Annotated in this window: 49 protein-coding genes and 1 tRNA gene (1 of these 50 running past the window's edge); 22 read left to right on the top strand and 28 right to left on the bottom strand. The window is 68.6% G+C overall.

Features of this window, described 5'->3' with window-relative positions:
* Positions 1–132, top strand: a 132-nt coding sequence (locus tag ABVF28_RS09860) for an integrase core domain-containing protein (RefSeq protein WP_371030420.1), incomplete at its 5' end; no start/stop codon positions are given.
* Here the strand turns inward: ABVF28_RS09860 and ABVF28_RS09865 are convergent.
* Positions 129–1,445, bottom strand: a complete 1,317-nt coding sequence (locus ABVF28_RS09865; RefSeq protein WP_371030339.1) for a S1C family serine protease — start codon at positions 1,443–1,445, stop codon at positions 129–131. The genes ABVF28_RS09860 and ABVF28_RS09865 overlap by 4 nt on opposite strands.
* A 140-nt stretch (positions 1,446–1,585) precedes the next feature.
* Here ABVF28_RS09865 and ABVF28_RS09870 point away from each other — a divergent pair, with 140 nt between their 5' ends.
* The gene (locus ABVF28_RS09870) at positions 1,586–2,791 is read left to right on the top strand and encodes an aminotransferase class I/II-fold pyridoxal phosphate-dependent enzyme (RefSeq protein ID WP_371030340.1); all 1,206 of its coding nucleotides are present in this window, start codon (positions 1,586–1,588) and stop codon (positions 2,789–2,791) included.
* A 4-nt stretch (positions 2,792–2,795) separates the two neighbouring features.
* Here ABVF28_RS09870 and ABVF28_RS09875 read toward each other — a convergent pair whose 3' ends face one another.
* A complete protein-coding gene (locus ABVF28_RS09875; protein WP_371030341.1) occupies positions 2,796–3,665 on the bottom strand; it encodes a carbon-nitrogen hydrolase family protein in 870 nt (289 codons plus the stop codon).
* Positions 3,666–3,812: 147 nt separating this feature from the next.
* Between ABVF28_RS09875 and ABVF28_RS09880 the strand changes: the two genes are divergently transcribed.
* On the top strand, positions 3,813–4,196 hold the full coding sequence (locus ABVF28_RS09880; protein ID WP_104312267.1) for a hypothetical protein: 384 nt from the start codon (positions 3,813–3,815) through the stop codon (positions 4,194–4,196).
* 193 nt (positions 4,197–4,389) lie between these two features.
* Here ABVF28_RS09880 and ABVF28_RS09885 read toward each other — a convergent pair whose 3' ends face one another.
* Together ABVF28_RS09885 and hisC are read right to left on the bottom strand one after the other, a co-directional pair.
* Positions 4,390–5,679, bottom strand: coding sequence for an ATP-binding protein (locus tag ABVF28_RS09885; protein ID WP_104312268.1), 1,290 nt, complete (start codon positions 5,677–5,679; stop codon positions 4,390–4,392).
* Entirely contained in the window at positions 5,676–6,743 is a 1,068-nt protein-coding gene (hisC, locus tag ABVF28_RS09890; protein ID WP_211890226.1) for a histidinol-phosphate transaminase, read from the bottom strand. The genes ABVF28_RS09885 and hisC overlap by 4 nt, the downstream gene beginning before the upstream one ends.
* A 69-nt stretch (positions 6,744–6,812) precedes the next feature.
* Between hisC and ABVF28_RS09895 the strand changes: the two genes are divergently transcribed.
* Positions 6,813–7,553, top strand: a complete 741-nt coding sequence (locus ABVF28_RS09895; protein ID WP_104312270.1) for an SOS response-associated peptidase — start codon at positions 6,813–6,815, stop codon at positions 7,551–7,553.
* A gap of 61 nt (positions 7,554–7,614) precedes the next feature.
* On the opposite strand, the gene ABVF28_RS09900 is transcribed toward ABVF28_RS09895, so the two are convergent.
* Positions 7,615–8,301 (bottom strand): FadR/GntR family transcriptional regulator, encoded by a 687-nt coding sequence (locus ABVF28_RS09900; protein WP_371030342.1) that lies wholly within the window; start codon positions 8,299–8,301, stop codon positions 7,615–7,617.
* A 96-nt stretch (positions 8,302–8,397) separates the two neighbouring features.
* On the bottom strand, positions 8,398–9,546 hold the full coding sequence (locus ABVF28_RS09905) for a mandelate racemase/muconate lactonizing enzyme family protein (RefSeq protein WP_371030343.1): 1,149 nt from the start codon (positions 9,544–9,546) through the stop codon (positions 8,398–8,400).
* Positions 9,547–9,722: 176 nt separating this feature from the next.
* Here ABVF28_RS09905 and ABVF28_RS09910 point away from each other — a divergent pair, with 176 nt between their 5' ends.
* Positions 9,723–10,007 (top strand): hypothetical protein, encoded by a 285-nt coding sequence (locus ABVF28_RS09910; protein ID WP_104312273.1) that lies wholly within the window; start codon positions 9,723–9,725, stop codon positions 10,005–10,007.
* A 7-nt stretch (positions 10,008–10,014) separates the two neighbouring features.
* On the top strand, positions 10,015–13,401 hold the full coding sequence (dnaE, locus tag ABVF28_RS09915) for a DNA polymerase III subunit alpha (RefSeq protein WP_371030344.1): 3,387 nt from the start codon (positions 10,015–10,017) through the stop codon (positions 13,399–13,401).
* On the opposite strand, the gene ABVF28_RS09920 is transcribed toward dnaE, so the two are convergent.
* Positions 13,320–13,949 carry a GNAT family N-acetyltransferase gene (locus tag ABVF28_RS09920; RefSeq protein ID WP_371030345.1) on the bottom strand — a complete coding sequence of 210 codons (630 nt, stop codon included), beginning with the start codon at positions 13,947–13,949 and terminating at the stop codon, positions 13,320–13,322. The genes dnaE and ABVF28_RS09920 overlap by 82 nt on opposite strands.
* Positions 13,950–14,060: 111 nt before the next feature.
* Here ABVF28_RS09920 and ABVF28_RS09925 point away from each other — a divergent pair, with 111 nt between their 5' ends.
* Together ABVF28_RS09925 and ABVF28_RS09930 are read left to right on the top strand one after the other, a co-directional pair.
* The gene (locus ABVF28_RS09925) at positions 14,061–14,840 is read left to right on the top strand and encodes a response regulator transcription factor (protein ID WP_104253611.1); all 780 of its coding nucleotides are present in this window, start codon (positions 14,061–14,063) and stop codon (positions 14,838–14,840) included.
* Entirely contained in the window at positions 14,837–16,366 is a 1,530-nt protein-coding gene (locus tag ABVF28_RS09930) for a sensor histidine kinase (protein ID WP_371030346.1), read from the top strand. The genes ABVF28_RS09925 and ABVF28_RS09930 overlap by 4 nt, the downstream gene beginning before the upstream one ends.
* Here ABVF28_RS09930 and ABVF28_RS09935 read toward each other — a convergent pair.
* From ABVF28_RS09935 to ABVF28_RS09950, 4 genes are all read right to left on the bottom strand, one after another.
* Positions 16,363–17,253, bottom strand: coding sequence for a DUF817 domain-containing protein (locus ABVF28_RS09935; protein ID WP_371030347.1), 891 nt, complete (start codon positions 17,251–17,253; stop codon positions 16,363–16,365). The two genes, ABVF28_RS09930 and ABVF28_RS09935, sit on opposite strands and share 4 nt — an antisense overlap.
* 251 nt (positions 17,254–17,504) lie before the next feature.
* A tRNA-Met gene (locus ABVF28_RS09940) sits at positions 17,505–17,581 on the bottom strand.
* Positions 17,582–17,984: 403 nt separating this feature from the next.
* Positions 17,985–20,918 (bottom strand): UPF0182 family protein, encoded by a 2,934-nt coding sequence (locus ABVF28_RS09945; protein WP_371030348.1) that lies wholly within the window; start codon positions 20,916–20,918, stop codon positions 17,985–17,987.
* A gap of 158 nt (positions 20,919–21,076) precedes the next feature.
* Positions 21,077–22,294, bottom strand: coding sequence for a PDZ domain-containing protein (locus tag ABVF28_RS09950; RefSeq protein WP_371030349.1), 1,218 nt, complete (start codon positions 22,292–22,294; stop codon positions 21,077–21,079).
* A gap of 130 nt (positions 22,295–22,424) precedes the next feature.
* Between ABVF28_RS09950 and ABVF28_RS09955 the strand changes: the two genes are divergently transcribed.
* The gene (locus ABVF28_RS09955; RefSeq protein WP_179556488.1) at positions 22,425–23,792 is read left to right on the top strand and encodes a zinc-dependent metalloprotease; all 1,368 of its coding nucleotides are present in this window, start codon (positions 22,425–22,427) and stop codon (positions 23,790–23,792) included.
* Between the two features lie 95 nt (positions 23,793–23,887).
* Positions 23,888–24,352 carry a hypothetical protein gene (locus ABVF28_RS09960; RefSeq protein ID WP_371030350.1) on the top strand — a complete coding sequence of 155 codons (465 nt, stop codon included), beginning with the start codon at positions 23,888–23,890 and terminating at the stop codon, positions 24,350–24,352.
* A 307-nt stretch (positions 24,353–24,659) separates the two neighbouring features.
* Here ABVF28_RS09960 and ABVF28_RS09965 read toward each other — a convergent pair whose 3' ends face one another.
* Together ABVF28_RS09965 and nudC are read right to left on the bottom strand one after the other, a co-directional pair.
* The gene (locus ABVF28_RS09965) at positions 24,660–26,432 is read right to left on the bottom strand and encodes an ATP-dependent helicase (protein ID WP_371030351.1); all 1,773 of its coding nucleotides are present in this window, start codon (positions 26,430–26,432) and stop codon (positions 24,660–24,662) included.
* The gene (gene nudC, locus ABVF28_RS09970) at positions 26,416–27,354 is read right to left on the bottom strand and encodes an NAD(+) diphosphatase (protein ID WP_371030352.1); all 939 of its coding nucleotides are present in this window, start codon (positions 27,352–27,354) and stop codon (positions 26,416–26,418) included. The genes ABVF28_RS09965 and nudC overlap by 17 nt, the downstream gene beginning before the upstream one ends.
* Positions 27,355–27,448: 94 nt before the next feature.
* On the opposite strand from nudC, the gene ABVF28_RS09975 reads away from it, so the two are divergent.
* The gene (locus ABVF28_RS09975) at positions 27,449–28,639 is read left to right on the top strand and encodes a phosphotransferase (protein ID WP_371030353.1); all 1,191 of its coding nucleotides are present in this window, start codon (positions 27,449–27,451) and stop codon (positions 28,637–28,639) included.
* Here the strand turns inward: ABVF28_RS09975 and ABVF28_RS09980 are convergent.
* Entirely contained in the window at positions 28,614–31,910 is a 3,297-nt protein-coding gene (locus ABVF28_RS09980) for an ATP-dependent helicase (RefSeq protein ID WP_371030354.1), read from the bottom strand. The genes ABVF28_RS09975 and ABVF28_RS09980 overlap by 26 nt on opposite strands.
* Positions 31,907–35,278, bottom strand: a complete 3,372-nt coding sequence (locus ABVF28_RS09985) for a PD-(D/E)XK nuclease family protein (RefSeq protein WP_371030355.1) — start codon at positions 35,276–35,278, stop codon at positions 31,907–31,909. Before ABVF28_RS09985 ends, ABVF28_RS09980 begins: the two co-directional genes overlap by 4 nt.
* A gap of 166 nt (positions 35,279–35,444) precedes the next feature.
* Between ABVF28_RS09985 and ABVF28_RS09990 the strand changes: the two genes are divergently transcribed.
* The gene (locus ABVF28_RS09990) at positions 35,445–35,669 is read left to right on the top strand and encodes a DUF3107 domain-containing protein (protein ID WP_104253871.1); all 225 of its coding nucleotides are present in this window, start codon (positions 35,445–35,447) and stop codon (positions 35,667–35,669) included.
* Positions 35,670–35,679: 10 nt separating this feature from the next.
* Entirely contained in the window at positions 35,680–36,009 is a 330-nt protein-coding gene (locus ABVF28_RS09995) for a hypothetical protein (protein ID WP_146080809.1), read from the top strand.
* A gap of 122 nt (positions 36,010–36,131) precedes the next feature.
* Here the strand turns inward: ABVF28_RS09995 and ABVF28_RS10000 are convergent, their stop codons facing one another.
* Entirely contained in the window at positions 36,132–36,863 is a 732-nt protein-coding gene (locus tag ABVF28_RS10000; protein ID WP_371030356.1) for a ferritin-like fold-containing protein, read from the bottom strand.
* A gap of 199 nt (positions 36,864–37,062) precedes the next feature.
* Here ABVF28_RS10000 and ABVF28_RS10005 point away from each other — a divergent pair, with 199 nt between their 5' ends.
* Complete coding sequence (locus ABVF28_RS10005) at positions 37,063–38,553, top strand: DEAD/DEAH box helicase (protein WP_371030357.1); 1,491 nt, start codon at positions 37,063–37,065, stop codon at positions 38,551–38,553.
* Positions 38,554–38,680: 127 nt separating this feature from the next.
* Here ABVF28_RS10005 and ABVF28_RS10010 read toward each other — a convergent pair whose 3' ends face one another.
* Entirely contained in the window at positions 38,681–39,556 is an 876-nt protein-coding gene (locus tag ABVF28_RS10010; protein WP_104312288.1) for a PHP domain-containing protein, read from the bottom strand.
* A gap of 86 nt (positions 39,557–39,642) precedes the next feature.
* On the opposite strand from ABVF28_RS10010, the gene ABVF28_RS10015 reads away from it, so the two are divergent.
* Positions 39,643–40,698: an endonuclease/exonuclease/phosphatase family protein gene (locus ABVF28_RS10015; RefSeq protein WP_371030358.1), complete on the top strand. Its 1,056-nt coding sequence runs from the start codon at positions 39,643–39,645 to the stop codon at positions 40,696–40,698.
* Positions 40,699–40,766: 68 nt separating this feature from the next.
* A complete protein-coding gene (locus tag ABVF28_RS10020; RefSeq protein ID WP_371030359.1) occupies positions 40,767–42,338 on the top strand; it encodes an aminopeptidase P family protein in 1,572 nt (523 codons plus the stop codon).
* Positions 42,339–42,354: 16 nt separating this feature from the next.
* Here ABVF28_RS10020 and ABVF28_RS10025 read toward each other — a convergent pair whose 3' ends face one another.
* Positions 42,355–43,083: a general stress protein gene (locus ABVF28_RS10025; protein WP_371030360.1), complete on the bottom strand. Its 729-nt coding sequence runs from the start codon at positions 43,081–43,083 to the stop codon at positions 42,355–42,357.
* Between the two features lie 96 nt (positions 43,084–43,179).
* Between ABVF28_RS10025 and ABVF28_RS10030 the strand changes: the two genes are divergently transcribed.
* The 3 genes from ABVF28_RS10030 to ABVF28_RS10040 are packed head-to-tail and all read left to right on the top strand — an operon-like array spanning position 43,180 to position 46,296.
* Complete coding sequence (locus tag ABVF28_RS10030; RefSeq protein ID WP_104312612.1) at positions 43,180–44,520, top strand: magnesium transporter MgtE N-terminal domain-containing protein; 1,341 nt, start codon at positions 43,180–43,182, stop codon at positions 44,518–44,520.
* A complete protein-coding gene (locus tag ABVF28_RS10035; protein ID WP_104312291.1) occupies positions 44,507–45,166 on the top strand; it encodes a DUF1003 domain-containing protein in 660 nt (219 codons plus the stop codon). Before ABVF28_RS10030 ends, ABVF28_RS10035 begins: the two co-directional genes overlap by 14 nt.
* Before the next feature lie 5 nt (positions 45,167–45,171).
* Positions 45,172–46,296: an Mrp/NBP35 family ATP-binding protein gene (locus ABVF28_RS10040; RefSeq protein WP_371030361.1), complete on the top strand. Its 1,125-nt coding sequence runs from the start codon at positions 45,172–45,174 to the stop codon at positions 46,294–46,296.
* A 57-nt stretch (positions 46,297–46,353) separates the two neighbouring features.
* Here the strand turns inward: ABVF28_RS10040 and ABVF28_RS10045 are convergent, their stop codons facing one another.
* On the bottom strand, positions 46,354–46,767 hold the full coding sequence (locus ABVF28_RS10045) for a Sec-independent protein translocase TatB (RefSeq protein ID WP_249312005.1): 414 nt from the start codon (positions 46,765–46,767) through the stop codon (positions 46,354–46,356).
* Between the two features lie 133 nt (positions 46,768–46,900).
* Between ABVF28_RS10045 and ABVF28_RS10050 the strand changes: the two genes are divergently transcribed.
* Positions 46,901–47,530: an O-methyltransferase gene (locus tag ABVF28_RS10050; protein WP_104312293.1), complete on the top strand. Its 630-nt coding sequence runs from the start codon at positions 46,901–46,903 to the stop codon at positions 47,528–47,530.
* Positions 47,531–47,623: 93 nt separating this feature from the next.
* Here ABVF28_RS10050 and ABVF28_RS10055 read toward each other — a convergent pair whose 3' ends face one another.
* On the bottom strand, positions 47,624–47,794 hold the full coding sequence (locus ABVF28_RS10055) for a DUF3117 domain-containing protein (RefSeq protein ID WP_104253630.1): 171 nt from the start codon (positions 47,792–47,794) through the stop codon (positions 47,624–47,626).
* A 216-nt stretch (positions 47,795–48,010) separates the two neighbouring features.
* Here ABVF28_RS10055 and ABVF28_RS10060 point away from each other — a divergent pair, with 216 nt between their 5' ends.
* Positions 48,011–48,607: a superoxide dismutase gene (locus ABVF28_RS10060; RefSeq protein WP_104253631.1), complete on the top strand. Its 597-nt coding sequence runs from the start codon at positions 48,011–48,013 to the stop codon at positions 48,605–48,607.
* Positions 48,608–48,693: 86 nt separating this feature from the next.
* On the opposite strand, the gene ABVF28_RS10065 is transcribed toward ABVF28_RS10060, so the two are convergent.
* The 3 genes from ABVF28_RS10065 to dapE all read right to left on the bottom strand — a co-directional run bounded on the left by ABVF28_RS10065 (position 48,694) and on the right by dapE (position 51,858).
* Positions 48,694–49,134, bottom strand: coding sequence for a hypothetical protein (locus ABVF28_RS10065; protein WP_146080810.1), 441 nt, complete (start codon positions 49,132–49,134; stop codon positions 48,694–48,696).
* A 352-nt stretch (positions 49,135–49,486) separates the two neighbouring features.
* On the bottom strand, positions 49,487–50,746 hold the full coding sequence (locus tag ABVF28_RS10070) for a hypothetical protein (RefSeq protein ID WP_211890210.1): 1,260 nt from the start codon (positions 50,744–50,746) through the stop codon (positions 49,487–49,489).
* Complete coding sequence (gene dapE / locus ABVF28_RS10075) at positions 50,728–51,858, bottom strand: succinyl-diaminopimelate desuccinylase (RefSeq protein WP_104312296.1); 1,131 nt, start codon at positions 51,856–51,858, stop codon at positions 50,728–50,730. The genes ABVF28_RS10070 and dapE overlap by 19 nt, the downstream gene beginning before the upstream one ends.
* 76 nt (positions 51,859–51,934) lie before the next feature.
* On the opposite strand from dapE, the gene dapD reads away from it, so the two are divergent.
* Positions 51,935–52,918, top strand: coding sequence for a 2,3,4,5-tetrahydropyridine-2,6-dicarboxylate N-succinyltransferase (gene dapD / locus ABVF28_RS10080; protein ID WP_371030362.1), 984 nt, complete (start codon positions 51,935–51,937; stop codon positions 52,916–52,918).
* A gap of 172 nt (positions 52,919–53,090) precedes the next feature.
* On the opposite strand, the gene ABVF28_RS10085 is transcribed toward dapD, so the two are convergent.
* The 5 genes from ABVF28_RS10085 to typA all read right to left on the bottom strand — a co-directional run.
* The gene (locus ABVF28_RS10085; RefSeq protein ID WP_371030363.1) at positions 53,091–54,425 is read right to left on the bottom strand and encodes a citrate synthase; all 1,335 of its coding nucleotides are present in this window, start codon (positions 54,423–54,425) and stop codon (positions 53,091–53,093) included.
* Between the two features lie 130 nt (positions 54,426–54,555).
* Complete coding sequence (dapC, locus tag ABVF28_RS10090) at positions 54,556–55,686, bottom strand: succinyldiaminopimelate transaminase (RefSeq protein WP_371030364.1); 1,131 nt, start codon at positions 55,684–55,686, stop codon at positions 54,556–54,558.
* Positions 55,683–56,009, bottom strand: a complete 327-nt coding sequence (fdxA, locus tag ABVF28_RS10095) for a ferredoxin (RefSeq protein WP_104253637.1) — start codon at positions 56,007–56,009, stop codon at positions 55,683–55,685. Before fdxA ends, dapC begins: the two co-directional genes overlap by 4 nt.
* Entirely contained in the window at positions 56,006–56,476 is a 471-nt protein-coding gene (locus ABVF28_RS10100; protein WP_211890208.1) for a hypothetical protein, read from the bottom strand. The genes fdxA and ABVF28_RS10100 overlap by 4 nt, the downstream gene beginning before the upstream one ends.
* 45 nt (positions 56,477–56,521) lie before the next feature.
* Positions 56,522–57,317, bottom strand: the 3' portion of a protein-coding gene (gene typA / locus ABVF28_RS10105) for a translational GTPase TypA (protein WP_179556474.1). 1,121 nt of this gene lie beyond the right edge of the window; 796 of the gene's 1,917 nt are visible here — the last part of the coding sequence; the start codon falls outside the window, past its right edge; it ends in the stop codon at positions 56,522–56,524.

The following is a 57,317-nucleotide window of genomic DNA, read 5'->3' on the forward strand; positions in this document are numbered from 1 at the left end:
ACCAGCGACGATGCCAGGGCCGCGACCTACGACACCTGGCTCCATCACTACAATCACCACAGACCCCACACCGGAATCGGCGGCCAACGCCCCTCAGACCGCGTTCACAACCTCACGGGGCAAGACACCTAGGCCGCAGCGTCGAGCGAGACCTCGACCTCGATGACCTCGCCCTGGCGGACCACCGTCAGGGTCGCATCCTCACCCGCCTCGTATACGCGCACGTGCGCGATCAGGTCGTTGGCGTTCGACACCGGGATCGTGCCGATGTACGTGACGATGTCTCCCCGACGCAGACCGGCGAGGGAGGCGGCACCGTTCTCGACGACGCTGTCCACGTAGGCGCCCACGATGCTCTGACCGCTCGTCGCGACCGTTGCCGCGTTGCGGACTGTCGCGCCCAGCGCACCATGCGATGGCGTCTGGCCATCTGCGAGCTGCGCCGCGATCTGGACCGCATAGTTCGCCGGCAGAGCGAACCCCAGGCCGATGCTGCCGCTGGAGGCCGCCTGCCCCTGGCCTCCGGGCTTCGTGCCGGCGATCGCGACGTTGATGCCGATCACCTCGCCCTTCGCGTTGAGCATCGCGCCACCCGAGTTTCCCGGATTGATGGCGGCATCAGTCTGGATGACAGGCAACTGGACGATGCTCTTGCCCGGATCGGTCGTCGAGCTGAGCGGAGAGTCGGTCGCGGCGTTCTCGTCGACCGTCGGCGGGACCGCCGCCGACGCGATCTCGATGCTGCGGTTGACCGCCGATACGACACCCGTCGTCGCCGTGCCATTGAGGCCAAGCGGCGCGCCGAGCACGATCGTCGACTGCCCGACGGTCAGCTGGTCCGAGTCCGCGAACCTCGCCGGCTGAAGGCCGCTCGCACCGTCCAACCGCAGCACGGCCACGTCGGCGAGCACGTCGAGCCCGACGCGGCTCGTGTTGAAGACCCGACCGTCGCTCGTGGTCGCCGTGATCTGCGCGTCCGAGACCGTGCCGTCGAGCGTCACGACGTGCGCGTTGGTGATGACGAGCCCATCACCCGAGTACACGACCGCGGAACCCGTCTCGGTTCGAGTCGGGGTGGACACGGTGAGCGTGACGACGCTCGGCGCAGCGAACGCGATCGCGGAACTCGCCTCGCCAGGCAACGGGGCCGCCGGTTCGCTCGGGGACCCCAGGGGCTGCGTGAGCCGCTGCGCGTCCTGATTCGGCTGGCCGATGACGTTCGCCGTGATGAGCGCACCGCTCAGACCACCGACAACCGCGGCGACGACCGCGACACCCGCGATGAGGAGCAGCCCCGTTCGACGCGTGACCACCGGTGCGTCGTCATGGATGGAATGCAGGTGAGCCCCCGCACGGTGACGCCCATGTTCATCCTGCTGCGCAGCCTTCGTCGGCGCCTGCGCGCTGTTCGCGTCGGCGCCGGCAGCGGATGGGGTGTCGAGCATGTGAATCCTGACGTTCGCTCAATGCGTCGGGGCGCATTCGTGGCGTCAGTCTAGGGAGCGGACGGAGTGAACGCTCTGGTTTCCGCGGCACGTCGCAGTTCGAGATTCGATCGTGACTCAGGCGATGACAGACTGGATGCATGCGCAGAGACGGACCGTGGCTTCGAGCAGCCCAAGGTGCTGGCCTCCTCTCCCCGAGCGGCGAGCTGCAGGGCACCGTGTTCGGCGAGATGAGCGAGCTGGCGCGGACCACCGGGTCCGTGAATCTCGGCCAGGGGTTCCCCGACTACTCCGGCCCGCAGGAGCTGCTGGACGAGGCGATCGACGCGATCTCCCGGGGCGAGAACCAGTATCCGCCGCCCAGGGGCACCGCCGACCTGCGCGCCGCCATCGCCGAGCATCAGCTCCGCTTCCGGGGGGTCTCGCTCGACCCTGACCGCGAGGTGCTGGTCACCGTGGGCGCCACGGAAGCGCTGGCGGCCACAGTGCTCGGCCTCGTCGAGCCTGGCGAGGACATCGTCGTCCTCGAACCCCACTACGACGCGTACGGTGCCCTCGCGCACCTCGCCGACGCCCGCCTGGTGACCGTGCCCGTTCGGTGGCCGGAGTTCCAGCCGGACCACGACGAGCTCAGGCGAGCCGTCACCGACCGCACCAGACTGATCATCGTCAACACCCCGCACAACCCCACGGGCGCGGTCCTCCGCAGCGAGACGCTGCAGCTCATCGTCGAGCTCGCGGCACGCCACGACGCGATCATCGTCACCGACGAGGTGTACGAGCACCTCGTCTTCGATGGCCAGCACGTCGCAATCGCGAGCTTGCCCGGTGCCGCCTCGCGAACGCTCAGCATCGGTTCGGCGGGCAAGACCTTCAGCGTGACCGGATGGAAAGTCGGCTGGGTCACGGGGCCCGCTGTCCTGATCGACGCGGTCCTCGCCGTCAAGCAGTACCTGAGCTACGTCGGCAGTGGCCCCTTCCAACCCGCCGTCGCCGCAGGCCTGCGCCTGCCGGCGGCGCGCTTCGACCAGGAACGCGACCGCCTTCGCCACAAGCGCGATCTGCTGGTCTCCGCGCTTCGCAGTCGTGGTCTCGAGACGGCGACCCCGGCCGCCGGATACTTCGCGATCGCCGACGCCGCCAGCATCGGCTACGCCGACGCCACCGAGCTCTGCCGCCGCCTGCCCCGGGAGATCGGAGTGGTCGGCATCCCGGTCGCTGCCCTCTGCACCCCGGAACGGCAGGGAGACTACCGCTCGCTGGTGCGCTTCGCGTTCTGCAAGAGCGACCAGATCCTCGAAGAGGGCATGCGCCGCCTCGACCGGCTCGGCGAACTCAGCCGGTAGAAGCTCAGTCGATCGGCAGCACTCGGTATCGCCGCAGCTCGAGCGCCGGGTTCTGCTCGCGAACCGCATCGATCATGTCGAGCGAGACCCAACCGATGGAGACGCCCGGGTCGACACCCGCACCGGCGAGGGTCGCTCCGCGCGGATCGACGACGGCACTGTGCCCCACGCCGATCGGCGCGGGGTGGTCGGCCGCCGCGAAGTACACGGTGTTCTCGATCGCCCGCGCAGCGAGCAGCGTCTTCCAGTGGTGCTCCTTCAGCGGGCCACGCACCCATTCGGCGGGGATGACGATGAGCTGCACGCCCGCATCCACGAGCGTCCTCGACACCTCGGGGAACCGCAGGTCGTAACAGGTCTGCAGGCCCACCCGCACGCCGCCGACGACAAACGTCTGCGGCACCGAGATCTCACCAGGGACAACCCAGTCGCTCTCCTTCGCGCCGAACGCGTCGTACAGGTGCACCTTGCGGTACTGGGCGACGACCTCGCCGCTCGAATCGACCGCGACGAGCGTGTTGGCGAACCGGCCCGGATCCTCGGACTCGGCCACGAGGCCGGCCACGATGGCAACGCCATGCTCCACGGCGAGCGATCGCATGAGCGAGACGAACGGCCCGTCCAGGCTCTGCGCCTGGCGCACGAGCTCTTCCCCGAGGTCCGGGAGGAAGAAGCTCGCGTACTCGGGCACGACGACGAGCTGCGCGCCCCGACCGGCCGCCGTGGCGACGTGCTCACGCAGCAGCCGCTCGTTCTCGACAAGGTCCGCACCTGGCGCGTACTGCGCGACCGCGACACCGAGGATCGGACGCTTCTGCCCACCGTCAGGGGATCCGAGGGGTGCTTGGAGGGGGGTGCGAGCGTCGGAAGGCATGACGCGAGCCTACGGTGAGGTGCGCTCGGTCGGGAAGTCTTCACCAACGCGTCACCCGCGACGCACCGACCCCAGCTTGTCTGCGCGCACCGTCACGAGTACCTTCATTCTGCGAGCGGTGTGCTCGCAGTCACGAGGAGTCGCCCCATGCCTACCTACGCCGTGCTCTTGAAATACGAGGTCGTCTCGGCGCTCGTCATCGAAGCCGAATCCGAAGACGAAGCCGCGAAGATCGCCAACGAGTACGAATCCGAGGCTCACGACGCCGTCGAGGACACCGACGACGTCCGCGTCTCCTCGCGCCTGTGGGGCGACGGCACCCTCGAGGTGCAGACCGCCGCAGACGACGAAGCCGCTGAAGACCTGCTCGACGAGTGGATCGACGAGATCGAGAGCGAACTCGAAGACGCCGACGACGAAGACGACGACCTCGACGACGTCGAGGCCGAGCTCGACCCGGAGGGTGACGACGAGGTCGACGACTTCGACATCACCTCGGACGACGAGGACTCCGCAGCGAAGAAGGCCTAGCCTCAGCTGCACGATCGAGGGGCCGGATGCATCGCATCCGGCCCCTCGTCTGTCCCCGCCAGAGGCCGCTGGCTTCCCGGCCGACGCACCTCTGACCAGCATCAGTGCGATATTCGGCCGATCGACCCGGAAGCGCGGCGTTCGCCGCAATATCGCACTGAAGTTGGACAGCGAGCCTCGCAGCGATCCTGCGCTACACGCGAGCGATCGCCTGGATGTCCTCCTCGAACTCGCGCTCGACGTCGGAGGAGACCGTGGTGCGCGTGGACGCGACGGAGGCGAGGAAGTCGTCCGTGGTCGGCCCGAGGGGCACGACGTCCCCCGAGTTCCGGGCCGCGACGGCGCGCTCGAGGGCGACCTGCGAGGCGCGGCGAGCGGCGAACTCGATGTCAGCCGGCGAGTACCCGCTGGTCTGCTCGACCAGCGCCGGCACGTCGACCGAGTCGCTGACCGATTCGGGCACGTATCGCTCCCAGATCGCCCGGCGGGCTGCGGCGTCCGGTAATCCGATGGGGATGACGTAGTCGAAGCGCCCGTGGCGCAGGAAGGCCTGGTCGAGGGCTCGGATGAAGTTCGTCGCGCAGATGAGAAGACGCCCCGGCTTCTCACGGAACGCCGGGATGATCTTGAGGAGCTCGTTCGTGACGCCCTGCGTGGGCGACGGCGGCTCTCCCCCTCGGTGCGAGGCGATCTCCTCGACCTCGTCGATGAACACGACGGCGTGCTCGAGCGACTCGACCTGCTCGAACGTCTCGCGCAGCTCGCCGGCGAGGCCCCTGGGCGACGCCGAGAGTCGGGACGGGAAGACCTCGACGAACGGCCACCCGAGGCGGGAGGCGATGCCCTTGGCGAACGTCGTCTTGCCCGTGCCGGGAGGGCCGAAGAGCACGATCGCGCGTGGTGGCACGACGCCGTACTCCTCCGCGAGATCTGGGTCGCTGAGCGGCAGCACGAGGCGCCGCTCCAGCACGTCCTTCTCGTGCTGCATGCCGCCGATCGCGTCCCAGCGGTCGGGTGGCAGGATGCGACCGCCGAGCTCGCGCAGCGCGACCATCTCCTGCTGCTTGACCCGGATCTCCCGCTCGAAGTAGCGCAGGTGCCGCTTGTCGGCGAAACCGGCCTTCGTGAGCGCGCCGACCTGGGTCTGCTCGTCCGGCACGAGGATCGTGAGCTTCTGGAGGCCGTGCTGGGCCATCCGCTGCTCGAGGGAGGCGAGCAGCGCGCCGCCGATGCCGCGCCTGCGCCACTCGTCGTCAGTCGCGAAGAACACGATCCAGCCCTGGTCGTGGGCTGCCCGCGCCACGGCCACGCCGACGATCTTCTCCCCCGCGACCGCGACGACGGCGGTGTCCTTCCGGGTCGACGCGATGACCTCGCTCAGCCCGTACACCGGTTCGCTGCCCGAGCTGCGGTGCTGCTCCCAGAGCCGCAGCAGCGCATCCATGTCGGTCGGCTGGAAGTCGCGGATGCGCCAGGTGCTCATCCCCGTGCCCCCGCATGCACTCCCGCGAGCGCGGTGAGCGCGCGACTGTTGGCGTCTGTTGAGCCGATGGTGATGCGGATGCCTTCGCCGGGGAATGCCCTGGCGAGGACGCCGGCTTCGGTGAGGGCGGCGTCGATGCGTGCGGTGTCGTCGCCGAGCCTGAGCCAGACGAAGTTCGCCTGGGAGTCTCCGATGTTCCACCCCTGGGCTCGGAGCTCGGAGGTGACGCGGGCGCGTTCGGCGACGATGTCGTCGATGCGGTTGGCGAGCTCGGCTTCGGCGTCGAGCGACGCGGCGGCGGCGGTCTGGGCGAGGGCGGAGACGGCGAAGGGGACGGCGACCTTGCGGAGGTTGGCTGCGACGTCCGCTTGGGCGACGGCGTAGCCGATGCGGAGTCCAGCGAGGCCGTAGGCCTTGGAGAAGGTGTGGAGCACGGCGACGTTTGGGTACTCGCGGTAGAGGTCGATGCCGATGGCGGTCTCGGCGTCCCTGTTGAAGTGCTCGTAGGCCTCGTCGATCACGACGAGCACGTCGCTCGGGACGCGGTCGAGGAAGGCCCGCACCTCGGCGTGGGTGAGGCTCGCCCCCGTCGGGTTGTTGGGGTTGCAGACGAAGATGATGGCGGTGCGCTCGGTGATGGCCGCTGCCATGGCGTCGAGGTCGTGGCGTTCGTCGTGCGTGAGCGGCACCTGCACGGGCGTCGCGCCTGCCCCGATCGCGATGATCGGGTAGGCCTCGAAGCTGCGCCAGGCGAACATCACCTCGTCGCCCTCTCCTGCGCTGGCCTGCACGAGCTGCGTCGCCACTTCGACGGAGCCGGCTCCGAAGACGATGTTCTCCGGCTCGACGCCCTGCAGCTCCGCGATGCGTGCGGTCAGCTCGGGGGCGGCCATCGAGGGGTAGAGGTGGATGCGCTCGAGCTCGGCGGCGACCGCGTCGCGAACCGAGGCGAGGGGCGGGAAGGGGTTCTCGTTGGAGGAGAGCTTCACGACGTCGCTGGTGCTGGGCATGGCGCCCTGCTTGTACGCGGGGATGCGCTCGAGGGCGCTGCGCTGCTTGACCATGCTCTGAGCGTACAGAGAATCCGAAGCTTGGAGAGCGCGTCGTGGGTCCCCGCGTCGTAGCGTTGAGTCATGTGCGGTCGTTACGTCACCCCAGCAGTTGAGCACGTCGAGGCGCTCTTCGACATCGAGGCGCTCGGCGCTGATTTGCCGGAGCCGTCGTACAACACTCCTCCGACGGATCCGGTGCCGGTTGTCGTCGAGCCGGAGCCGAAGGGCGGCGGGGATGCGGTGCGGCGCGTCGAGCGCGCCAGGTGGGGGCTGCTGCCTCCGTTCGCGAAGGATCCGAGCTTCTCGTCGAAGGCGTTCAACGCGCGTATCGAGACGGTGCTGGAGAAGCCGACGTTCCGCGGCCCGGTGAAGCAGCGGCGGGCGATCGTGCCAGCGGTCGGCTACTACGAGTGGCGCAAGACGGCGGATGGCACGAAGGCGGGTTCGAAGACGCCGTTCTTCATCCACCCGGGGCGGAGCGATGACCTGATCGCGTTTGCTGGCCTGTACTCGTGGTGGGCTGACCCGACGAAGCCCGGCGACGACCCGTCCCGCTGGGTGCTCTCCACGACGATTCTGACGCGAGGGTCCACGGGCGAGCTGGCGAGCATCCACGACCGCATGCCTCTCATGCTGCCGCGGGCGCTATGGGATCAGTGGCTGGACCAGTCGGTGGTCGGCACGCAGGGGTTGCTCGACGAGGCGAGCCTGGCGGGCGTGGAGCTGGCCTCGACACTCGTGATGCACGAGGTCGGCCCGGAGGTGGGTCGGGTCGCGAGCTCAGGGCCGCAGCTCATGGCCCCGGTGTCGTCCCAGGGCTAGTCGGACCCGCGGCTCCACAGGCCTGCGGGCCGGTGCGCTTGCGACGGAAGCGCCGTGCGGGTCACGCCCTCGACTCGCGCGCCGCTCGTCGGGCCGTCGATGCCGAGAGGTGCGTGCGCACCGCGGCCGCGGCGGCGACGGGGTCCTTGAGGCGGATCGCGTCGGCGATGGCCCGATGCTCGGCCAGCACGGCGGCCGAGTCCGCGGCGTTGCGCTCTCTGTCGGAGATGCGCGCGGGCGGCAGGATGATGGCGCGTGCGCCCATGCGGTCGAGGGCCGTGAGAAAGTAGCGGTTGCCGGATGCTGCGGCGATCGCGCGGTGGAAGGCGAAGTCCGCATCCACCGTCTCGCTGGGCAGGGTGGCCTTCGCGAGGGAGTCGAGGGCTGCGTCGATCTCGGCGATCTCCTGGGGCGACGGGGAGCGCGCCGCGAGCGCGGCGGCCTCGACCTCGACGGCGATCCGGAACGCGTGCAGCTCCGCGCGCTCAGCCTCGGTGTGCGCCCCGAGCCAGTCGTCACCCGCCGTGGGCGCGGGAGGGGTGAGCGCGTAGCTTCCGGAGCCGACGCGCGTGCGAACGAGGCCGCGCGACTGCAGGCGGTGCAGCGCCTCACGCACGACCGTCCTGCTCGCCCCGAACTCCTCGACGAGGCCGCCCTCGCTCGACAGGCGGTCACCGGGGGCGATGACTCCTTCGACGATGCGGTCGGCGAGGACCCTGGCGATCTCCTCGGCGCGCGTCATGCTCATGGAGACATCGTGCCATCCCTGAGGCGGGCCAAGAGCTAGCCCGCCGTGCCGGGCTCAGCCACTCGCTGGCTTCACGCTGGACGCCCCACCCCGCGCTCAGATCGAGAGCGTCACGCTGTCGGTCGTCCAGGTCCGCGCCTGCTCGCTGAACGTGAACCCGAGCCCCGGACGGTCGGGCACGATCATCCGTCCGTCTCGCGTCTCGAGTCGCTCCTCGAAGAGCGGGTCGAGCCAGTCGAAGTGCTCGACCCACGGCTCGCGCGGGTAGCAGGCGGCCAGGTGCAGGTGGATCTCCATCGCGAAGTGCGGGGCGAGGTCGAGGCCCGCCTCGTCGGCGAGGGTCATGAGCCGGAGGAAGTTCGTGATCCCGCCGATGCGCGGCGCGTCCGGCTGGATGATGTCGCACGCGCGGGTGGTGATGAGCTGACGGTGCTCGGCCACCGAGGCGAGCATCTCGCCCGTCGCGATCGGGGTGTCGAGCGCACGCGCGAGATCCGCATGCCCCTCCGCGTCGTAGGCGTCGAGCGGCTCCTCGATCCACGTGAGGTCGAGGTCTTCGAGGCGGCGGCCCATGCGCAGGGCCGTCGCCCGGTCCCACTGCTGATTCGCATCCACCATGAGCGGAACGCTCGCCCCGATGTGCTCGCGCACCGCGCGGACGCGGCGCAGGTCCTCGGCCGTATCCGGGAGGCCGACCTTGATCTTGATGCCGCCGATGCCTTCTGCGAGTGACTGCGTCGCGCGCTCGCGCACCTCGTCGAGCGATGCGTGGAGGAACCCGCCTGACGTGTTGTAGGTGCGCACCGAGTCGCGGTGCGCACCGAGCAGCTTCGAGAGCGGCAGGCCGGCGCGCTTGGCCTTCAGGTCGTAGAGCGCGATGTCCAACGCCGCGAGCGCCTGGGTGGCGACGCCCGAGCGCCCGACGGAGGCGCCGGCCCAGAGCAGCTTGGTGTACAGCTTCTGGATGTCGTTCGGGTCTTCGCCGAGGGCGACTTCGGCGACCTCCCGCGCATGAGCGTACTGGGCGGCGCCGCCTGCACGCTTCGAGTAGCTGAACCCGTGGCCGGAGAGGCCCTGCTCGGTGCGGATCTCGGCGATGAGGAAGACGACCTCGGTCATGGGCTTCTGCCTACCCGTGAAGACCTTCGCGTCGGAGATGGGGGTGGCGAGCGGGAGGCGGAGCGTCGAGAGCCGTATTGAGCGGATGGAGTCTGCCGAGCGGAGCGAGTCTGGGGTGTGAGTCATATGCCTTCGTCCTTGAGGGTGACGTTCTGCAGAAAAGCTATAAGACAGATTTAAAACCTGTCTAGCTGCAGCACACCCTCACCCTCTGACTGAGACTTGCGGTTGCCACTGTCGGTGGTGCGATTTACGCTTGATCCACATTCGAATACAGATTCGAATCAGCGAAGGAGGGAACCATGCCAACCGTCATCGACGACACCATCGACGTCGCCGTCAGCCCAGACGGGCAGCCGGTCTCCTTCGTGTGGCAGCGCTTCCTCTACACCGTCACGGGCCAGCCCCAGGCCTACTTCCGCAGGCTCCCGCCGTGGTGGCACGGAGGCTCATCCCCGGAGCGCATCGACCAGGAGCTGTGGCGCGTCACCGCGGTCCGCGACAGCGCGCACGGGCAGCACGACGGACACCTCTACGACCTCTGCCGCGCCTCCGGCGGCTGGCTCCTGGCGCTGAGCTGGGAGTGAGGACACGATGAGCTTCCCCCACCTGCACGTCTCGTCCGGCTTCAGCGCGCACTATGCGGTCTCCCCTCCCGAGGGGCTCGCGCAGGCCGCCGTCGAGCGGGGCCTCGACACGATCGCCCTCACCGACCGCGACGGCATCTCCGGCGCGGTCAAGCACCTCCTCGCCTGCAGAGACGCGAAGCTGCGGGCCGTGCTCGGCAGCGAGCTCGCCGTGCACGACGAACGGGGCGAGCCCCTCGGGCGGGTTGTCGTGCTCGCGACGGGTGGAGACGGCGGCTCCGGCTATGCGGCACTGTGCCGGGCCGTGTCCGCAGCGCACGAGACCACCGCGAGCGCCCCAACGGGCGTGCATGAGCCGAGCATCCCCCTCGCCCGCCTGGCCCAGCTCGCCGAGGACGAAGAGGGGGCCACCCGCCTGACGGTGATGCTCGGCCCGAGCAGCGATGTCGGCACGGCGGCTTCCGTGGCGCAGCTGGGGCTGGCGCGGGAGCGACTTCGAGCGTGGGTGCACGCACTCCCCCACTCCTCGCTGGTCGTGGAGGTCGTGTGCCACCTCGCCGAGCCAGGCACTCCCGGTTCAGTCACGGCTGCGACGCGGATGCTCGGTCTCGCCACGGAGTCCAAGCTGCGGGCGGTGCTCACGAACGCGGTCCGCTACGCCTCCCCCGAGGAAGCGGCGACGGTCGACATCGCAGACGCCGTCCGTGCTCGGCGGGCGCTCGACGAGATCGAGCTCGCCCCCACCGCGCAGGCGTGGCTCAAGCCTGCGAGCCTCATGCGGCAGGTCGCGCGCATGGTCGCGGATGCGGGCGGGCACGACGCCTCCGCCGCCGACGACCTCATCGCGCAGACGAGAGCGCTCGCCGAAGCCTGCATCATCGACCTCGAACGGGATGCGGGGATCGGCACCCCGCGCATGCCGGAGGTCACGCGCTTCGGCATCGACGGCGACCCGTTCGAGGTGCTCCGGGCCAAGGCCGAAGCCGCGATCCCCGCCCGCTACCCCGGTGCATCCAGTGCCCACGAGCGCGAGCTGCACGACCGCCTCGCCCATGAGCTGAAGACCGTGCGGAAGCTGGGCTTCGCCCCCTACTTCCTCACCGTCTCGCACGTCGTCGAACTCATCAAGGAGATGGGGGTCCGCGTACAGGCCAGGGGGTCAGGGGTCGGCTCGCTCCTCAACTACCTCCTGTACACGAGCCACGTCGAACCCGTCTCCCTCGGACTCATCTGGGAGCGCTTCCTCTCCGACGAGCGACGCACGCTGCCGGACATCGACCTCGACGTGGAGAGCGCCGAACGCCACCGCGTGTACCACCGCATCTTCGACGAGTTCGGTGGCGAGCGGGTGACACTCATGTCGATGGTGAACACCTACGGATCGAGAGGCGCCGTACGCGACGCCGGACTCGCGCTCGGGCTCGCCGACGGGGAAGTCGACCGCATCGCCAAGGAGCTGTGGCGCTTCTCCGCGAAGCGCTTCCGACAGGCCCTCGCCGAGAAGCCGGAGCTTCGGGAGTTCGCCGAAGAGGTGCGCCGCTCGCGCCAGCTCGACGTGCTCGTCGAGGCGACAGAGCGACTCGACTCCCTGCCGAGGCACATCTCCGTGCACCCCTGCGGCGTCATCCTCTCCGACATCTCCCTGCTCGACCGCACACCAGTGCAGATGTCCGGCATCGGCCTGCCCATGAGCCAGTTCGACAAGCACGACATGGACCCGATGGGCCTCATCAAGCTCGACATCCTCGGCGTGCGCATGCAGAGCGCCATGGCCCACGCCGTGAAGGAGCTGAAGCGCACCCGAGGCGAGGAGCTCGACCTCGACGCGCTGCCCCTCGACGACGAAGCGACCTACGAGACCATCCGCTCGACGAAGACCCTCGGCATCTTCCAGGTCGAGAGCCCAGGCCAGATGGAACTCGTCGGGAAGCTGCAGCCCGAGGTGTTCAACGACCTCGTCATCGACATCTCCCTGTTCCGCCCCGGCCCCATGCAGAACAACATGCCCCTCAACTTCCTCAGGGCACGCCACGGGGAGGTCATGCCCGACTACATCCACCCGAGACTCAAGCCCATCCTGCTCGAGACTAAGGGCGTCGTCATCTTCCACGAGCAGGTGATGCGCATTTTCGACGAACTCACCGGGTGCGGCCTTGAACTGGCCGACGTCTACCGACGCTGGCTCGCGAAGCCAGACCTCGTCCCGCGCATCGAGCAGCTGGTGAGCGGCAAAGCCGCCGAGCGCGGGTTCCCGCCCGAGATCATCGAACGGTCCTGGAAGGTGCTCGCCGGCTTCGGCAGCTTCGGCTTCGCGAAGGCCCACGGCGCCGCGTTCGCCCTGCCCACCTTCCAGAGCGCGTGGCTCAAGACCCACCGCGCCGCGCATTTCTGGGCGGGCCTCCTCACCCACGACCCCGGCATGTGGGGCAAGGACCTGATCATCGCCGAGGCAAGGCACCTCGGCATCCCGCTGCTGCCGATCGACGTGCAGCGGTCCGGCCTCGAGTACACGGTCGAGCCGCTCCCTGACGGGCGTGACGGGGTGCGCATGTCGCTCGCGGATGTGCGCGGCATGTCATCGGCGGAACGCGACAGGGTCGCCGAGCACCAGCCGTTCGACTCGCTCGCCGACTTCCGGGCACGAGTGCGGCCCCGTCGCAGCACGTTGGACTCCCTGGCCAGGGTCGGAGCGCTCGACGCCTTCATCGACTACGAGCCGCGCAGGCGGCACGAGCTGCTCGCGTTCATCCGCTCGCTCACCAGCAGCCCGACACGCGTGCCGGAGCATCAGCAGGCGTTCGCGTTCGCGCTGCCCGTCCCCCAGCTACGGGGAGTGAGCGCCATGGACCTGCACGGCAAGACGCAGACCGATCTCGAATTGCAGGAGCTCGGCCTCGGCGTGAGCCGTCACCAGATGGAGCGCTTCTTCCCGCTGTTCCGACAGCTCGGCGTCGTGCCGGCGAGCACGCTCATCGACCTGCCCGGCGGCACTGAGGTGCTCATCGCCGGGGTTCGCCGTGCGACGAACACGCCACCGATGCGCGGGGGCCGCCGCACGGTGTTCGTCTCCCTCGACGACAGCACCGGCCTCTCGCAGACCGTGTTCTTCCACGACGCACAGGAGCGGGCTGGCAATCGCGTGTTCCGCACGCACTACATGCTCGTTCGAGGCACGACACGCAGATCAGGGGCCAGGGGAATCTCCGTCACCGGCGACATGGCGTGGGACCTCCTGGAGGTCGCGCAGCTCATGGCGACGTCGCAATCCGCGAGCACAAGCGGCGCCCAGCGGATGCGCGGCAGCGACTCCGCTCAGACCAGATCGAGCGCCGTGGTCCTCGAATCGTCGGAGCGGGAGACCTCCGTGAGGCCGAGACGCCTCGCGAGCGCGTAGGACGCCTCGTTCTCGAGGTCCATGACCGCGATCACCCGCTTCACCCCGACATAGTCGCGAAGGTACTCGACGAGCGCATCCGCAGCTTCGGTGGCGAAGCCCTGCCCGGCGAATCCCGGATGCATGATCCACCCGAGCTCAGCCGACCGATGCTCAGGCTCGACCTCCCGCAGGTGCACGGACACGTCGCCGACGAGCTGACCGTCATGCTCGACCGCGAGGGCCATGAAGTCCCCCGACTGCCACAGCCGCGTCTGCGTGGTGCGACGGCTCAGATGCTCCGTCGCCTCCGCGAGATCGCGCCGCTTCCAATGCAGGTAGCGCACCACGTCGCCGTTCGACACGATCTCGTGCCACGCCCCCGCGTCGCGGACGGTGTGGGGACGGAGCACAAGGCGCTCCGTGAACAGCTGGGGTGCGTCGAAGGGACGCTCAGTGCGGGGGCCGCGCAGGAACCGGGGACGGTGGAAGAGCCCACCCTGCAGGTCCTTCTTGACCCCCGGCGTACGGCTCCCGAGGTCGGGCTGCTGAATTCGCTGGAGTGTCATGCGTCGCAGATTACGAACTCCCTCCATGCCCTCGGTAAGAGAAGATTTGAGCTTCCTATGAGGACGGGCCCACATACCACCCGCGGGGCCCGCTCGTGACACGATGATCCAATGCCCGATTCTGCTTCCGCTGACCCGATCATCGAGCCCGGGCGCCGTCGGGCGGTCCTCGCCCAGCTCCCCCGTCTCCACCGCCCGGACGGCACCCCCATCCGCGTGCTGCTTGTCGACGACGAAGAGACGCTCACGAACCTCGTCAGCCTGGCCCTCTCCTACGAGGGTTGGCAGGTCGACGTGGCCAGCAACGGTCGCGACGCGCTCGCGAAGTTCACGGCGGAACGGCCCGACGTCGTCGTCCTCGACATCATGCTTCCCGACATCGACGGCCTCAGCATTCTCAGGAACCTCCGAGGTCAGGGACACGCCACGCCCGTGCTCTTCCTCACCGCGAAAGACTCGATCGACGACCGCATCATCGGGCTCACCGCGGGCGGCGACGACTACATGACCAAGCCCTTCAGCCTGGAGGAGCTCGTCGCCAGGCTCCGCGGACTCATCCAACGAGCGGGCGAAGCCGTCGCGGATGACGCTTCGCAGCTCCGGGTCGGCGACCTCTTCCTCGACGAGAGCAGCTACGAGGTGCGTCGCGGCAGCGACCCGATCGCCCTCACGACAACCGAGTTCGAGCTGCTGCGCTACTTCATGCGCAATCCCAAGCGCGTCCTGAGTCGCGCCCAGATCCTCGACCGCGTCTGGAACTACGACTTCGCCGGCAAGGCCAGCATCGTCGACCTCTACGTCTCCTACCTGCGCAAGAAGATCGACGCCGGGCGCACCCCGATGATCCACACCGTCCGCGGCGTCGGCTACGTGATCAGGCCAGCCGAATGAGACCGTGGACGCTCCGGGCGCGCATCATCGTCGGCGTCACCCTCGTGGTCGCGTTCGTCATGAGCGTCATCGGCATCATGAACGTCGTCACCCTCAACTCGGCGATCACGAGCGTCGTGAACACACAGCTCGCCGCCTCCATGTCGGTGCTCGAGAACTCCGTCGACAAGTACCGCGACGACATCCCCGGCACCCACCCGCACCCGCCGAAGAACGGTGAGACAAGCCCCCCGAAGGTCAAGCCGCTCATCAACTTCGTCGGACACGCGCCAGGCACCATCATTGCCCTCGCGCACAACGGCGAGATCATCGACTCGGCGTCCTTCAGCGAGACCTCCGCGGTCGAGTGCGACCAGACGATCAAGAACGAGCTCGCCGCCCTCGCGCAGTCCGACGACTTCGCAGTCCAGCACTCCCTGCTCGAGACCATCAAGCTCGACGACGTCGCCGGCGACTTCCGCGTCATGATCCACGAATGGGAGGGCGATCCCAGCTACGCCCTCATCTCCGCGGTGTCGCTCGACACCGCCCGAGAGGCGACCCTCAACCAGACCGTGCTCACGCTCGTGCTCTCCTCGCTGGGCATCGGCCTCATCGTGCTCCTCGTCGCCCTGGTCATGCGCGTCGCGATGCGTCCCCTCTCCCGGGTCGTCAACGCCGCCGAGAACGTGGCGCAGATGCCCCTCGCATCGGGCGAGGTGGGACTCCGCCAGGCCGTGAAGCTCAACGACATCGACCCCCGAACCGAGGTCGGCAAGGTCAGCGAGGCGCTCGACAAGCTCCTCGCGCACGTCGACGAGGCCTTCGCGGTTCGCTCCGCAGCCGACCAGCGGATGCGCCGCTTCGTCACCGACGCCAGCCACGAGCTGCGCACCCCCCTGGCAGCGATCCAGGGCTACGCGGAACTCACCAGGCAGGACTCCGCATCCCTGCCGGACATCACCGAGCGCTCCCTGGCCCGCATCGAGTCCGAGGCGACCCGCATGAGCTCGCTGGTCAACGACCTCCTGCTGCTCGCCCGCCTCGACGAAGGCCAGGACCTCCAGTTCGACACCGTGGACCTGTCCGAGCTCGTCATCAATGCCGTCAGCGACGCGCAGGCCAGCGACGCCGACCGCCACTGGAGCGCCACCGTCCCCCCGAGCGAGGTCTCCGTGCTCGGCGACTGGGAGCGCCTGCACCAGATCGTCGTGAACCTCCTCTCGAACGCCAGCCAGCACACCCCGCAAGGCACCCACGTCAACGTGTCCGTCCGCTACGAACTCGCCACCGCGTCTGCGACCGGGCGCGAAGCCGTCCTGGTGGTTCGCGACGACGGCCCCGGCATCCCCGCCGCCCTGCGTCAGGACCTCTTCTCGCGGTTCGCACGCGGCGACTCGGCCAGGACACGGGCCTCAGGCAGCACCGGGCTCGGGCTCGCGATCGTGAAGTCCATCGTCGAGGCCCACGGCGGACAGATCGCCGTCGAGTCAGATGACGGCGCGGCCTTCATCGTGCGCATCCCCGCCGCCAAGGCCTGGGACTAGCGAGCCGCGCTCGCCTCCCGCCCCGATCCCGCCACGTCGGCGAGCGGAGGTTTCGGCGGGTACGCGAGCGTCACCATGACCACCGAGATGATCATGAGCAGGAACCACGAGAGTAGCTTCGTGATCGACACGAGCTCCCAGCCGTGCTCCTGGTTCGGGTACACCCACGCCCCCGCGAGCGTGCCGATGTTCTCCGCGAACCAGATGAAGAGCGCGACGAGCAGGAACGCGACGAGCAGCGGCATGCGAAGCGTCCTGCGGAACACGCGGAAGTGCATCCACGTGCGACCCCACAGCACCGCCACGAAGAGCAGCAGCACGTAGCGGAAGTCGTAGGCGTAGTGGTGCGTGAAGAAGTTCACGTAGATCAAGACGGCGGCGATGACGGTCAGCCAGATGCGCGGGTACCTCGAGAAGCGCAGGTCGAAGAGGCGATAGACGCGGCACAGGTACGAGCCCACGGCGGCGTACATGAACCCCGTGTAGAGCGGCACGGGGCCGATGTGCAGCGCTCCCCCTGACGCGTAGCTCCACGAGCCGACGCTCGTCTTGAAGAGCTCCATACCGGTGCCGACGATGTGGAAGGCGAGGATCACGAGCAGCTCGCGCCCCGTCTCGAGCCGTGCGGCGATCATGACGACCTGGATGACGACGGCGCCGATGACGAGCGCATCGTTCCGAGCGAGCGGGGCGTCGTCCGGATACCAGAGCCTCGCCGCGAGGATCATGACGAGCATGAGCGCGCCGAAGATGCACGCCCACGCCTGCTTTAGGCCGAACACCAGGAACTCCACCAGGCCGGCCCTGAGGCCGTGTGACGGGGAGTTCTCGAGAAGCCGCCCGGCGACGTCGTCGATGCGCCGCTCGAGGCTCGTGAATCTGGCCACCTGGCACCGCCGCTTTCCTACCGCGCCAACGATCGGCGCACGTCGAATGGCCGAGACTAGCGGCTTCAGACCGCGAACCCGCTGAGGCGGGCCACGACACCCGCGCACTTCCAGGTCGGCAGTGGGCCCCGGAGACGGATGAGGGGCGGCCAAGGCAAGCGGGAACGCGAAAGGCCCGCTTCCTCGAGAGGAAACGGGCCTTGTGCCGCAGTTCATACTTGCTCTTTCGAGCAACCCAACTTGTGCGGCTTTGGTTGCGGGGGCAGGATTTGAACCTACGACCTCCGGGTTATGAGCCCGGCGAGCTACCGAACTGCTCCACCCCGCGGCACAAGAGAAAACATTACACGCGGTCCTGACGTCGTGCAACTCCGGGTGCTCGTTCCCCGGAAAACGCGGCGTGTCGGGGGTCCAGGGGCGACAACACCTCGGGCTAGAACGGGCCGAGCAACCGCTCTCAGGACGCGAATTCGCCGAAAACTACTTCGCTTGACCCGGCGCGCACCGCATCCCGGGCGCGTCGCGCCCCGTTGCAACCGCGTGCGCCCCAGAGATCTGGGTCTTGTGCAGCCGCCGACCGCACAGAAGGTGCACACGGCCCACCTCTGCTGGCGAATCGTGGGCCGGGGCAGGGCGTCGGGGCGCGCTGCGGGGAGGACACGCAGGCACAGACGCCGACGGGCGCCGTCCTCAGTGAGGACGACGCCCGTCGGCGTGTGGAGCTCGGCCGCCTACGTGGTGGGCGTCGGCTCCGGGGACTCGCCCGAGGTGCCCGAGATCTGACCATCAGCCTCACGGGCGCGGTTCAAGGCGTCCGTGAGTCGCTTGTCAGCCTCAGCTGCGGCAACGAGATCGTTGTTCGCGTACGCCGTCGTGCGGTCCTCAAGTGCCTGCTCAGCGTCGGCCAGGGCCGTCGAGAGCTGCTCCTGTGGAGTCCCCGTTCCCCCGCCAGCCGGCGGAGTCGTGGCAGTCGGAGCCGGCGTCCCAGCGGTGTCGTCCGGGATGGAGTCGACGGGCACATCGTCGTCGGAGACCTCGACGCCACCGTCACCCGCGTCCGCACCGGCGTCGCCACCGAAGAGCTCGTCGAGCGCCTCGTCGAGCGTCGGCTGGAACGCGATCTTGTCGCCGAACGCGACGAGCACGCGCCTGAGCAGCGGGTAGCTGGTCTCACCGGTGGACTCGACGTAGACCGGCTGCACGTACAGGAAGCCCTCGCCGACGGGCACGGTCAGCAGGTTGCCTCGCAGCACCTGCGTCTGGCCGCCTCGCTCGAGCAGGTTCAGCTGGTTGGCGACCGTCTCGTTCGAGTTGAAGATGTTCTGCACCTGACCCGGACCGTTGACGTTGTCGTTCTCGACCCGGAGGAGCGTGATGCGCCCGTAGGTGTCAGCGACCGTGCCGTCTGTGGAACCCGCGTTGGAGTTCGCCGCCAGGTACCCCCTCAGCACGTTCCTCGACTGCGCGTTCGCGTTCGTCAGCGGAATGTACGTGGAGTAGATCGAGAAGGCCGATTCCTGCCCGGGGAGCTGCATCGTCAGGTAGTACGGGGGCTGCGACGCTTCGCCACCAGTCGGGTTCTGCGGCAGCTGCCACGCGTTCGTCTGGTTGTAGAACGTGCTCGCGTCGGTCACGTGGTACCGCGCGAACATCTCGCGCTGCACCTTGAACATGTCCGTGGGGTAGCGGATGTGGCTGAGCAGGTCACCCGACATCTCCGACACGTTCTTCAGCGTCGACGGGAAGACCTTCTGCCACGTCTGCAGGATCGGGTCCGTCTCGTCGAAGGCGTAGAGCGTGACGCTGCCGTCGTACGCGTCGACGGTCGCCTTCACCGAGTTGCGCATGTAGTTGATGACCTCTGGAGGCAGCGAGGAGGCCGGCGTGTCCGCGTCCTCGAGCAGGTTCTGCAGGCCGGCGAGCTCCGAGTACGGGTACTTGTTGCTCGTGGTGTAGCCGTCGACGATCCACGTGAGGCGTCCGTCCACGACCGAGGGGTACGGGTCGGAGTCGATCGTCAGGTACGGGGCAGCCGCCTGCACTCGCTCGGCCGGGTCGCGGTCGTAGAGGATCTGCGACTCGTCGTTGACGTACTCCGAGAGAAGGATCTGCTCCGACTGGAACTTGATCGCGTAGACGAGACGGTTGAAGAGGTTGCCGAGATCGGGGCCGCCGTCTCCCGTGAACGTGTTGTACGTCTGGGTTGCGCCATCCGCGCCCGACACGTGGTCGAACTCAGCTGGCTCGGACCCCTCGGGGGCACCGACGATGGAGTACTCGGGCGAGGTCTCGCCGAAGTAGACGCGGGGCTCGAACTCGCCGAGCGCGCCCTCGCTTGGCATGCCACCCTCGATGAAGAGGGGCTGGCCGTCTGGGCCGCGCTGGTTGCCGAAGGCCGTGACGAGCCCGTAGCCGTGCGTGTAGACGATGGTGTTGTTGACCCATGACTGGGCGTCGGAGCCGAGGCCGGCGATGTTGATGTCTCGGACGGAGCCGACCGCATCCTGGACCTGGCCGTCGATCTCGTAGCGGTCGACGTCGAGCCTCTCCGGGAACTGGTAGTAGGCGCGCTCCTGCTCGAACTGCGCGAACGTCGGCGAGACGAGCGACGGGTCGAGGATGCGGATGTTCGCCGTGGTGTCGGCGTCGTCACGCAGCTGCCCCTGGCTGACCGTCGTCTCGGCCGCGTAGTTGACCTCTTCGATCTTGTCGAGGCCGTAGGCGGCGCGGGTCGCGTCGATGTTGTTCTGGATGTACGGGGTCTCGAGTGCCTGCTCGCTCGGTCCGACCTGGAACTGCTGCACGATCCACGGGTAGACCATGCCGACGACGAGTCCGACGATGACGAGCAGCGCGGTTCCGACGAGCGGAAGACGCCAGCGGCCGATGGCTGCCGCGATGAAGAAGAGCACAGCGACGACGATCGCGGCTCCGGCGAGGATGCCCTGGCCGGGGATCGTCGCGTTCGCCTCGGTGTAGAGCACACCGGTCCAGCGGCCGGAGAGCGTGTTCAGCGCCGCGTAGCGGTCGAGCCAGAAGCTCACTGCCTGGACGAGCATGTACAGGCCGGCGAGGATCGCGATGTGCGTTCGCGCGCTCTTCGAGATGACGACCTCGCGACCGGTCACGCGGATGCCGCCGTACAGGTACAGCGTCGCGGCCGTGAGGATGAGGGAGAGCAGCACGACGGCGCTCACGAAGGCGACCACACCGCGGTACAGGGGAAGCTGGAAGACGTAGAACGAGACGTCGAGGTTGAACACCGGGTCGGTCTCGCCGAACGGGGTCGAGTTCATCCACATGAGCACGGTCTGCCAGGACGCGATGAGCGCCACACCGGCGAAAAGGCCGAAGATGGCGGGCACGAACACCATTGCCCCGCGACGGATGGGCTCGATGACCTGCTGATAGCGGTCGAGCTGCTCGTTGAGCTTCGCGTAGACGGGACGCGCGCGGTAGGCGATCTGCAGGTTCACATACAGGGGCACCGCCATGGCGACGAGTCCGATCGCGAACATGATCGCGCCAGCTCCCCACTCGGTGAGGAGGATCTGGAGGAAGCCGAGCTGGTCGTACCAGAGCACGTCCGCGTATCGGCCGGCGAACCAGAAGAAGACGACGAGAAGCGCCACGACGATCAGCAGTGTGATCGTGAGCGGTCCCATCCGACGTCGGCTGGCGGGTTTCGGACTCTGGGGCTGTTGAGCTGCAGTGCTTGTCACGTCGTACCTGTCATTGCCTGGAAGGGCCGTTTGTTTTCCGAGAAAGGGGAACTAGGAGAGTTTATCTGGCAAGTGCCTGGCAAAACTGAGACACCGCCGCCTCAGGAGCCGAGCACCGACTCGCAAGTGCGCAGCGAGGTCGTCTCGTCGCCTTCGCCGACGGTCTGGATGACCTGCTCAGCCTCGGTGAGCGACGAGACCGCGTACACGGGGATCCCACCCGGGATACCGCCGTCGATGACGTCCTGACAATTGTCGGCCGGGGCGAGGAAGAGGTCCGCCCCGACCTCGACGGCCGCGTACAGCTTCTGCGTGATGCCGCCGATGCTGCCGACGGTGCCGTCCGGGGACATCGTGCCGGTGCCGGCGACGTGAAGCCCCTGGGTGAGGTCGCCGTCGACGAGCTTGTCCGACACGGCCAGCGCGAAGATGAGCCCCGCGCTCGGCCCCCCGACGTTGCCGAGCTCGATGCTCACATCGATGGGGAAGTCGTGCTGCGTGGAGACGGTGACGCCCAGCAGGGCTCGCTCCTCCCCCTCGACGACACCCGCGCGTGGCGTGATCGAGAAGGTCTTGGACTCGCCGCCCCGGTCGACAGCGACGTCCACCGGCTGCAGGTCGTCCAGATTGCCGCCTGAGGCCTCGGCGACCGCCGCCGGGAGGCCCTCGGTCGAGTCGACCGGGATGCCGCTCACCGAGGTGACGAGGTCACCCGGCTCGAGCATCCCTGCCGCTGCCCCGTCCTCGCCCACCGAGACGATCGCGAGTGCCGTTCCGACGTCGTACCCCTCATTGAGGAGCGCGGCAGCGATCGCATCCGCTTCCGAGCCCTGCATCAGCGCAGCGTTCTGCGCGTCGCGCTGCTCGCCGGTCTCGGCATCTGCGTAGTACGCCTCCACGGGAAGCACGTCGTTGGAGGGCGTGACGAGGGCGAGGAACACCTCGAACCAGTTGGGCAGGTTCTCCGGCCTTCCGCCCACGTTGACGGTCATGACATCCAGCTGCCCGTCAGAAGGCTCGAACGTGTCCGCTCCGCCGATCGTGATGACCTCGACCTGCGTGGGGTCCTCCTGCGACGCCTGCACGGTGCCGAGCGCATCGAAGACGGGACCGGGCGAGCGCACGACGTACGGGGCCGGGCTGAACCCGAGCGCGACGAGCAGCAGCATGCCGATCGACAGGAAGACGAGACCGATGCGCGCCCGGCGGGTCCCCTCTTCGCTTCGACGGCGGTTCGCCTCGTGCGCTCTGGCGAACGCCTCGGACTGCTCGCGCACACGCGCTTCACCCTCTGGTGAGGGCTCTGAGAAGAAGGTCACTGCGCTCGTTTCGATGTCCTGCGGCCATTGTTCGCCCGTGGCGCAAGGCACTCGGCGCATACGCAGTCACGGCGACCCTTCCTTCGAGGGGCCACGAGCTAGCGTAGATCCAAGCGCTGGGAGGTGCGGAATGAGTGATGCACAGGGACCGATTCCCGACGACGGATCCGAGGACGAGCTGCGCAAGCTGCTTCGTGAGCTGCTGAGCGGCCAGGGCGGCTTCGACCCTGCGAAGCTGGCTGGGGTCGCGGGGCTCCCGAACGACCCTGCCGCGGTGCAGGCACTGCTGTCGCAGCTGCAGGCGGCAGTGGCGAACCCGGGAAACGGGCTCGACTGGCAGGTCGCACGAGACCAGGCGCGCCGGGTCGCGCAACCGAAAAACCGCGAGATCAGCTCGGAAGAGGCCGCCCGCTTCGACCAGGCGTTCCGCGTCGCGCAGCTGTGGCTGAGCGAGGCGACCGAACTCGGCGAGCTCAACGAATCCCCCGCGACGCTGACCAGACTCGAGTGGATCACGGGCTCGATCCAGTTCTGGACGTCGCTGTCCGAGCCGGTCGCCACGAGCATCGCGGATGCGCTCATGAACGTGCTCACCGAGCAGACACCACCAGAGATGGCGCAGCTGCTCGGCCAGTCCTCCTCGATGATGCGCGGCATCGGCGGTGCCATGTTCGCGGTGCAGCTCGGCCAGGTCGTGGGGAACCTCGCGGAGGAGGTCGTCGCCGGAGGCGACATCGGCGTGCCGGTCCTCGACCACAGCAGGCCCTCGCTGCTGCCGCAGAACATCGACGACTTCGCCGAGGGCCTCGACGTCGACCGCGAGCAGGTCGAGTTGTACCTCGCGGTGCGCGAGACCGCCCACGCGCGTCTCTTCCAGCACGCCAAATGGCTCCGCCTGCATCTCATCTCGTCGATCACCGAGTTCGCCAGAGGGGTGAGCATCGACGTGTCCCGCATGGAGGAGCTCGCGCAGACCCTCGACCCGAGCGACCCGGATGGCATCAGGGCCGCGCTCTCCGAAGGCGCGTTCATCCCGCCTCGCACCGAGCAGCAGGAGGCGGCGCTGGCGCGACTCGAGACGATGCTCGCGCTCATCGAGGGCTGGGTCGACGTCGTGACGGAGGACGCGACCGCGCGGCTCCCGAAGTCCGTTGCGCTGGCCGAGACGGTCCGCCGTCGGCGAGCCGTTGGTGGACCGGCGGAGCGCGCGTTCGCGTCGCTCGTCGGGTTGGAGCTGCGTCCCCGTCGCCTCCGCGAAGCGGCAGCCATGTGGAGGGCCGTGTCCGAAGCCCACGGCGCTCAGGTTCGCGACGAGCTCTGGGCGCACTTCGACGCCCTTCCCACCAGTGAGGACATCGACCACCCGGAGGCGCTCGTGACGAGGCTCGGCTTCGGCGAGCTTCCGGCGGACGAGTACGACGAGGCGCTCGCGAAGTTCCTCGACGACCCGACGGCGTTCGGAGATGCGCCCGAGGGCGGCGACAAGCCCACCGGCTAGCGGGATGCGGCCGGCGGGCTCGACCCTCCGGCCGCGCCCCCGCCTGCCTGTGGAGAACTCCTGCGCGGGACCGCGAGTTCCAGCATGATCTCCGCATGGACCTGCGACTGCCTCCCGGTGTGCCGATCGTGTGGCGCTCCCCCACGGTTCTCCAGCTCGGCGGGGTTGCCGCTCACGCGATCATCGACGTGCCGAGCACGGGAGCCGAGCGCTTCCTCGAATCGCTGCGTCAGCAGGGCACGCTCGAGCAGTTCCAGGAGCGTGGCTCCCGACTCGGGCTGACCAGCGCCGAAGTGCGCGACCTGCTGGACGCCGTCAGCCCGCTGCTCGAGGTGGCGCCGGTTTCGCCGCGCAGACGGGCGACGAGACCCGCGAGGGGCGTACCGCGGCGACCACCGGTCGTCCTGGTGCGCGGCACCGTCGCGGGCGACGACCTCTCCGAGCACATCGCGGCGCTCGGATGCACCGTGAGGCGTGCCGGAGCCGACTATCGGCCTCCGAGACCCGCCGAGATCGGGGTGGTCGTCGACTGCGCCGACTACGTCCTGCCGCCGCGGTGATACGCGCCGCTGATGGCCGACGATGTCCCTCACCTCGTCGTCATCGCGGAGGACCTCGGGGCGACCGTAGGGCCGTTCGTCGTTCCCGGCCGCACGCCCTGCGTGCGCTGCGACGATCTGCACCGACTCGACGCCGACCGGGCCTGGGCGGCCATCGCCACGCAGCTCGCTGTCACCGACCGGGTCCCGCTGCCGCGATCCACTCGAGAGATCGTGCGCAGCCTCGTGACGAGATCGGTGGCCTCCTGGCTCGCCGAGGGACCCGCGTCAGCAGATTGCGGTCCCGAGTCCTGGAAGCTCGACGCCGTCAGCGGCGAGGTCCACCGAACGCACCGTTCGTTCCACGGCGAATGCGGGTGCCGAGCTCTGCCAGGAAGCGAGACGCGGGGCGCTCCCCGTCGCGTCTCCCCCCGAACTGCGCATGCGTCAGGCGGAGCCGCTTCCGTGCGCGCGTGACGGCCACGTACAGCAGGCGCCGTTCCTCGTCGAGCTCCGCCTGCGACTCGGCGTACCAGATGGGCAGCAGGCCCTCGCTCGCCCCGATGATGGTGACGCTGTCCCACTCGAGCCCCTTCGCCGCGTGGATGCTCGAGAGCGTCACGGCTCGCAGCTCCGGTTCGTACTGCATCTTGGCCCGCTGCTGCAGCTCGGCCGAGAACTCAGCGAGCTTCGTGCCGTGCGGCTGCGCATCGGCCAGCCGCAGAAGCGCGTCCCACGAGTTCCAACGGTCGCGGAGCGCGCCGGAGTCGGCGGGCGGCTCGTGTGTCCACCCGAGGTCGCGGAGTACGTCGCTGACCGCCTGGAACAGGGGCCCCTCGGTCTCCTGCATGACGGCGGCACGCAGTGCGCTGAGCGCCTGGCGCACCTCCGGCTGCTCGAAGAACCGGCGCTGCCCGATGGCCGAGTAGGCGATCCCCGCGTCCTGCAGGGCCCGTTCCACGGCGGCGGCCTGCACGTTCGTTCGGTAGAGCACGGCGATGCTCTCGATCGGGATGCCGCCGCGGAGATCCTCGCCGATGCGGTGCACGACCCCGCGCGCCTCATCATCGTCATCGTGGAACTGCAGCACCTCTGGCAGCGGCTCACGCCTCGGTGTCTCGGCGGCCGGCTCGAGCGTGAGCGCGTAGGGCACGTGACGGGCGACCTCGTTGGCGACGCCGATGATCGCGGATGTCGAGCGGTAGTTGTCCTCGAGACGCACGACCCGCGCGTCCGGATAGCGCTCGGGGAACCCCGTCAGGAAGGAGCTGGACGCCCCGGCGAACGAGTAGATCGTCTGCGCCGCATCGCCGACGACGCACAGCTCGCGTCGCTCCCCGAGCCACAGCTGCAGCAGTCGCTGCTGCAGCGGCGAGACGTCCTGGTATTCGTCCACGACGAAGAACCGGTACTGCTCGCGGACACGCTGGGTCACCCACGGTTCGAGCTCGAGCATGCCGACGGTGGCCAGGAGGACGTCCTCGAAGTCCATCTGACGACGCTCGTCCTTGATGTCCTCGTACGCCTGCAGCAGAGCGAGAGCCGCGTCGTCGCCGACGCCCTTCGGCAGCGATCGCGTCGTTCGCAGCTGGATCGCGTACTCCTCGAGCGAGAGCTCGCGCACCTTGCGCCATTCGATCTCCGTCGCCATGTCCCGCACCCCCGCCGGGTCGAGGCGCAGGCGGATGCGCTCGGCGGCCTCGGCGATGAGTCTCCCCTTGCCCTTCACGATCGCCGGCGCGGGCCCGCCGACGGTGTGCGGCCAGAAGAAGCCGAGCTGACTCAGCGCGGCGGCGTGGAACGTTCGAGCGGCAACACCGGAGGCTCCGAGATCGCGGAGGCGTCCGCGCAACTCGCCCGCCGCCTTCGAGGTGAAGGTCAGGGCGAGCACTCGGGACGGGTCGTACACGCCGGCGCGGATGCCGTAGGCGATGCGGTGCGTGATGGTGCGGGTCTTGCCCGTCCCGGCGCCGGCGAGGATGCAGACCGGTCCGACCAGGGCCAGCGCGGCCTCACGCTGCGCGTCGTTGAGGGAGGCGAGGAGGCTGACGTCTGCCGTCGAGGCCTGCGCCGGTGTCTCCGATTCAGTCGAGGTGACCACTGAGCCACGCATCGATGATCGCGCGGGCGATCGAGGTGGGGCCGGGGAGCCGATCCTCGATGGCGCGCACCTCGTCTCGAGTGAACCAGCCGAGCTCGACGATCTCGTCGTTGTCAGGTTCGACGCTCGCGGGGTCCTGGTCCGGGTGGAGCTTGGCGGTGAAGCCGACCATGATGCTCGCGGGGAATGGCCACGGCTGCGAACCCAGGTACCTCGGTTCGACGACGTGGGCCCTGGCCTCCTCGTAGATTTCGCGTGCGACGGCGGCTTCGAACGACTCTCCCGGCTCGACGAAGCCCGCCAGGAGCGAGAAGCGTCGCGGGTTCCACCGCACATTCGCGCCGAGGAGGATGCGATCATCCCGGTCGAGGACGGCCGCGATGATAGCCGCGTCCGTGCGAGGGAAGCTGACGTGCGACTCGCCCTCCGCCTGGCGCACCCAGCCGGCGAGGCCCGAGCTGGTCGCGGAGCCGGTGCGCGGCGAGAACCCGTGGGTGTCGTGCCAGTTCGTGATGGCGAGCGCCTCCGTGAACAGCCCGCAGTGCACAGCGCCCAGGTGCGCGGCGGTCTCCATGAGCCCCGCCCAGAGGCGCGCATCCGGCTCGAGGGCGGCCGCGAGATGCTCGCCGACGCTGACGGACACGACGGAGGTGCCCTGAGGCAGCCCGTCGTCGTCGGCGAGCGTGCGACCGAGGTAGATGGCCTCGCCGATGACGGGTGCCAGGATCGACGCGCGTTCGCTCGTCGCGACCAGCAGCTCGAGCTTCGGCCCGTCGCCGTCGGAGCGCATGAGCGCCTTGCCTCCGCTCAGGACGAGCACGCGGGTGGCGTCATCGGCGAAGAGCGCCTGAACGAGACCGGGCTGGCTCCGACGCTCGTGGTCGCGATCGGTCTGCTGCTGGGCGAGGGGAAGACGAGACATGAAGTGATTCATAGGCGGACTCATCCTAGGTCGCCTCGACGCCGTGCGGGCGTGGCACTCGCTCAGCCTGGACCCTGCCTCCTAACCTGGACCCATGGCTGAGCTCTCGCTGGAACTCGCGGCACTTGCCGTGGCCGCTGTCCCCGACCTCGATGTGGCTGCGGCCCTCGAGCACACGTATGGGGCGCACGGCGACTTCGACGCCGCCCTGCTGACGCTCAAGGACGGCGAGACGATCATCGCTCGGCGCCCGACGTCGTCCGCCGCGGCGCAGGAGCAGCTGGCCGACGTGCGCGCGCTGGCCGTGTTGACACCCGGGATGCGCAGCCGACTCCCGTTCCAGGTGTCCGAGGCGCTCGGCAGCCTGGCCGGTCAGCGCGAGCGGGTCGCCGTGTACACGTATCTGCGCGGGATCCCCGCCGACCAGGAGACGCTCGAGCCCGGCACGCTCTTCCTCGTGAGCCTCGGTCGTGCCATCGCCGCCATCCACTCTCTTCCGAAGGGGCCCGTCGAGGCCGCGGGCATGCCGACGCTCACCGCGACTGAAGCGAGGCAGGCCGCCGCGCAGACGATCGCCCGAGCGAAGGAGACCGGCCGTCTTCCGGTGACGCTGGACCGGCGGTGGTCGGCGGCCGTCGACGACGATTCGCTCTGGCAGTTCCAGCCGACGGTCATCCATGGGGCGCTCGGGCTCTCGTCGATCATCACCGACGGCAATCAGGTGCGCGGTGTTCTCGGTTGGAGCGACCTGCGCGTCGGCGATCCTGCTCGAGACCTCCACTGGATCTCGTCCCTCGATGGCGCTATCGCTCGCGGGATTCTCGATGAGTACACGGACGAGGCCCCCGGGACCGTGGATCGGCAGCTTCGACAGCGCGCACTGCTCTACGCAGAGCTCGAGCTCGCCCGCTGGCTGCTCCACGGCGTGGATGCCGGCGACGCGGACATCATCTCGGATGCGGAGGGGATGCTCGACTCTCTGGTCGACCGCATCCACCGTGCGCCCGCTCAGCCGCTGGTCCACGAGACGCTTCCTGTGCTCGATATCGCCGAGGTGCAGGAGCTCTTGAAGGAGGCCGCTGGTCGCCGCCCGGCGCACCAGCCTGCCACGCAGGACACGGGGAGCGCCGTGCTGACCGGACTGCTGCACGGCGCCGACTCTGGGGCCCCTGCCGGCGTGCATCCTGACGACAGCCCGGAGGTCGACGTCGATCACGCAGCCGAGGACGACCTCGACGACGACACTCCCCCGAACGACTTCATGCAGACGGACTCGCGGCGCTGAGCGCAGCTTCCGCCTCTGCGAGCAGACGTTCGAGCTCTCGGCGCCCTGTGATCTCCGGGACTCGGATCTCCTCGCCTTCGCGGACGTAGACGAGCACGGCGTCGATGAGCTCGGGCGCGATACCGGTGTGCTCCGAGTAGGCGAGCGTGTAGAGCGCGAGCTGCAGCTGACGCTCCCATCGGGCGCTCTCACCGCTCGGCACGCGACCGGTCTTCCAGTCGACGACCTCGATTCGGCCGTCGTGCTCGAAGACGGCGTCGATCTTGCAGACCACGGTGCGGTCGCCGAGGCGGAACTCGATGGTCTGCTCCACGAGAATCGGGGTCCTGTGCGGCCACGGCGTCTCGAGGAACGCGTCCTGCAGGCGTTCGAGTTCGGCGAAGTCGGCGCCTGACGCGTCCGCGAGGCTGCCAAGTGCCGCGTCTTCCGTGCCGAAGATCTCGGCCATGCCGAGGAGGTCTCCGCCGACGTTGGGCGCGGCGTAGTGAGCCTCCACCCAGGCGTGGAACATCGTCCCGATCCGGGTCTGTCTGAACGGCTTCTGCGGCATCGGGCGTCGCAACTGCGCCGCGATCTCGGCGGGATCGGTGACGAGGTCCTTGAACTTCGAGGCCGCGAAACGTGACGGGAGCTGGATGCGCGTCACCGTGCTGCGGTCGGCGCGTTCCCGGAGGAGGAGGTCGATGCGTCGATCGAGCGCTGCGTCCGGGATCGTCGCGCCGCGCTGAGCACTGGCGACGGCCGCTGCGAGCTCGTCCACCCGCCGGCGGCGGGCCTCGGTGAACGGCTGATGCGGCCACGCCACGCTGTCTGCGGCGAGTGATTCCGGCGCATCCTCGAGCGTGTTCTCCGGCGGGGTCTCGATGATGCCCGCGTCGGCGAGCTCGCTGACGAAGGTCGAGACCTTCCGTGGCGCCTTGTGGATGGCGCTCCAGTAGGAACCCGTGATGAGCAGCTCGTGGCGCGCACGCGTGTAGGCGACGTAGGCGAGTCGCCGTTCCTCGTCGTCGTTGCGCTCCCTGATGCGCTCCTTGAGCTCGACCATGAGGTCGGCGAGCTCCTTCTGCGACTCCGCCTCCCGCCAGGGCAGCGCCGGCCGGTCGTGGGCGTCGAGCAGGAGCTCGTACGGGATGGCACCGCGCCGGATCCAGCCGAGGCCCTCGCGTGATGAGCTGGGCATCTCCCCCTCGACGCTCCGCGGCACGGCGACGAAGTCCCACTCGAGTCCTTTGGAACCGTGGATGCTGAGCAGCTGCACGACCCCTGGCTCGGCCTGCTCCTGGACGGGGGCGAGCGTGTCGTCCCCCGCGGCGATCTCGACCCAGTCGAGGAACGCGCCCAGGTCGGCATCCGGCTCGGCGGACGCGAATGACGCGGCCGCTTCGACGAACGCGTCGAGGTTGCCCACTCTGGCGATGTTGCTGGGGTTCGCGGTCACTTCGAGGTCGAGACCCATGATCGAGATGGTGGTGTCGACGAAGCTGGTGATCGGGAGTCCCGAGTTTCGTCGGAGCTCGGAGATCAGGTCGTTCACCTTCGGGATGCGGCGGAGCGCCTCGTCGCTGAGTTCGGTCAGCCAGGCGTCCGGCTCGTCACGCCTGGCCGCGCCCCGGATGCGGGTGGCGAGGAAGTCGAGCGCCTCCTGCAACGGCACCTCGTCGTCGCCGCTTGCGAGTTCTCGTCGGCTCGCACGGACGTCGTCCGCGAGGGCAGCCATGGTGACGTCCCGGTTGGCGAGGCGCCGCGAGATGTCGTGGATGACCTTCACGTCGGCGAGTCCGAACCGGTACTTCGCGCCGACGAGCAGCCGGATGAGCTCGTTGCCCGCGGTGGAATCGTGGGCGACGCGCATGGCGCAGCGGAGGTCGACGACTTCCGGCGAGGAGAGGAGCCCGCCCAAGCCGATGACCCTGTTGGGCACACCGGCACGGGTCAGTGCCGCTGAGAAGAGCGGCAGGAGCTTGCGGGCGCGGAGCAGCACGGCTCCCGAGGGAGGCTTCGTCTCGCCACCGCCGCTGCCGACGATGCGGTCCCGCATCCACGTGGCGACGGCATCCGCCTCATCATCGAGAGTCTCGGGGAACGCCAGCGAGACCGTGCCCGCGGCCGCACCCGGCCGCGGGCCGAGCTGGGTGACGCCGGGGTCATTGGCCTCAGGGAGCCTGGAGGCGACCTGGTTCGCCGCGTCGAGGATGCGCGCGTCGTTTCGCCAGGAGATCGACAGCTGGAAGGTGGGCTCTTCCCCTGGCGGTGCGATGCGCGTTCTGAAGTCGCGGTGGAATCGACGCATGTTGCCGGGGCTCGCGCCTCGCCACCCGTAGATGGACTGCTTCGGGTCGCCGACAGCGAGGACCGGGTGATCGCCGAAGATCGTTCCGAGGAGGCGAGTCTGGCCGACGCTCGTGTCCTGGTATTCGTCGAGGATGACGAACCGGTGCCTGCTTCGCAGCTCCGCGACGACGGCGGGTGTGCCCGCGCAGATCTCCGCCGCGAACGTCACCTGGTCGGAGAACTCGATGAGACCGCGCTTGCGCTTCTCGAACTGGTAGCGCTCGGCGAGCGCGACGAAGATCGGCAGCTCTTCCAGGATGGCGACGGCGTCGGTCACCGGCTTGCTCGGCGTGTTCGCCTTGCCTCGGCCCGGCAGCTGACCGACCCGCCGGAACTCGGCGACGAACGCGTCGCACGCGTCGGCGGAGAGCTGGTTGTCTCTCATCGCCCTCGCGACGTTGAGCGCGAGGGCCGTGATGGCCGCGAGCTGCAGGTCGAGCGAGCTGAGGCGTTCGTCGTCGCTCGCGAGCACGACGCTGCGCATGAGCGCGAATGCGGTCATCTCGTCGACGATTCGGGCGTCCGGCTCTTGTCCGATGAGGAGGGCGTTCTCCGAGAACACGCGGTTCGCGAACGAGTTGTAGGTCGACACCTCGGGGGAAGCGAACTCGTCACCCCCGACCAGCCCTTCGCTGCGAAGCCGGGCGAGGGCCAGCTGCACGCGTTCTCGGAGTTCCCCCGCTGCCTTCCTGGTGAAGGTCAGACCGAGGATCTCGGTGGGATGCACGCCCTGAGCGGCCACGAGCCAGACGATGCGCTGCACCATGGTCTGGGTCTTGCCGCTGCCAGCTCCGGCCATCACGAGACTCGGCGCGGGGGGCGCTTCGATGACGAGACGCTGCTCCGGGGTCGGTTCGAGCATTCGCGACGGGTCGTTGTCGGCGAGTGCCAGCGCGATGTCGCCGTGCGTGACGGCTGCTGCGGGCCAGGTGTGCGTCATTCGGTGACCTCCGGTGCGGCGTGCAGTGCGCACGCTCGTCCGCCACCGAACGAGCCGAGGCAGTGCGACTCGAGGTGGGCAAGATAGTGGGCGTCGGCGACGTGGTCGCTGCCTCCCGTCTCACGGGAGGGCTCAGGGATTCCGACCATGCCGAGGGCGACGGTGCGGACGCGGTCGAAGAACTCCGCGGTTGCCGCTTCGTCGAACGGCTGCTGGGTGCGCTCGCTCCACTCGAGTTTCGAGGTCGGCTTCGCGAGGAAGACGAGCTTCGCCTCGTGCACCTCTGCGGCGGGGATCTCCCCTCCCTGGTCGCTTCGCGGGGGAAGCTCGACGGACTGGGGCGGACGATCGACGGGGTCGCTCACCGCTCCCGTCGAGAGGGCGAGCTGGTAGGCGGCAAGCTGCGCGTTCCTTGTCATGGAGTCGTTGGACGGCATCGACTTGCCGGTCTTGAAGTCGACGACGTCGACGGAACCGGCAGCGGTGCTCTCGATGCGGTCGATCTTGCCGCGCAGCACGACCTGGGCGCTGGCGTCGCCCTCGACGCGCACCTCGATGCTGAATCCACGCTCGGCCCCGAGCAGCGCGCCGCCGCTGAGACTGACGCGGTGCAGGTAGGCGGAGAGGTTGCGTACGAGCTCGTCGACCTTCGCTCGAACGGCTTTCTCCTGCCAGGGTGCGTCGAAGTCACTCGAGCGCAGGCGCGCCTGCGCGAAGGCCGTTCGAGCCTCCAAGCTGGGGAAGTCGAACTCGGCGGCCGCGTGCACGATGTTGCCGACGTTCATGCTCTCGCTCGTGCTCCCGCCTCCGTGCGAACTCACGAACCAGTTCACGCCGCAGTCCTCGAAGCTCTCGATGCTGGACGGCGAGACCGGGATGCTCGCGTCGGGGTCGGACGGGTCGTGCAGCGGCCTGCCGGTGGTGGGCGGCAGGAGTCCGTACCAGTCGGCCGGGTCCGCGCCGGGCACGCCCTCCGCCGAGAGCTTCGCGAGACCTGCCGCGCCGGAGGTCTCGACCCCGTCGACGATCGCGGCACGACGCAGCTCGCCGACGACGCCACGCAGGGTCAGGGACCCGAGCGCTGCCTGCCCCGGCCCCGCGACCGAGTCGTTCCACGAGGTCGAGGACAGCAGGAAGAACGGCGACGGCGCGCTGTCCTCGCTTTCCTCTGCAGTCAGCAGCAGCCATTCCGAGGACCTGGAGACGGCCTGGGCGAACATGCGTCGCTCGTCGTGCAGGACTTCGAGTCGTCGGTCCACGAGATCGCGAGTGGTGTCGATGCCTCGTTCGAGCTCAGCGAGCTGACCTGCCCCGAGCAGCGAATCGCGGAGACGCAGGTTCGGCCAGACGCCGTCTGAGAGCCCGGCGACCACGACGACTCGGAACTCGCGACCGAGCACGGCGGCCGGAGTCGTGACGGTGACCGTGCCGCCGTGCGTGCGACTCGCCAGGGAGTCGGCGGTGACCTCGCTCCCGGTCCACTGCAGGATGAAGTCGTGGATGCCCGCGTCCGGCTGCCGCTCCACGAAGCGCTTGCCGACGTCGAAGAGCGTGACCAGGGCGTCGAGGTGGGCACCGATCTGCTCCGCTCGCGGCCCCGAACCCAGCGCTGCCTCGCGCCACGGTCTCGCGAGGCCGAGACGCTCCCACACGGCGAACAGGACCTCGTCGGCCGCGATGCTGCGCTGCTGGACACTCGCGGCTTCGATCTCGGCTGCGACGGCACGGATCACCGAACCCAGCTGCTGGAGGGCCCGCGTCGCACTGCGCCCGCTTGCGGAGCCGCCTGTCGCCAGCAGGCGCTCGAATGTCGCCGAGACGGGCGCGTCCGGGTCGGTCAGGAGGCGGAGGCCGGCAACGCGGGAGACGGCCTCGACGAGCAGCTCGTCGGCGGCGCGGTTTCCCCCCGCCGCGATCTCGTCGAGCCGCAGGGCACGCCGGACTCGCCGCAGCTGCACGGGATCGATCGCGAAGACCGGTGAGGCGGCGAGCTCCTCGATGGCTTCCGGGGTGAGCTCATCAGCCCCGCTCGCGATGGCCGCAAGACGAACCACCGCCTGCACCGCCTTGTCTCTCGCCGCGGGAAGGGCCTGCGAGGAACTCGTCGGCACTTCCAGCTTCGCGAGCTGGCGGCGCAGCGACTCGATGCTGCCACCGCGGCGCGTGATGACCGCCATGTCATCCCAGGGCACGTCGTGAAGGAGGTGCAGTTCACGGAGGTAGTCGGCGATCCCACGGCACTCGGCCGCCGCCGACGTGGCGGAGAAGCGAGCCACCGTCGGTGGGGCGGCCGGCGTTCGGGCGGCCGGCGCTGGGGCACCGGCCCGAGCCGCATCCGCCCCTCGGTGTCCGGATTCTCGCTGCACGCCGATGCCCTCCGTGACGCGCCGCACGAACGCTCTGAGCTCCGCACCCCCTCGATGCACGGTGCCGAGGACGAGGCGAATCGGCGCCTCGAGCGCGCCGCGCGTCTCTCCGCGCCAGTCTGCCGCCAGTTCCGGTCTCGAACCGCGGAAGCCACCCGTCGTGATGTCGGGGTCGCCGAACGAGACGATGCGCACGCCTCGCAGGGCGAAGGCCGCGAGGAGCCTTCGCCCCGACTCGGTGAACTCCTGGACGTCGTCGACCAGGAGGAGCTTGAGCTCGGCGAAGGCGTCGAGGCTGGCCGCAGAGTGCACGAGACTGGCCGCTTCGAGCACGATGCCAGGCGTGTCGAACGCGTTCGGCTTCGCCTGCTCGATGCTCTCGCGGAACTGTCGTGCGACCGCCGCAGCACCCGACCACACGGGCCTGAGATGGGCGAGCTCTGCGAGTCGCTCCGGTGTCACGTCGTACTCCGACATGGCGGCCAGGAGGTCGCGCAGCTCGGCCCTGAAGCCACGCAGCCCGATCGTCTCCGGGGTCACGGGCGGTGCCCATTCGACGGGCGCCGCGTGCAGCCCCTCCGGGACGGCCGCGGCGCGCGCCTCGAGGTCGCTCTGGATGAGCTCGGCCAGGATCGTGTCCTCGTCGGCGCCCGTGAGCAGCTGCGGGGCCTGCAGGCCGCGCCTCGCGCGATCGGCACGCACGATCTCGAAGGCGAGCGACTCCGGCGTGCGCGCCATGGCACCAGGGGTGCTGACCGCGAGTCGCTCGGCGATGCTCTCGCGGAGGCGTGCAGCACTGCGTCGGTCGGGGGTCAGCGCAAGCACCTCGGTGGTGCGCAGGCCGTCCACGAGGACGCGCCGCGCGAGCATCTCGATGAGCGTCGTCGTCTTCCCCGAGCCCGGGGCACCCACAACACTGAGATGCGACGTCTCGTCAGCCTCGAGAACGGCCATCTGCGTGGCGTCGAGGAGCACTGCATCGAGCACTGGTCCGGAAGTCATGCAGTCACGGTATCCCGGGGCACCGACATTCGACGCGCAGCCATGGCCGCAGTCCGACGTGGCCAGCACGCGTTGCGCCCACGGCGAAAGACGAGGCGAATGCGCGCGAGCCCGGCGGCCTGCCGGTAGCCTTGCCAGACACCCGTTCGCATCCGAAAGGCGCCAAGTGGAAGTTCGCATCGGCATCAAGCACGCCCCACGAGAGCTCTCGTTCGAGACCGATCTCACCAAGGACGACTTCGAGCGCATCATCGAAGAGGCAGTCGCGAAGGAAGCAGCCATCGTGAAGCTGCACGACTCGAAGTCGCGCTCCTACCTCGTCGCGACAGAGAACATCCTCTACGTGGAGCTCTCCGGCGACCAGGCTCGCCGCGTCGGCTTCATCGCCTAGCCGCACCACCATGGAACTCATGTTCGCGGGCCTTGCGGGAATCCTGCTCGGTGTGGCTGTGCAATTCGCGGCACCCCATCGGGCCACGCGGGGCACGGTGCTCCTTCCCGCGCTGGGCGGCATCGTCGCGCTCGTGGCCTGGCAGGCGCTCACCTGGCTCCAGGGCCCAGCGCCATGGCTCGCCTATGACGGAGGCTGGATCTGGGTCATCACCCTCGTTGTCGCCGCGGTCGTGACCATCGCCGTCGGCTGGTCGCTGAGCGCTCGCCGCCAGCACGATGACGACGACCTGCTGCACCGTCTCAGCCACCTCGGCCGCGCGCAGACGACCACGTCGTAGGCGAGTCGGTCTCCCGCTCGCCGCAGACGATCAGGCCCCCGTGTCCCGACACTCCGACTGGAGTGTCCGGGCCGGGGGCCTTCACCTTGGCCCCATTACAGGGGCAGGGTCGTGCAGGTCCGTCAGGCAGCGAGCCCAAGTGTGTTCATCCGCCGGGAATGACCGGCGTACAGCACCGACGCGAGCTTCTCGAGCTGCGCTTCCCCGTCGGGGATGAGGGCATCTCCACTCGCTCCCAGCGGCACGTCGAGGGCGAGCCTGATCGCGAGCACGGTGTCGCCGACGATGCGGCGTCCCCACATCGCGAGTCGGTCGCCGAGGCCGTCTTCGTAGTGGATGGCCGCCTCGATCACCGGCAGCAGCTGATCCCGCTCCTCGTCGGTGAGGAAGACGGCCGCAAGCGCCGCCCGGTACTGCTCGCCGCCCTGCTCGGCAACCTCCCCGAAGAAGTCGCGGAAGAAGCCGGACGCGAGGTGGCAGCTCAGCAGACGCTGCGCCCAGTCGTGCCCGAGCACTCGTTCCGGGTAGCCGGAGAAGTGCTCGGCAGCCTCGCCGATGCGTGCGATGGACGTCTGCTCCGCCGCGGCCTCTGCACCGCCGAGCAGGGTCCTGTGCCGCTCGAGCGCGGCGTTGGCGGCCGCTCCGATGTGCTGCTTGTTGGCGAGCGCGGGCGCTTCGTTGACGATGGCCGACAGCTCCTGGAACAGCAGCAGCTCGAGGTACGCGGCGCGCGCGACAAGCACGTCGACGGGAACCAGCAGGTCTCCCAGCGACGTTGCTGGCTTCGGCGCGGATGCCGGGGCTGCGTCGTCCGTGGATCGGTCTCCGCTGCGCCTTCCGAATACTGGCTTCACACGCACATCCTATGTGCCAGACGAGTCCGTCCTGGTGCAGCTCCTGGCCGGTCCGCGTCAGGCGATCTCGGTTCCCGCCCATGTCCGGAGGACCAGAAAGCAGCTATTCGCTAGACTGTGGCGATGCCGCGACCGCGGCCGTTCGGCGCCCTTCGACTTCCCGGGCGCATCCCACAACTGCAGACAGGGCGTTTCACTCGTGAAGTTCTCCGACCTTTCCATCGATGCCGACATCGTCTCGGCCCTCGAGGGACACGGCATCACCGAGCCGTTCCCCATCCAGGAGCAGACGATTCCTCTCGCGCTGAGCGGGCAGGACATCATCGGCCAGGCCAAGACCGGTACTGGCAAGACCTTCGGCTTCGGCCTCCCCCTCATCCAGCGCCTCGGCCTCGACCCCGCCCATGGCGTGCAGGCGCTGGTCGTCGTGCCCACGCGCGAGCTCGCGGTCCAGGTCTACGAAGACCTCGAGATCGCCGTCTCCGGTCGCACCACGACCGTCGTCCCGATCTACGGCGGCAAGGCGTACGAGGGCCAGATCGAGCAGCTCAAGGCCGGCGCCCAGATCGTGGTCGGCACCCCGGGCCGTCTCCTCGACCTCGCGCAGCAGCGCATGCTCAACCTCTCCAACGTGCGCGAGATGGTGCTCGACGAGGCCGACAAGATGCTCGACCTCGGCTTCCTCTCCGACATCGAGCGCCTCTTCGCGCAGACGCCGGCGACGCGCCACACCATGCTCTTCTCCGCGACGATGCCCGGGCCGATCGTCGCCCTCGCCCGCCGCTTCATGACGAAGCCGATCCACATCCGCGCGACCGACCCGGATGAGGGCATCACGCAGGCGAACATCGAGCACGTCATCTACCGCGCCCACCCGCTCGACAAGGACGAGATGATCGCCCGCATCCTGCAGGCCGAGGGCCGCGGGAAGACCGTCATCTTCACGCGCACCAAGCGCGCAGCGGCAAAGCTGATGGAGGAGCTCACCGACCGTGGCTTCAAAGCCGCCGCCGTCCACGGCGACCTCAACCAGGAGCAGCGCGAGCGTGCCATGGCGGCGTTCAAGGCCGGCAAGAAGGACGTGCTCATCGCGACCGACGTCGCGGCGCGCGGCATCGACGTCGACGACGTGTCGCACGTCATCAACCACACGATCCCGGAGGACGAGAAGGCCTACCTGCACCGTGTGGGCCGCACGGGTCGCGCCGGCAACACGGGCATCGCCGTGACCTTCATCGACTGGGACGACCTGCACAAGTGGGCGCTCATCTCGAAGGCGCTCGAGCTCGGAGCGGAGGAGCCCGTCGAGACGTACTCCTCCTCCCCGCACTTCTACGCCGACATGCGCATCCCAGAAGGCACGAAGGGGCGCATCGCCGCACCGAAGCGGGAGGTGCAGTCGCCCGGCAGCCGCCACAGCTCGAGTGAGCGCAACGAACGCAGCGAACGCGGCGGCTCTTCGACGCGAGGCTCGTCGGAGCGGCCCGCACGTTCACGCTCGCGTCGCCGCAGCGACGACTCGAGCGCCGCTCCGGAAGGCCAGGCGCCCGCAGCGCAGGCCGCGTCCGGAGAGCAGCCTGCCGCCGAGGCCGGGGCAGAACGCCCGGCTCGGCGACGTCGTCGCCGTCGCGGCGGTGGAGCCGGCAGCGAGTCAGGCGCCCCTCGCCAGGAGTCGCAGCCCAGCGAGTAGTCGCTGCCCAGCGAGCATCCGCGGCGAGCCGAGATGATCGCTGCACGAATGCAGACGGCGCCGAGCACCAGCTCGGCGCCGTTCGCGTCCCCCGCGACGCCGCCGCCCGTCGCCGATCTCAGGCTGGTCAGAGCGGGGTCGCTCCGCCGATCACTGGACCGCTGCCCGTCGCCTGCTCCAGGATCCGCTCCAGCTGCTCGGGCGCCGTCGTGTTCTCGCCGAGTCGGTTCGGCTTTCCCGCACCGTGGTAGTCGCTCGACCCCGTGACGATGAGGTCGTGCTCTGCCGCGATGTCCAGCAGGAGGCGCCGGCTCTCCGCATCGTTCTCCCTGTGCCCCACCTCGAGCCCGCCGAGGCCGGCCTGCACCAGCTGCTCGAGGACGTCGGCTGCCATTCCCCGCCTTCCCCTCGATCCCGGATGCGCGAGCACGGGCACCCCACCGGCCCTCCGGATGAGCCTGACGGCGTCGAACGGGCTGGGAGCGTAGTGCGCGACGTAATAGCCGCCTCGCCAGTGCAGGATGGTCTCGAACGCGGCGACACGGCTCTCGACGATGCCCTTGGACACCAGCGCATCGGCGATGTGCGGACGGCCGACCGTCGCGCCGGGCTCCGTGACGGCGAGCACGTCGTTCCAGTCCAGGTCGTGGTCGCCGCCGATCATCTGCACCATCCGCTCGGCACGCGAGACTCTGGACTCTCGCACCTGCTGCATCTCCGCCAGCATGACCTCGTTCGCGGGGTCGATGAGGTAGCCCAGCACGTGAATGCTCGCGTGGTTCAGCTGGGAGGAGAACTCGATGCCGGGGATGAGCGTCATGCCTGTCTCCCGCGCCGCGACGCTGGCGTCCGCCCAGCCCGCCGTCGTGTCGTGGTCGGTGAGGGCGATGACATCGAGGCCCGCCCTCGCCGCCTGCCGCACGACGTCACCAGGCGACTCGGTCCCGTCTGAGACCACCGAGTGGGTGTGGAGATCGATGCCTGGCTTGTCGGAGGGGGTCATGCTTCGATCAAATCACAGGGGGTCCGGAAGTGAACGCCACGCGCCTCCCAGGCTCTCTTCGGCTCTGGGGCTACGCTGAGGCGGTCATGCCGCGCAGCTCTTCACACCCCAGACGTTCCTCTCTCGCCGGCCACCGTGCAGCGGGGATCCTCCTCGGGCTGGTCGCGCTCGCCGCGGCGATCGTCCTCGGCTGGCCGCAGCTGCTCGACCTGCAGCGCGCGCCGCTGGTGGCCCAGGCGATCTCGTTCCGGCTGCCCGTGGCCATCGGGGCGACGGCGATCCTCCTGCTCCTGCTCATTCCGGTCCTCGCCTCTCGGAAGGCGCGCGCGGTCCTCGGGATGACCGCTCTGGTCATCGCGCTGTTCGTCGCGTCGACGGTCGCTGTGCTCTTCGACCGGGGCCTCGGTGCTCCCCTCGCCGCGAGCGACGCGCCGGGGTCCATCAACATCCTGAGCTGGAACACGCGCGGCGACGCTCCCGGCTCCCCCTCGATCGCCGAGCTCGCCGTGGAAGTCGGTGCGGATGTCGTCGTGCTCCCGGAGACGACCGAGGAGCTGGGCGTGGAGATCGCCGCGCAGATGTCCGAGGCCGGCTCACCCATGTGGGTGCACACCCAGACCATCGATGAGGACTACAAGGCCACGTCGACGACGCTCCTCATCTCTCCGGACCTCGGCGACTACGAGGTCGTCACCGACCGCGGTGATACGAGCACGCTTCCGACGGTCATCGCGGTCCCGGTCGACGGCAGCGGCCCCACGATCATCGCCGCGCACCCCGTCTCGCCGACGCCGGGCAACATGGAGGCGTGGAAGGCCGACCTGGAATGGCTCGCGGCGCAGTGCACGAGCAACACGATCGTCGCCGGCGACTTCAACTCGACGCTCGACCACCTCTCGGGTCTTGGAGAGAGTGGCTCCAGCCAGCTCGGCTCGTGCGAGGATGCGGCGCTGGCGACGGGCAACGGCGCCGTGGGCACCTGGACCGCGGGAGTGCCTCCGCTGCTCGGTGCCAACATCGACCGTGTCATGGCGACGCCGGAGTGGAGCGTCACGGGCTTCGAGGTGGTGGTCTCCCGCGACGACGCCGGCAGCGACCACCGGCCGGTGTTCGCGCAGCTTTCCCCGTCGTCGCTGAGCTGACGCGCCTTCTCATCGAGAGCGCCTCGACGGTGACCGCGTCGTCCAGTTTTCCGCGCGACAATGGTGGGGTGACTACCTCCGACCGCTCCCGCACCCTGTCCGCCACAGCACCTGCCACAGCATCCGCCACGGAGGCGGCATCGGCCGTGGACGAAGGCGCGCAGGCCGTCGAAGCGCCTGCCAACGAGAACCGCAGCACGACGCCGAAGAGCGACGTGTTCCGGTCGCAGATCATGCGCGGCTGGGCAGAGCGCGACGAGCCGCTGCCGGAGGCCCGAGTGTCGGTGCCGACAGCCGCCGCCCACCGCGACGCGATCTCCGCACGTCATCGGGGCGCGCGGCTTGTGATCCCAGCGGGGAGTCTGAAGCAGCGCTCGAACGACACCGACTACCGCTTCCGAGCGCACTCCGCCTTCTCGCAGCTGACGGGGTGGGGCTCGGACGCCGAGCCTGGCGCCGTCCTGGTGCTCGACCCCGTCGACGACGGCCACGACGCGACGGTGTACTTCCGCGAACGCGCCGGCCGCGACAGCGACGAGTTCTACGCGAACTCCGAGATCGGCGAATTCTGGATCGGCCCACGGCCGTCGCTCGCGCAGACCGCCGCCGACCTCGACGTCGCGGCTCGGGATCTCGCCGAGTTCTCCGAGCTCGGTCTGGTGACGGACGCGCGCACGCTCGTGCTTCGCGAGGCCGATGCTGCGCTCACGGACCGAGTCGACGAGGCTCGGCGCACCATGTCGCTCCCCGACGCCGAGTTCGATGAGCTCCTCGCCGACGACGCCCTCCTCGCCCAGGACCTCAGCGAGCTCAGGCTTGTGAAGGATGCCTACGAGATCGGCCAGATGCGCGAGGCCGTCGCGGCCACGGCCGCGGGCTTCGACGACATCGTCGCGGCCCTGGCGCAGGCGTCCGCCCATCCGCGCGGTGAGCGGATCGTGGAGGGCGTCTTCCAGCAGCGGGCGCGCCTCGAGGGCAACGACGTCGGCTACGACACCATCGCGGCCTCCGGGAGCCACGCCTGCATCCTCCACTGGACGAAGAACTCCGGCGCGGTGCGCCCAGGCGAGCTGATCCTCGTGGATGCGGGGGTCGAGGTCGACTCGCTGTTCACGGCGGACATCACGCGGACGATCCCGGTGACGGGACGGTTCAGCGCGGAGCAGCGCCTCGTGTACGAGATCGTCCTCGAGGCCGCGGATGCCGCGTTCGCGATCGTTCGCCCGGGGATCACGTTCCGCACGATCCATGACACGGCGATGGAGGTCATCGCCAAGCGCACGCAGGAGCTCGGCATGCCGCTGGGGGTCGGCGAGACGGACCCCGCCGAGCAGCTGTACCGCCGCTACATGGTCCACGGCACGAGCCATCACCTCGGCATCGACGTGCACGACTGCGCGAAGGCGCGCCGCGAGCTCTACCTCGACGGCGTGCTCGAGGCGGGCATGGTGTTCACGATCGAGCCGGGGCTGTACCTGCAGCCGGACGACCTCACGGTGCCAGAGCAGCTCAGGGGCATCGGCGTGCGCATCGAGGACGACATCCTCGTCACGGCCGACGGCGCCGAGAAACTCTCGTCAGCCATTCCGCGGACGGTTGCGGATGTCGAGTCGTGGTTCGCGAGGCTTCACGGCGAATAGCGGCGGGGCCGCTGGCTCAGGACGTGCCGTTGGGCCCCGGCCGTCCCTGGTCTGCCTGCTGGTCGCGCTTCTCGCGCTCGAGGCGCCGCAGCTCGGCCTGCGCTTCTGAGTAGGTGCGGCGGGGCGCTGCGGGGGCAGCTTCGGTGTCCGTGCTCGCCGCGTCAGCTGCCGGCGCGTCGAGTCCGGGCTGCTGCGCGGGAGGTGCGGCGGGCGGCACGTGAGCCGGCGCCTGCTGGGCTGGCACCGCAGCGGCAGGTGCCTGCTGCGTGCCGAGGAGACCGCGCGCCTTCCCGGCGTGCTCCCGCGGCACGACGACGTCGAAGTGCGTCGCGACGACCTGCATGACCGAGGTGAACTGCCGACGCTGCGGGTTCGCCGCGTATCCGATGACACTCCAGATCACGGAGAAGCCGATCGCGACGGGCAGGATCGCAATGAGGGTCTCGAAGCCGACCCCGGGCGTGACGATGAGCACGAGCAGCCCGACGAAGAGACCGAGCATGACGCCTGTGCCGACCGCACCGAGCGCCGCCTTGCCGAACGACATGCGGCCCGTGACCCGCTCGACGGTGCGCAGGTGACTGCCGAGGATCGAGACCGTCGAGACCGGGAAGTCCTGCTTCGCGAGACCGTCCACGACGGCGCGGGCTTCCTCGTAGCTCTCGAGGCTCGCGATCACGTCGCCCTCTGGGACCTTCGGGAACCGACTGCGCGCGCCACGTGTCGTCGTGCCTGGGGTTGTCATGCCGCCATTCTCTCAGCACGCCAGTAGGAAACGCGGCGGCCCGGTCACATGTTCGCTCTCGGCTGGCGAGCCCTCACGGGCGACTACCATTGGCCCGTGAGCGTCTCCAAGGTCTTTACAGCGCGACTTTCCGCGTGCCCCGTCTTCGACGAGGACGGCGACCGCATCGGCAAGGTGCGCGACGTCATCGTCGAGTACCGCGCAGCGCACTCCCCGCGCGTCAACGGGCTCGTCGTCGAGACGAAGAGCAAGCGACTCATCTTCATCCCGATCCGTCAGGTCGAGTCGATCGGCTCGGGGCAGATCGTCGTGAGCGGTGAGATCGACTCGCGCCCGTTCGTGCAGCACGGGCAGGAGGTGCGTGTGCTCGCGGACCTCGCTGACCGCTCCGTGACCTTCAACGACGGGACGGCGACTGGCACCATCGAGGATGTCCAGATCGAGGAGGACGCGCAGGGGTACTGGAACGTGGGCCAGCTGTTCGTCCGCCTGCCTCGCAAGAGCAAGCAGCTCTTCGGCACCGGCCCGACGCGCTTCGCGACGTGGGACGAGGTCACTCCAGAGGTGACGCTCGGTGAGCAGCAGGCGGCGACCCAGTTCCTCACGGCTCACTCCGACATGAAGCCGAGCGACTTCGCGACAGCGCTCCTCGATCTGCCGGATGCACGCCTCAAGGAGGTCGTGAGCATGCTGCCGGACGAGCGGCTCGCGGATGTGCTCGAGGAGATGCGGGAGTCCGATCAGGTGACGATCATCGAGTGGCTCGATGAGGAGCATGCGGCTGACGTGCTCGACAAGATGCAGCCTGATGACGCCGCCGATCTCGTGGCCAAGCTGGACGCGGTCAAGAGCGAGGCGCTCCTGCAGCGAATGGACCCGGAGGAGGCGGAAGAGGTCCGCATGCTCCTCGAGTTCGCACCGGACACCGCTGGTGGTCTCATGACCACCGATCCCGTCATCCTCCCCGGGGACGCCACGGTGGCAGAGGCGCTCGTGCTGATCCGCCGGAAGGACCTCCCGGCTGCTCTCGCGACCAGTGTCTTCGTGACCCTCTCCCCCTACGAGCCGCCGACCGGCCGGTACCTCGGCCTCGTGCACTTCCAACGGCTCCTCAGATATCCGCCGCACGAGCGCCTCGACACCATCCTCGACCGCGAGATGGAGCCAGCGCCGACGACGATGCGCGACGCCGAGGTTGCTCGTGTGCTCGCGAGCTACGACCTCGTCGCGCTGCCCGTCATCGACGAGGCGCACCGCCTCGTGGGCGTCGTGACGATCGACGACGTCCTCGATCACCTCCTGCCAGAGGACTGGCGACAGGTCGACGCGGAAGGCGAGGTCGTGCCCAGCCGCGTCTCGCAGCGTGTCGGCACGAAGCGCGCCGTCACCGCCCCCGCGAACTCTCCAGTGGTCCGGAGGACTCATGGCACGTCGTGAAGACGATCTCGAGCGCCCGAAGGTCAAGGGCCTCCACCTCCGTCGGCCGCGCCCGAAGCCGAGGCGTGACGCTCGTGGAGACGACTCAGAGAACCGCGACCACGAGCGCAGCGATGCGTTCGGCCGCGGCATGGAGGCGTTCGCCCGAGCCATGGGCACCCCCGCCTTCCTCGTCGGTCTGTCGCTGTTCGTCATCTTCTGGGTCGTGTGGAACTCGATGGCACCCATCGAGCTACGCTTCGACTCCGCCGACCTCGGCTTCATCGCCCTCACGCTCATGCTCTCGCTCCAGGCGTCCTACGCGGCCCCCATGCTGCTGCTCGCCCAGAACAGGCAGGATGACCGCGACCGCGTGCAGATCGCGCAGGACCGGCAGCGCGCCGAGCGCAACTCGGCCGACCTCGAGTACCTCGCGCGCGAGATCGTGGCATTGCGCGTCCTGACCAAGGATCTGGCCTCCAAGGACTTCATCCGGGCCGAGCTGCGCGCCCTGCTCGAGGACATCGAGGACCTCGATGATCCCGACGAGGAGGGCTCTGAGACCATCTCGCGCGAAGAGCAGCGGGTCAGCGACTCAGCGAGGCGACGTGCGGAAGCCATCCGGGACAGGAAGCGCGCGGCAAAGTCGGCAGAAGAGCAGGTGTGAGCGGCGTGACCGTCGCTGCGGACATCTGGGGCGCGCTCGGCGAGGTGAGCGACCCTGAGCTGCGTCGACCGCTGACCGAGCTCGGCATGATCGAGCGCGTCGACGAGCGCGGGGACGGGTCGTTCGAGGTCGAGCTCCGCCTCACGATCGTGGGCTGTCCTGCTGCCCGCCAGATCGAGCGGGACGTGCGATCTGCGATCGAGTCGGTCATCGACGGCGCGCCCTACGAGCTCGTGGTGGGCGTCATGACGCGCGAGCAGCGGACCGCGCTCACCGAACGGCTCCGCGGCTCGCGAGCCGGACGCGTGCATCCGTTCGGCAAGGACTCGCTGACGCGTGTCATCGCCGTGACGAGCGGCAAGGGCGGTGTCGGGAAGTCGACGGTGACGGCGAACCTCGCCGCGGCGTTCGCTCGACGCGGGCTCAGCGTGGGCCTCATCGACGCGGATGTGCACGGATACTCGATTCCGGGTCTCTTCGGGTTGGGTGAAGATGTCTCGCCCACTCGGGTCGGCGACATGATCGTGCCGCCTGAGGCGCACGGGGTCAGGCTCATCTCGATCGGCATGTTCCTCGGCGACGACGCGCAGGTGGTCGCGTGGCGCGGCCCGATGCTGCACCGCACGATCGAGCAGTTCCTCACCGACGTGTACTTCGGCGACCTCGACGTCCTGCTTCTCGACCTGCCGCCGGGAACCGGCGACATCGCCATCTCCCTCGGACAGCTGCTGCCGGGAGCCGAGGTCGTCGTCGTCACGACACCCCAGGCCGCGGCGGCCGAAGTCGCGTGGCGCTCGGGTGCGCTCGCCAGGAAGACCGGCCAGCGCGTCATCGGCGTCATCGAGACGATGTCGCCGTTCGCTTCGGCCGACGGTGAGCGTGTCGCGCTCTTCGGAGAGGGCGGCGGAAGGGCGGTCGCTGATCGTCTGAGCGAAGACGGCTCCCCCGTCGAGCTGCTCGCCGAAGTGCCCGTCAGCCAGTCTCTGCGCGAGTCCGGCGATGCAGGCACGCCCCTGCTCCGGCACGCACCGACCACTCCGGCGGGCATCGCCCTGCAGCAGGCGGCGGAAGCGCTGCTCGCCCAGCCGAGGGGGCTCAGCGGGCGCAGGCTGCCCGTGTCGCTCGTCTAGACAGGGCTGGCAGACATGCAGCGCGCCCGACCGCGTGAGCGTCGAAGGGCGTCAGGATCAGGTCGCCTCGCCGTCGAAGGGCACGGGCCCGACCACGGCGGGAGCTGGAGCGGCGCCTGCTGCCCAGCTCGGTCGCGAAGCACCGCCGATCGCGGCGGCGGCTCCTCCAGCGGCCAGCGCCGCGGTGCTCGCAGCCGCTCCTGTCGAGGTCGGCTTCGCGACAGCAGGTTCAGGGGCCACGGGCTCGTCTTCAGCGAGGAGCGCGTCGCGGATGATGCGGCGGGGATCGTACTGTCTGGGGTCGAGCTTGCGCCAGTCGACGTCCGCGAAGTCGTCGCCCATCTCCTCTTTCATGCGCGACTTGGCGTTCGTGGACGCACCACGAAGCCACTTGACCGCATCAGCGAGACGCTCGGCAGCTTTCGGGAGCTTGTCGGGACCGATGATGAAGGCCGCGATAATGCCGATCAACAGCAATTTCTCAAACGTCAGCCCAAACACCGTCCCATCATAGGCTCTGGTCTGCGCCAACACGGCACTCGAGGGACGCCAGCTGGGACTCCCATTCGGGCCCCGAGGGCCAGGCCGACGCTAGTCTTGGAGAATGTCTGAACTGGAGCTCAGCTCGCGCTACATCAACGAGCGAATCGTGGACGATGCCCTCGTCCGGGATGCTCGTCAGCTGACGCTCGAACTCGGACTCCCGCTCCCCTCGGCGGCAGCCGCCGCCCATCTGACGTTCCTCGCCGCCGCCACCGGCGCATCCACGATCATCGAGATCGGCACCGGGGCGGGAGTACTGACCCACGCGGTCTGGCGCGGCGCGCCCGGCGCGACGATCACCTGCATCGATGCCGAGCCCGAGTACCTCGGCCACGCTCGTCGCCTGCTCATCTCGGCGGGTGCGCGAGGCGCGAGCCTCCGATTCATCACGGGCCACCCGCAGGACGTGCTCCCCCGCATGACGGAGGGCGGGTACGACCTCGTCGTCATCGGCGGCGACGTGGCGCACATCGGCGCTCACCTGCAGCACGGACTCCGGCTCATCCGCCCGGGCGGCACGATCGTGGCACTCGGCGCGCTCAATGGCGGCAAGGTGGCATCGCCGGCCCGCCGCGATGCGCTGACGAGCGGCCTCCGCGCGCTCTACGCCGAGTTCGACCTGCAAGACGACCTGCGGCTCTCACTCCTGCCTCTTGACGGCGGGATCCTGCAGCTCACGAAGCTGCGCTAGACAAGAGGGCCCCGAGCAGGCACAGCAGACGAGCAGGCACAGCAGAAGGGCGCCGACCGAATGGTCGACGCCCATCTGCTTCGTGCGGAACGGCTATTCGCCGACGACCGAGCTCAGCGCATCGCGAAGCTCGCGTGCTTCGTCGTCGTTGACGGACACCACGAGGCGCCCGCCACCCTCGAGGGGTACACGGACGATGATCAGCCGTGTTTCGCGGATGGCTTCCATAGGTCCGTCACCAGTACGCGGTTTCATCGCGGCCATAATTGCGCCTCCAAGATTTGTGCAGTGTCCTCCTAGTATCCCAAATTCGTGGACGGAGTGTGCATTCGGCCCTCCGGAATGTGAAAAGTCGTGTTCTGGATGCACGCAGATTTGCGGGGAATCGACGGGGGAACGACCAGAAGCGAGGTGTAGCGTCGAAAGGCGTTGGCGTCGACGACGCCTCCTGCTCTTGCCAGATGATCGAAAGGACTTTCCGTGGCTGAATACACGCTTCCCGACCTTCCATACGACTACGCGGCACTCGAGCCCCACATCTCAGCTCGCATCATGGAGCTGCACCACGACAAGCACCACGCGACGTACGTCAAGGGCGCGAACACGGCCCTCGAGCAGATCGCCGAGGCGCGAGACAGCGGCAACCTCGCGAACATCAACAAGCTCGAGAAGGACCTTGCCTTCAACCTCGGCGGGCACGTCAACCACAGCGTGTTCTGGACCAACCTCTCCCCCGAGGGCGGCGAGCCAGAGGGTGGCATCAAGGACGCCATCGACGAGCAGTTCGGCGGACTCGAGAAGTTCCAGGCGCAGTTCACCGCGGTGGCCCTCGGCGTCCAGGGTTCCGGCTGGGCGGTGCTCGGCTACGACCAGACCGGCGGCAACCTGACGACGTTCCAGCTCTTCGACCAGCAGGGCAACATCCCGTTCGGGGTCACGCCGCTCCTGCAGCTCGACGTGTGGGAGCACGCCTACTACCTCGACTACCAGAATGTCCGTGCCGACTACATCAAGGCGTTCTGGAACATCGTGAACTGGAAGAACGTCGGCGAGCGCCTCGACGCCGCACGCTCCTAGCTCAACCAGCGGGGCAACCCGCAGACGACGATTGCCGCATCCGTGCTGGATGCGGCGATCGCTGTCTGCGGGCTCGGGCGGGCAGGTCAGCCCTTGGCGACGGCGACGGCCCGCTCGAGGGCCGCGACGCACTGCCCGTCGGTCTCGCGCGTGATCGTCACGACGGTCCTGTCCTCGACGTAGTGGCAGATATCCGCATTGACCGTCTCTCCGTGCACGACGTCTTCGAGCTTGTAGACGGTGCCAGCCCCAAGCGGCTCTGACGCGTACGTGGAGGTCCCGAGACTCTGCCCCTCGGCCGAGCTCTCGAACTCGTCAAACGTCGAGGCCGCGTCGAAATCCTCGCTCGCGGGAATAGTCGCGATGTGCAGCGACGTCTCACGCCACTTCTGCTCGGCAGACTTCACCGGCGTCCAGCTGCAGACATTGTCACTTGCATCCCCGAGCTGGACGAACTCGTCCCCCTGCTGCCCGAAGAAGATGGACCGGAACGTCACGACCTCAGGAGCCAACAGCTCGCCTTTCATGGCCTCTGTGAACTGGTCGCACTGATCCGCTGAGTCGATCGAAGCGACAGCCCAAACCGCAGCGGGCTGCTCCGTCTCCTCGGGCGTCGCCGAGGAGGGAGCGGTGGGTGACGACGTGGTCGTGGGGCCCGCCTCCCCCGGTGTCGCCTAACACCCCGAAAGTGCCAGCATCCCGACCGCCGCCATGACCACGATCCGCCCCGCCCCAACTCGTTCCATGTCCTGCTCCCCCGTGTTCTGTCGACGCTGCTGCGTCGGTGCTGCTGCCTGCACTCAATGTAGGGTTCACCAGGTCTTTCTGTGCCGGAAACGATGACGCTCCGGCCACGGAACGGTGACGTTTTGGACCGGGCTAAGCCGGGGTCCAGTCACCCTCCACGGTGTACCAGCAGATGTACAGCCAGACCAGCTGGCCGACGAGCATGACGACGACCACACCGACCCGATAGAGCGGTGACTTGGGGATGGCGACCGCGCCGAGGACGGGGAACATCGGCATGAGCAGACGGAAGGTGCTCGACTGCGGGAAGAACACGGCGAACAGGTATGTGAAGTAGCTGAGCAGCCAGATCCTGATCTCGATGCCGAGCCTTCGCATGACCGGGAGCGCGATGACGCCGAGCACGACGACGACGAACAGGACGACGATGATGGCACCGATCGGCTGCCCGAACCAGAACGTCGCACCGTGGAACCAGCCGGTGAATGGCACGAGCTCGATGGGGCCGGTGTAGTGGATGCGCCAGGCCAGCTCAGTGTCGATGTAGGCCGACGGAACGCCGGTGACGGCCCACGCGATGAGGAGCCAGCCGAAGCCGGCGAGCGCCGAGAGCAGACCGGCCGCCATGACCTTGATGACCTCCGGCTTCGGGAAGTCCTCCCGGCCTTTGGCATGCATCCACCAGCGAGCGAGGAAGTACAGGCCGAGCGTCATGGCCCATGCGAGCCCGGTCGGGCGGGTGAAGGACGCGATGACGATGACGGGGAGCATGACGAGCCACTGGCGCTTGATGAGCAGGTACAGCAGCAGCGCGACGAAGAAGTTCTGCGCGCTCTCCGCGTAGCCGAGCTGCAGCAACGGGCTCGTCGGCCCGATGCAGAAGAGCAGCGTCGCGAACGACGTCGTGCTCTTGTCGACGACCAGGGCCAGCGTTCGGTTGAAGACCCATGCCGCGCCGAACCCGAAGGCCGTCGCGACGAGCACCGACGCGATCTCCCAGGGGAGCGTCGTCACGAGCATCAGCGCGCGGACGAGCACGGGGTACACGGGCATGAACGCCCACGCGTTCTCGGTCACCTGCCCTTCGTCGTTCCTCGGCAGGTCACTGGAGTAGCCGTACGGCCCCGTCGCGATGCGCTCGTACCAGGCGGAGTCCCAAAGGTTCGAGAAGGTCCACAGGTCGGGCTTGGCCGGCGACTGCCAGGTCTCCTGCTGCTGTGATGCGAACGCCAGCAGGAACGTGGTCGTCACGACGCGGGAGACGGCGAAGATGATGGCGACCTGCGCAAGCGGCGGCAGGCGATTCCAGTAGTAGGAGAAGTAGGTGGGTCGTGTGTCAGCGGCGACGGTGAAGTCGTCGCGCCCCGTCCTGGCTAGCGTGAGGTCAGCCACGTGCGCAGTCCCTCCTCGACGCGCGTGATCTCGGTCAGCAGCACCCGCTCGTCGTCCGCGTGCGCCTTCAACGGGTCGCCTGGGCCGTAGTTGACGGCTGGGATGCCCAGGGCCGAGAAGCGCGCTACGTCTGTCCACCCGTACTTCGGCTTGGCTTCCGCCCCTACCGCCTCCAGGAAGCCCCGGGCGAGCGGTGCGTCCAGCCCGGGACGAGCGGCGGGAGAGCGGTCCACGAAGTCGAGCTCGAAGTCGCCGAACCACTCTCGGAGCTTGGCCTCGGCCTCGTCGAGCGACTTGTCCGGAGCGAAGCGGTAGTTGACATGCACGACGCACTCGTCGGGGATGACGTTGCCGGCCACTCCCCCTGAGATACGGACGGCGTTGAGCCCCTCCCGGTAGTCGAGCCCCTCGACGGGAACGGTGGCCGGCTCGAACGCTGCGAGCCTCGCGAGGATCGGCGCCGCCCTGTGGATGGCGTTCTCGCCCACCCAGGCGCGCGCGGAGTGCGCGCGCTTGCCTCTCGTGCGGATGTCGACGCGGATCGTGCCGTTGCAGCCACCCTCGACCTCCCCCTTCGTGGGTTCGCCGAGGATCGCGAAGTCCGCGGCGAGCAGATCGGGTCGCGCATCGGCGAGCCGACCGAGGCCGTTGAGGTCCGAGGCGACCTCTTCGTTGTCGTACCAGATCCAGGTGACGTCGACGGCGGGTTCCGTGAGCTCTGCCGCGAGCCGCAGCTGCACGGCGACACCCGCCTTCATGTCGACGGTGCCGCGACCCCAGAGGTACTCGCCGGCCGGCGTGCCCGGCACGTCCGCGGCCGCCTGCTCGGGCGTCAGCACCTCGCTGCGGGTCGGGAGGTTCTCGTTGATCGGAACCGTGTCGATGTGCCCGGCGATCGCGACCCGCTGCGTGCGACCAAGCGACGTGCGCGCGACGATCGTGTTGCCGAGCCGGAGCACTTCGAGATGCTCGAACGGCGAGAGCGCAGCCTCGATCGTGTCGGCGATCGCCGCCTCGTCGCCAGACACCGACGGGATGTCGCACAGCAGCCTCGTGAGTTCGGTCGAAGGTCGCGTCAGATCGATGGCGTCGGCGCTCGCGAGAGAAGACATGCGCTCAAGCCTAAGTCCTCCACCGGAACGGGCCCGCTCGTGCCCGCGCGAGCCCTTCGCTGGGTAGCCTGGAGCCATGACCAACGATGCACCAACCTCCAACGACCCGCGGACCGCGTGGGGCGACGGCCTCGCCACCATCACGAACGACGGACAGGTGCTCGACGCCTGGTTCCCGACACCCGCGCTCGGCGCCCTGCCAGAGGGCCGAGACCCGCACATCTCGCCCGCGAGCTTCGCCGCCCTCGCCTACGATGACGAGCGTCGCCAGGTCCAGGTCAGCCCCGTCACGGTGACCGTGGAGCTGGACGGTCCCGTCGAGAGCGTCGTCGATGCCTACCTGCGCCTGCACCTCCTGAGCCACCTCATCGTCGAGCCAAACAGCATCAATCTCGACGGCATCTTCGGCCACCTTCCGACCAACGCGTGGACCAACGTCGGGCCCATGCGCCCCGAGCTCGCGGCGAGCTCGCGCGCGGGCCTTCAGCGCGAGGGCATCCAGGTCTACGCCGTCGACAAGTTCCCGCGCCTCCTCGACTACGTCATGCCGGCGGGTGTGCGCATCGCGGACGGCGGACGGGTGCGGCTCGGTGCGCACCTCGCGCCGGGAACGGTCGTCATGCACGAGGGCTTCGTCAACTTCAACGCGGGCACGCTCGGCCGTTCCATGGTCGAGGGCCGCGTCTCCCAGGGCGTCGTCCTCGGAGCCGGCAGCGACATCGGCGGCGGCGCATCGATCATGGGCACGCTCTCCGGCGGCGGCAAGGAGCGCATCCGAATCGGCGAGCGCGCACTGCTGGGCGCGAACTCCGGCATCGGCATCTCGCTTGGCGACGACTCGATCGTCGAGGCCGGCCTCTATGTCACGGCCGGGACGAAGGTCTCCCTCATCGGCGTGAGCGACCCCGACGGTCAGATCGGTGAGCCCCGCTCGGTGAAGGCCGCCGAGCTCTCCGGTGTGCCCAACCTGCTGTTCCGTCGCAACTCGCTCAACGGCGCCGTCGAGGCCCTGGCCCGCACGGGGGCTGGCATCCAGCTCAACGACGCGCTGCACGCCTAGCGGCAACCCCCGCAACTCGGAGACGAAACAACACTCCCCGCTGGCCACCTGTCGTGCGGCTCGAGCGGGGAGTGTCTTGTTCGTTCAGCGTAGAGCGAGAGCCGCCGGAACGGAAGCCCTTTCAGGGGTTTCCAGGTTCCGGCGGCTCTCTCTTGTCGTCGCGCGGCCAGCGTCAGAGAAGCTGGAAGCCGCGGTTCTCCGGGTAGTGCCGCTCCGGCTCCCCCGTGTACAGCTGCTGCGGGCGACCGATCTTCGTCTTGGCGTCGGCGTTCGCCTCACGCCAGTGCGCGAGCCAGCCGGGCAGCCGGCCGATGGCGAAGAGCACCGTGAACATGCGCGTGGGGAACCCCATGGCCTTGTAGATGAGGCCCGTGTAGAAGTCGACGTTCGGGTAGAGGCTGCGCTCTTTGAAGTAGTCGTCGTTGAGCGCGACCTGCTCGAGCTGCGTGGCGAGCTCCAGGAGCGGGTCGTTGACGCCGAGGGCGGCGAGCACCTCGTCGGCGGACTCCTTGACGAGCTTCGCGCGCGGGTCGTAGCTCTTGTAGACGCGGTGCCCGAAGCCCATGAGGCGGACGCCGTCTTCCTTGTTCTTCACGCGCTCGACGAAGCGGTCGACGCCCTCGCCCGATTCCTGGATCTGCGCGAGCATCTTCAGGACGGCCTCGTTCGCGCCACCGTGCAGCGGGCCGTTGAGCGCGCTGATGCCGGCTGAGATCGACGAGTACATGTTCGCCTCGGTCGAGCCGACGAGGCGGACCGTCGACGTCGATGCGTTCTGCTCGTGGTCGGCGTGCAGGATGAGGAGGCGCTCGAGCGCCTTCGAGAGCACTGGGTTGACCTCATACGGCTCGGCGAGGTTGCCGAAGTTGAGCTTGAGGAAGTTGTCGACGAAGTCGAGCGAGTTGTCCGGGTACAAGAAGGCCTGGCCGATGCTCTTCTTGTGCGCGTAGGCGGCGATGACCGGTATCTTCGCGAGGAGGCGGATGGTCGACTGCTCGACCATCTCGGGGTTGTGGACGTCGAGCGAGTCCTCGTAGTAGGTCGAGAGCGCGTTGACCGCGCTGGAGAGTACCGACATGGGGTGAGCGTGCGGCGGCAGTGCCGTGAAGAAGCGCTTGAGATCCTCGTGCAGGAGGGTGTGGTGGCGGATGCGATCCGTGAAGTTCTCGTACTCGGACTCGGTGGGGAGCTGACCGTAGAGGAGCAGGTAGGCGACTTCGAGGAAGCTCGACTTGGAGGCGAGCTCCTCGATCGGATAGCCGCGGTAACGCAGGATGCCGTTGGCACCATCGATGTACGTGATGGCGGACTTGGTCGACGACGTGTTGACGAAGCCCTGGTCGAGCGTCGTGTACCCCGTCTGCTTCATGAACGTCGAGATGTCGACCGCGTCAGCGCCTTCGGTGGCGCGCAGGACTGGGAAATCCGCGGTCCTGTCGCCGATCCTGAAGGTGGCCGAGTCCGCCTCGTGCTGGTGGGCCTCAGCCTGCTTGTGCTGTTCAGTCACAGATCCTCCTCGAGCGAGTGGGGGATGCTCCCCGGCGAGCACGCAGAACGCGCAGTGTTCTCATAGCCTAATCGGTCGACAAGGTGACTATGCGAATCCACAATGAAACCCGCGATGTGCTGTCTGTTGTCTACTGCGCGTGCACCGAATGGTCGGCACTGGCCGCAATCAGGCGCCGAGCGGCCTCAGCGATCTGCGCATCGGTGGCCGTCAGGGAGATACGGACGTACTGGGCTCCGGCGTCGCCGTAGAAGACGCCCGGCCCGCCGATGATGCCCAGATCGGCGAGCGCGCCGATCGTGGTCCACGAGTCATGTCCTGTCGTGCCCCAGAGGTAGAGCCCCGCCTCGCTGTGCTCGATGCGCAGCCCCCAGGACTGCAGGGCCGGCAGCAGCACCTCGCGGCGTCGGCGGTAGCGGTGGTACTGCTCCCTGGCGTGCTCGTCATCGCCGAGCGCCGTCGCGACCGCCGCCTGCACAGGAGCTGGCACGATGAGGCCGGCATGCTTGCGCGCGACGAGGAGTCTCTCGATCAGCGTGGCATCACCAGCGATGTACGCCGCTCGGTATCCGGCGAGGTTCGAGCGCTTCGACAGCGACGAGCAGGCGAGGATGTTCGTCAGGTCACCATCGGTTACCCGATCGTCGAGGATGCTCGGGATGCGCTCCCCCGACCATTCACCCCAGCCGAGTTCGGCGTAGCACTCGTCGTTCACGATGATGGCGCCCAGCTCCCGCGCACGTTCGACCGCGGCCCTGAGCTCGTCGACGCCGAGGACGCGTCCGTCCGGATTCCCGGGGCTGTTCAGCCAGATGAGCTTCGTCGACGCGGGCCAGGAAGCCGGGTCGTCATCTGAGAACCCCGCCGCCCCAGCGAAGACGGCGCCGATCTCGTACGTGGGGTACGCGCGTGCCGGGTAGACGACGGTATCGCCTGCACCGAGGCGCAGGAAGAACGCCGCCGTGGCGACGAACTCCTTCGAGCCCACCGTGAGCATCGTGTTCGCTCGCTCGAGGCCCGTGACACCCCGGCTCCTCGCGAACCACTCGACCACTGCATCCCGCGCCTCAGGGGTGCCGATTGTCGTCGGGTAGGAGTGCGCGTCGGCGTGCTCGCGCAGCGCCGTCCGCACGATCTTGGGAGTCGGGTCGACCGGCGAGCCGATCGACAGGTCCACGGCGCCGTCAGGATGCGACTTCGCTCGTTCGACGTACGGCGCGAGGTTGTCCCACGGATAGTCGGGAAGCTCACCCAGCGTCACGCGCCGTCCCCCTGGGGGTCGAGCGCCGCGATGAGGGGGTGGTCGTGATGGATGACGCCCACCTTGGCCGCGCCTCCCGGGGAGCCGATCTCGCTGAAGAAGTCGACGTTCGCGGTGTAGTACTCGCTCCACTCGTCGGGCAGGTCATCTTCGTAGTAGATGGCCTCGACGGGGCACACGGGCTCACAGGCCCCGCAGTCGACGCATTCGTCCGGATGGATGTAGAGCATCCGGTCGCCCTCGTAGATGCAGTCGACGGGGCACTCGTCGATGCAGGCCCGGTCTTTCACGTCGACACAGGGAAGGGCGATGACGTAGGTCACTTGGGTGACTCCTCCAAGTTCGTGGGCGATCTCCCATCGTACTCGTCGCGGACGGGCGTCGTTCGCGCGCGACGGCTCGGGAGCTGCGGCCAGAATGCGCAGGCCGCCGCGATGAGCGATGCGAGCGCCAGCCACGCGAGGCCGAATGCGTCCCCGACGACGACGACGCTGGACCCGGGGTTCCAGAGTCCGAGGGCGCCGACCGCCGCGACGACGCCGGCCGCGAAGCCCGTGGTCATCCACCGATCGACGAGGTACATGCGGAGGCCGATGCCGAGGCACAGGATGCAGGCGAGTCCGAGCACGATACCGACCCACAGCGTGGTGTCGAAGAGCTCGACGCGACCGCGGTGCAGGAACGTCGTGACCGTGCCGACGATGAGGCCGAAAAGCGCGTAGAGCAGCGCCCCGAGGATTCGCTCCCCGGTTCGCTGCTCTCCGGCAGGCTGTTCGATGACTTCCGTCATACGACCTTAATCTTCACTGCGAACCGTGCGAGTTCGCACGTTCGACTACTGCTTCTTGGCGCGCGACGTGGCACGTGCACGTGCGTTGCCGTCGAGGAGCAGCTTGCGGATGCGGATCTTCTCGGGCGTGACCTCGACGCACTCGTCTTCGCGAGCGAACTCGAGGCATTCCTCGAGCGTGAGCTGGCGCGACGGGGTCATCGACTCGAACGTGTCCGCGTTGGCGGAACGCATGTTCGTGAGCTTCTTCTCCTTGGTCACGTTGACGTCCATGTCGTCGGCGCGCGAGTTCTCGCCGATGACCATGCCCTCGTAGACCTCTTCGGTCGGCTGCACGAAGAACGACATGCGCTCCTGCAGGGCGATCATCGCGAACGGCGTCGCCACTCCGGCGCGGTCGGCGACGATCGAGCCCGACGTGCGGGTCGTGATCGGGCCGGCCCATGGCTCGTAGCCGTGCGAGATGGCGTTGGCGATACCGGTGCCGCGTGTGCTGGTCATGAACTCGCTGCGGAAGCCGATGAGGCCACGCGACGGGATGACGAACTCCATGCGCACCCAGCCGGTGCCGTGGTTCGACATGGACTCCATGCGGCCCTTGCGCGCCGCGAGGAGCTGCGTGATGGCACCGAGGTGCTCCTCTGGCGAGTCGATCGTGAGGTGCTCGTACGGTTCGTGCGTCTTGCCGTCGACGATCTTCGTGACGACCTGCGGCTTGCCGGCGGTCAGCTCGAAGCCTTCGCGACGCATGTTCTCGATGAGGACGGAGAGCGCGAGCTCGCCACGGCCCTGGACTTCCCAGGCGTCCGGGCGGCCGATGTCGAGGACACGGATCGAGACG

The organism is Pseudoclavibacter sp. JSM 162008 (assembly GCF_041366455.1).
Classification (GTDB): Bacteria; Actinomycetota; Actinomycetes; order Actinomycetales; family Microbacteriaceae; genus Pseudoclavibacter.

Excerpts from the sequence above, each read along its gene's own strand:
- ABVF28_RS09865 (WP_371030339.1), bottom strand. The coding sequence starts at position 1,445 with ATGCTCGACACCCCATCCGCTGCCGGCGCCGACGCGAACAGCGCGCAG.
- ABVF28_RS09870 (WP_371030340.1), top strand. The coding sequence starts at position 1,586 with ATGCGCAGAGACGGACCGTGGCTTCGAGCAGCCCAAGGTGCTGGCCTC.
- ABVF28_RS09875 (WP_371030341.1), bottom strand. The coding sequence starts at position 3,665 with ATGCCTTCCGACGCTCGCACCCCCCTCCAAGCACCCCTCGGATCCCCT.
- ABVF28_RS09880 (WP_104312267.1), top strand. The coding sequence starts at position 3,813 with ATGCCTACCTACGCCGTGCTCTTGAAATACGAGGTCGTCTCGGCGCTC.
- ABVF28_RS09885 (WP_104312268.1), bottom strand. The coding sequence starts at position 5,679 with ATGAGCACCTGGCGCATCCGCGACTTCCAGCCGACCGACATGGATGCG.
- hisC (WP_211890226.1), bottom strand. The coding sequence starts at position 6,743 with ATGGTCAAGCAGCGCAGCGCCCTCGAGCGCATCCCCGCGTACAAGCAG.
- ABVF28_RS09895 (WP_104312270.1), top strand. The coding sequence starts at position 6,813 with ATGTGCGGTCGTTACGTCACCCCAGCAGTTGAGCACGTCGAGGCGCTC.
- ABVF28_RS09900 (WP_371030342.1), bottom strand. The coding sequence starts at position 8,301 with ATGAGCATGACGCGCGCCGAGGAGATCGCCAGGGTCCTCGCCGACCGC.
- ABVF28_RS09905 (WP_371030343.1), bottom strand. The coding sequence starts at position 9,546 with ATGACTCACACCCCAGACTCGCTCCGCTCGGCAGACTCCATCCGCTCA.
- ABVF28_RS09910 (WP_104312273.1), top strand. The coding sequence starts at position 9,723 with ATGCCAACCGTCATCGACGACACCATCGACGTCGCCGTCAGCCCAGAC.
- dnaE (WP_371030344.1), top strand. The coding sequence starts at position 10,015 with ATGAGCTTCCCCCACCTGCACGTCTCGTCCGGCTTCAGCGCGCACTAT.
- ABVF28_RS09920 (WP_371030345.1), bottom strand. The coding sequence starts at position 13,949 with ATGACACTCCAGCGAATTCAGCAGCCCGACCTCGGGAGCCGTACGCCG.
- ABVF28_RS09925 (WP_104253611.1), top strand. The coding sequence starts at position 14,061 with ATGCCCGATTCTGCTTCCGCTGACCCGATCATCGAGCCCGGGCGCCGT.
- ABVF28_RS09930 (WP_371030346.1), top strand. The coding sequence starts at position 14,837 with ATGAGACCGTGGACGCTCCGGGCGCGCATCATCGTCGGCGTCACCCTC.
- ABVF28_RS09945 (WP_371030348.1), bottom strand. The coding sequence starts at position 20,918 with ATGGGACCGCTCACGATCACACTGCTGATCGTCGTGGCGCTTCTCGTC.
- ABVF28_RS09955 (WP_179556488.1), top strand. The coding sequence starts at position 22,425 with ATGAGTGATGCACAGGGACCGATTCCCGACGACGGATCCGAGGACGAG.
- ABVF28_RS09960 (WP_371030350.1), top strand. The coding sequence starts at position 23,888 with ATGGACCTGCGACTGCCTCCCGGTGTGCCGATCGTGTGGCGCTCCCCC.
- nudC (WP_371030352.1), bottom strand. The coding sequence starts at position 27,354 with ATGTCTCGTCTTCCCCTCGCCCAGCAGCAGACCGATCGCGACCACGAG.
- ABVF28_RS09975 (WP_371030353.1), top strand. The coding sequence starts at position 27,449 with ATGGCTGAGCTCTCGCTGGAACTCGCGGCACTTGCCGTGGCCGCTGTC.
- ABVF28_RS09980 (WP_371030354.1), bottom strand. The coding sequence starts at position 31,910 with ATGACGCACACCTGGCCCGCAGCAGCCGTCACGCACGGCGACATCGCG.
- ABVF28_RS09985 (WP_371030355.1), bottom strand. The coding sequence starts at position 35,278 with ATGACTTCCGGACCAGTGCTCGATGCAGTGCTCCTCGACGCCACGCAG.
- ABVF28_RS09995 (WP_146080809.1), top strand. The coding sequence starts at position 35,680 with ATGGAACTCATGTTCGCGGGCCTTGCGGGAATCCTGCTCGGTGTGGCT.
- ABVF28_RS10010 (WP_104312288.1), bottom strand. The coding sequence starts at position 39,556 with ATGACCCCCTCCGACAAGCCAGGCATCGATCTCCACACCCACTCGGTG.
- ABVF28_RS10015 (WP_371030358.1), top strand. The coding sequence starts at position 39,643 with ATGCCGCGCAGCTCTTCACACCCCAGACGTTCCTCTCTCGCCGGCCAC.
- ABVF28_RS10025 (WP_371030360.1), bottom strand. The coding sequence starts at position 43,083 with ATGACAACCCCAGGCACGACGACACGTGGCGCGCGCAGTCGGTTCCCG.
- ABVF28_RS10035 (WP_104312291.1), top strand. The coding sequence starts at position 44,507 with ATGGCACGTCGTGAAGACGATCTCGAGCGCCCGAAGGTCAAGGGCCTC.
- ABVF28_RS10050 (WP_104312293.1), top strand. The coding sequence starts at position 46,901 with ATGTCTGAACTGGAGCTCAGCTCGCGCTACATCAACGAGCGAATCGTG.
- ABVF28_RS10055 (WP_104253630.1), bottom strand. The coding sequence starts at position 47,794 with ATGGCCGCGATGAAACCGCGTACTGGTGACGGACCTATGGAAGCCATC.
- ABVF28_RS10065 (WP_146080810.1), bottom strand. The coding sequence starts at position 49,134 with ATGAAAGGCGAGCTGTTGGCTCCTGAGGTCGTGACGTTCCGGTCCATC.
- dapE (WP_104312296.1), bottom strand. The coding sequence starts at position 51,858 with ATGTCTTCTCTCGCGAGCGCCGACGCCATCGATCTGACGCGACCTTCG.
- dapD (WP_371030362.1), top strand. The coding sequence starts at position 51,935 with ATGACCAACGATGCACCAACCTCCAACGACCCGCGGACCGCGTGGGGC.
- ABVF28_RS10100 (WP_211890208.1), bottom strand. The coding sequence starts at position 56,476 with ATGACGGAAGTCATCGAACAGCCTGCCGGAGAGCAGCGAACCGGGGAG.